The following is a 57671-nucleotide window of genomic DNA, read 5'->3' on the forward strand; positions in this document are numbered from 1 at the left end:
ATGCTCTCGGCTCTGCTGAGCTGGGTTCTGAGCCGCCCGGAGATCACCACCGACCTGGCGCTCACCCACGCGCTGTCGTTTCTCGCGTTCATCGCGGGCGGGGTAGGTTACGTCGTCGGTATGGGGCTTCTCGTCGCCGGAATCGCCGTCCCGGCCCTGATTCTGCGTTTCATACCGCGTTGGCTTGCCTGGACCGGGCTCGTCATCGCCGCGTTGTCCGAGCTGAGCTTCCTCTCCATGGCCGTCGAGCCGCTCCAATTCCTGCTCCCGATCGGTCGGTTCGGCGGGCTCCTCTGGCTTGTCGCGGTCGGCTTCCTCCTGCCGCAGAACCGGGCCGCCGCGAATCGAGAAGAACGATGACCAGCTCCGGGCACCTCGACGGGAAGGTCGCGCTGGTCACGGGCGCGAGCCACGGGATCGGCGCGGTGATCGCCGCGGCTCTGCCTTGGTTGTTTTCTCAGCCGCTGCTGTTGCCGCGGCTCTCATATCTGCAGCTATCCCCGGTTACGGCCTGCTGCTACTTACCCCGGCCCTCGTCGCCGGGGTGCCTGCCCGGCTAATGCTCAGCAGGGATACTCCCCGAGGGTAGTCGTCGAGTATCAGCGGCAAAGCTTCGCAGGAGACGAGCGGCTACCGTACGGCCGTCCGCAGTCGCTCGACGAGGACCCTCGAGGAATTGGCGCCATTCCGGTTCGGCGGCGCGCACTCGTCCGTCTCACAACCTTAGGGATTTGAGGCACACAGGTTATGAGACAAGCCAGGCCCAAACGGGAGAAGGCATTGGCGGCCCGCAAGGGTGCGCCTGCTTCTTGCCGGCGTTCGTTCCCAACTTTTGAGGTGTCCCGATAGATGTCAGGGGTCGGTTGGCCGTGGGGGGCGCGCTTTAGCGTGCTCCTCGTTCGAGGTCGGCTAGTTCTGATTCGAGTTGCTGGGTCAGGTTGCGCAGGCGGCGGATGTGTTCTTGGGAGACGCGTCCGGGCTGGCTGGTGACTTGTGCATCAACGTCGAAGATGGTGTTGGGGCTGTGCCAGACGTTGAACCATTCGAGGCCGTGGCCGAGTGCGTCCCGGGTTACGCCTTGGAGCAGAAGCAGTGGTTCGCGGGTGTTGATGTTCAGTTTCCGTGCCAGGTCAGGGTCTGAGGATACGGCCTGGACTTGGCGGGGTCCGCCGGCGGGGTGGTAGCCGTGGTCGCGCATCAGGCCGAGGAGTGAGGTGTTTTCGAGCAGTTCTGCGGTGAAGTGTGGGAAGAAGTCGCGGGGGACCCAGGTGCGCATGAAGGCAACGGGAAGATCGTCGAGGTAGCGGACCCGTTCGATTTTCCAGGTGTTGGTGGTGTTGAGTGCCTCGATGCCTGCCTGGGGCGGCTCGGATGGTTCCACGGCAAGAACGTGAGTGCGCAGGCGCTGGCCATGTGCGGCAGCCTGTTCATCCAGGCCGCCCGCGCGTTGAACGTGCCGGCGGAGGACAGGTGTTGCGGCTACGACGCTGCCGCGGCCGCGCTGGCGCCGGATCAGGCCGAGGTCAGAAAGGCCTGACAGGGCCTGGCGCACGACGCTGCGGGAGACACCGAACTGCCTTTGCAGTTCCTCTTCCGTGGGCAGGGAGGACCCTGGGGACAGTGCAAGGTCCAAGATCTGCCGGTGCAGGATGTCCCGGATCTGTGCATGGAGGGGGCCTCCGGCTTCCCGGTTCAAACCACGGCCGCGTCCCGCCGGCTCCGACCCTGTGTCTGTTGGTTCCAAACTCACGCTAACTCCTCTGTCGCTGTGCAAATCTTAGCCCTCCCGCTGCTCCTCTAACGCTGAGCAGTGACAGGGTCCCGTCTTGACGTGACCCACACCACCCAGTATTGTACGTATCAAAGGTACGTACAACTTCGGGCTTGGAATCACAGGAGACGCCACAGACCCGGAGTGCGAGTCACCTGCTTGAGCCCGCATCGGCGCGTGAGCGAAGTGAGAGTACCTGCAGGTGACAGTCGGATACGTGAGTTTCAAAACCCCCCGAATTGGAGAATCCATGCGCGACCCGCGCTCGGTGCGTTGCACCTACTACCTAGAGTCCGAGATCGACCCCGCGAAAGCCGCAGCCATCATGGCGGGCGAGCAGTCCAGCGGCACCTTCCTGCCGGTCCCCGGCGAATCGGCCCGCATCCGGGAACGGCACGCCGCCCGGATATCCGATGTTCAGGAGCTTGGTTTTTGCCGGCCTTCCCTGCCGTCACGGGCCAACCCGGAAAAAGTCCGCGCTGCCTTGGTGACCGTTGATTTCCCGATGGAGAACGTCGGAACCGACCTGGCGACCCTGCAGACTGCCATTGCAGGCAATCTCTTCGAGCTGGGCGATCTGTATGCCTGCCGGCTCCAGAACATTGAGCTGCCGGAGGACTTCGTGGCCGCCCACCCTGGCCCGGCCTTCGGCATCGAGGGGACGCGCAATCTCATCAGTGACGTTCAAGGGGTGATGGTCGGCACCATCGTCAAACCCAATGTCGGGCTCTCGGAAGAGGAGTTCCGTCTGGTGGTCCGGGATCTGGCGATGGCGTCCATTGACCTGATCAAGGACGACGAGCTCATGACTGATCCGGCGTACCTGCCGCTGGAAAGCCGGGTCGCAGTCGCTACCGAGGAAATCCGCGCCGCTGAGCAGGTCACGGGCCACTCCACCATGTATGCCTTCAACATCACCGGTGACCTCGCCGGCCTGCAGAAGCGCCACGACCTGGTTGTTGAAGCCGGCGGCACTTGCGTGATGCTGAACATCCCCGTGATGGGGCTCCCGGCTCTTGCCTTGCTCCGCAGCTTCGCCGAGGTACCGATCCACGGCCACCGCGCCGGCCTCGCCGCCTCCATGCGGTCCAAGGCCCTGGGCATGGATTACCGGGTCTGGCAGCAAATGGCCCGCCTTGCCGGCGCCGACCACCTGCACGCCAGCGGACTCGGCAGCAAGTTCTACGAACTCGACGACGAAGTCGCGGCCAACATCAGCAGCCTGCTCGAACCCCTCGGACAGACCATTGCACCGCTGCCTGTTTTGTCCTCGGGGCAGAATGTCACCACTCCCGGTCCCACCTTCGACGCGGTCGGTTCCACGGACCTGATGATGCTCGCCGGCGGCGGCGTCGCAGCCCACCCGGACGGCCCCGGCGCCGGAGTGCGGAGCCTGCGCCAAGCGTGGGAAGCAGCCGTGGACGGAGTGCCGCTGCAGTCGGCAGCGGACAAACTCGCCTCAACGGGGGACGACGCTCTCCTGCACGCAGTCCAGACTTTCGGGAAAGGTGCCTGAGATGCCAGCTTTCGGTTTCGTCGCGGACGACCTCACCGGAGCCGCCGACGTCCTGGCCCAATCCCACCGCTACGGCCTGGAAGCTGCCTTGGTCATCGGGGACGCGCCGCTGCCCACGGACACCGACGTCGTCGGGTTCGCAGGACCGGCCCGCTCCCTGTCCGGAACAGCGTTCGACAACCTGGTCATCAGGGACCTCGCCGGGATTGCGGCCCTGAACCTGGACGTGCTGCTGTACAAGGTCTGCTCCACCTTCGACAGCTCCACCACTGTCGGGAGCATCGGCCGCGGGATCCAGCTGCTCCATCAGCAATTCCCCCTGCACGGTCCCATTCCCGTGGCGCCGGCCCAGCCGGGCTTCGGCCGGTACACCGCCTTCAGCAATCACTACGCCAACTACGCCGGCAAAACCTACCGGCTGGACCGCCACCCGGTGATGTCCCGGCACCCGTCCACCCCCATGGCCGAGGCGGACCTGCGCCAGGTCCTGGCCGAACAGCTCGGCGGCACCCAGGTGCCCGAGGCGATCCATCTTCCCGCCTATGAGGACGGCACCTTCAAGGACTCCTGGGCGGAACGGCGCAGGGACCTCGGGGCACAGGCCTTTGTCGTCGACGCCGTGGACGAACACCAGATGGACGCCATCGCAGAAGCCCTCACGCGGGAAGAACACGGCCACGGCCCGTCCATCGTCGTGGGATCCGGCGGCATCATGGCAGCCCTGGCACGGTCAATCTCGGACCAGGCTCCGCGCACACCCGGCCCGCAACGCCCGTCCGGCCCGGTGCTGGCTGTAAGCGCTTCAGCGTCCAGCACCACAGCGGAGCAGATCAACGACGCCATCTCCAATGGCTGGGAGGACGTTCCCGTGCCTGCCGAACTGCTGCAGCGCGATGACACCGCACTCGTGGCCGCCCTCGATGAACGCGTTTCCGCTGCCCTTCGGGCAGGAAGGAACGTCATCGTGCACACCACCCGCGGCGCGGCGGACCCCCGCTACGGCGCCAACGAGCCGGTGGACGCCGGTTACGTCGGCGCACTGATCGGCGGCATCGCCGCCAGGATGGCCACAGCCGGCCTCACCTGGGACATTGGCGTCTGCGGCGGTGACACCTCCAGCCATGCACTCATCGCCATGGGTGTAAGCCAGCTGCGCGTTTCTGACCAGTTCGTCACAGCCGGCCCAATCCTGCAGGCCGACGGCGCTTCCGCTGTCGGAGGGTGCAGGCTCCTGCTCAAGGGCGGACAGGTCGGCCCGACCGACATCCTGCGCCGCTTCGCCGGTCAGCTCCCCAGCTGACACCCCCCAACACAAATCCTCCACGCATCACCGGAACCAATGAAAGGCGGCCCCCATGCGGGCAGTAGTTAAGAACGCAGCAGAGCGAGGCGTCACCTACGTCACCGACGCCGGCGACCCCAAGGCAACAGAAGGCTCCGTCGTCATCGAAGTCGGCGCCGCGTCCCTGTGCGGCACCGACCGCGAACTCTACGAATGGACCCCGTCGGCCCAGGCGTTCAACCTCAACCTCCCGGTTATCCTCGGGCACGAAGGCGCAGGAACCATCGTCGAGGTCGGAGCCGGCGTCACCGGACTGCAGGTTGGCGACCAGGTCGCCCTCGAAAGCCACCTGACCTGCGGACAATGCTTCCCCTGCCGCACCGGCGACGCGCACACCTGCGAACGCACCGGAATCCTGGGCATGCACATCGACGGCGTCTTCGCCGAGTACGCCGCCGTGCCGCAAGACATCTGCGTCAAGCTCCCCACCGGCCTGTCCCTCGAATCCGGAGCCCTGCTCGAGGCAGCCGGCGTCGCCGTGCACGCCATCCAGCGCGCCAACTACTCCGTCGCAGGCCGGGCCGTGCTCGTCAGCGGCGCAGGCCCGGTCGGCCTCGTCGTCGTGAACCTGGCACTGCTCATGGGCGCCAGCCATGTCATCGCCGTCGACCCCAACCCCTACCGGAGGGCCCAAGCCGAAAAGCTCGGCGCGACCGCCCTGCACCCCAACGACGGCATCATCGAACGCTGCCGCGAACTCACCGGCCGCCGCGGCGGCTTCGACGTCGCCTTCGAATGCTCAGGAGCCCCCGGCACCCTCACCACACTCTTCGAAGCCGTCCGCCGCGAAGCCACCGTCATCACCGTCGGACACCCCAGCAGCCCCGCCGAAGTCGACATCGCCGCCTACATCAACAAAAAAGGCATCACCCTTCGCGGCATCTTCGGACGCCGGCTCTGGGAAACCTGGGAACAAAGCCTGCTGCTGCTGGACTCCGGGAAGCTGGAGCTCGACTGGCTCATCACCCACCGCAAAAAACTCAGCGAAATCGACGAAGCCGTAGAGCTTCTCACCGGAGATGCCTGCAAAGTCCTGCTCATCCCAGGCCTCGGCTAACCCAACCCAACAACGGAACTGACGGTCCGACCCGTGCAGCTCCCAACCACCCAGCTATTCACAGGAGAAATCAATGTCGATTCCCATCAAGAAAGCCCTGGAAAAAGTCCCCGGCGGGATGATGCTGGTGCCCCTTTTCATCGGCGCCGTCATCCACACCCTGGCCCCGGACGCCGGTAAGTTTTTCGGTTCCTTCACCGGAGCCTTCTTCACCGGCCTTCCGCCCCTCCTGGCCGTGTTCTTCGTGTGCCTCGGTGCAACGCTCGAAGTCAAATCAACCCCCTACATCCTCAAAAAGGGCGGCGTGCTCCTCGGCTCCAAGATCCTCTTCGCCATCCTCATCGGCGTCATCGCCGGACGCTTCCTCGGCGAAGCACCCATCGAAACCGGAATCCTCGCAGGCCTCTCAACCCTCGCACTCGTCGCCGCCCTGAACGACACCAACGGCGGTCTCTACATCTCCCTCATGGGCCAGTTCGGCCGGAAACGAGACGCCGGAGCCTACTCAATCCTCTCGCTCGAATCCGGCCCCTTCCTGACCATGGTCACCCTCGGCATCGCCGGCCTCGCTGCCTTCCCCTGGCAGGCACTCGTCGGCGCAATCCTCCCGCTGGCACTGGGCATGCTCCTGGGAAACTTGGACAAGAACATGCGGCACCTCCTGGCCCCGCTGGTACCGGCCATGATCCCCTTCCTGGGCCTGGCCCTCGGACTGACCATCAACCTCAACGCCGTCGTAGAAGCAGGACTGCTCGGCATCGCCCTCGGCCTGTTCGTCGTCTTCGCCGGCGGCGCAGTGCTGCTGCTCGCCGACAAACTCACCGGCGGCGACGGCGTAGCAGGCCTCGCCGCAGCAACCACAGCCGGCAACGCGGCGCTGGTCCCCGCCATCATCGCCACGGCCAACCCCGTCTACGCGCCGGCCGCGGAACACGCCACAGTGCTCGTGGCAGCCTCGGTCGTCGTCTCCGCAGTGCTCTGCCCAATCATCACCTCAGCATGGGCCCGCCGGGTGCAGAAAAAGGAGGGCCTAGCGGACACAGAAGACAACTCGGCCGAGCAGGAGGCGCTAGCCCCCAAGCATGCAGGTAGTACCCCAGAACTGACCTAGCAGTACTAAAGGAAAAAGGGCGGGGCGTGCACACGGGTGCCCGCCCCGCCCATCCTTATATACCCGGACCTGGTGGACGGAAACGCCGAATCCACCGGAAGGAACACCATGAATGCAGACACTCAGCTAGTGAAAGTCCCATCCCCGGGCCCGCAAAGTCGCCTACTCAGCTATCACAACTGGATTCACCTGAACCGGGGCGACAGAGTGATCGTCAAACGAACCGGATGTGCACCCGAACATGGCACGGTGGATGACGTCGGCGAAGACGCCTCATACTTTTGGGTCTGGATTGACGGCCAAGGCAGAAATCTGATCTTCCACGGAGACGGATCGGTCATTCAAAAACTCCTCCACTAGCCTCAGCCGACATAACTAATAAGAGACATAGGCGTCTCGAAACCCTAGGGATACGAGGCGTCTCATCGGCGAACAACCACCCGTGTGGGCGGGACCTTGGTTCCTGTGAATTCACGCGATCTTCTCCGCGCCCGGCGATTCTCATAACTATGTCTCGAAACCTGCGACGAAACTTATTGGATATGCACGAGTTTCGACACGGCAGCAGTCCACCGACCGGCAGCGGGCGGATCTGCTTGCCGGCGTTCGACGTGATGACCTCTACATTGACCATGGAGTCTCCGGAGCGCGCGCTTCACGACCAGTTCGATCAATCACTTGACGCGCTCATGGAGGGTGACACCCTCGTCATCACGACTTTGAACCGGCTTGGGCGATCCACCCAATGCTCGCTTTTGCCGATGAACTCCGAAGCAGGGGTGCCGGCCTGCGCGTCCTGAACCTGGGCGGAGTCGATGTCGACACCACCACGCCGATGGGGTCAATGTTGTTCACGATTATGGCCGCTCTCGCCCAGATGGAACACGAAATGAAGCGCGAACGCGTCACGGATCGCATTATCAAGCGAAGAGAAGCTGGCAAGGATCTTGGCGGCCGGCCCCGCCGGGTTATTGAAAGTCAGATCAGAAGCGCTGTCCACCTGGTCAAAGGTGGCGAGCCCGCGGCGCAGGTTGCCGGGGATCTCGGTATGTCCCGAGCGCCTTTCTACACGCGGTCAAGAGGGCTTGCGGATTAGCAGGGCGACATTTGGCGCCGCAAAAAGACCGCCATTTATCGCTGCGATTCACAACGAGATCCGGGTTGATCTACGGGCGCCTCAAATGGGTCGATTTAGACGGAGCCCTTGCCCTGCTCCGGACTAACGGTTCTTCCTTCCGGGAAATAACCGCCGTGACCGGCCTGAAGCGCACGACCCTGTACCGACACCTACCGCCCCGGTCCCCCGGCGACGAGCCAGCTGCCTCATAGTCTTCGGCAGGCACGCAGAAACTCGGCTTCACCGACGCCTCCTCGAAATACGTGACGTGAGATGGCCGTGCCCGTGGCGGCAGCACGTCTCGACGCCAACGACAGGTCAGTCGTCGAACAAGCAGAATTCGCCCTCTGAAGACAATCCGGCGCCGCACAGCTAACACCGTAGTTTCTCCGCGGACCAGCAGCACACGCTGGCGTCATGCCGCCCCACTTCCCACCTCCCATGAACCCACCAGAAGCAACTTCGCTGTTTGTCATTCTGATCCCCATCATCGCTGGGTCGGTCCTCCACGCAACCAGGGCGCTCCGCGCCGGGCACGATCCAAAGTTTCGCTTCGGCGTTCCTCCGTCGCTTATTTCCTCTCGAAACTTTGGATCGCTCCCGGTTCCCCAAGTTGCACTCCGGACCCTCAAACCCAGCGGTGACTCCGTTACAGAACGACACACAAAACTGACAGACACATCCGGTGGCCGCCAGCGGCCGACTACCTCGTCCACGACGCCAATGCCGCCAACGTGATCGTCGCCGTGTTCAGCGGAATGACCGTCGGTGACGGGCCCGTCTCTGAGCGGCGCGGCAGCCGCCTCGTCTACCGCAAGTCTGCTCGGGACGCCTTTCTTAGCGAAAACGGCACTGGCCCTATGCATGGGAGGAAGACGATAGCCGCGCGTCCAGCCATGGACAGGTCTTACGGATCAACCAAACCAGGACCGCTCCCGGAAGAAGAGTCCGGATCCCACACACCTGCACTCTGCCGCCGGGTGGAACGCCACAGCCTCTGATACCCCAGAAACGTTCCCGCTGAACCCGGCTCGTCCGCCGACGCCGACGAACTAGGCCGCGAAGTCATGTCGTCTGAAACAGAGAACTGCATGAAGTAGTGAAGGCAGAGCCAGGATGAGGGGATCACAATGCAGGTCGAAAGTCGCCCGTGGACAGGGTGTGGACAATGTCCACAGGCCTTTGGACGGACAACCGTCCACATTCCCACTGCCCTAGTCCGGAGAAAGCAAGAAACGGCGACGAAAAAAATTCGGAAAACGACGCCCGGGTCATGTCATCAGCACAACCTCGCCCATGAATAAGTGAAGGACCCGCCCCAGCCACCTCAGGAGCAAGAACGGAGACCCGACTTACCGCACATCCCAGCAGGCGGAGGGCCCACGGCCAGGAACCTGACCCCGCCACCCACACAACCGAATAGGCGATCGCGGCGCCAGGCACCGTCCGCGGACAGCGTCAGAGGGACCGGGACCCACGGAGGGTCAATGTCCACACATTAAAGCAAAAACCCCTCTGACGAGGGGTCATGCTGTGCCCAAGGTGGGACTCGAACTGCATTCCAGCCCCTGCAATCATTGGGAGCTCCGGGAAACATAGGAATCCGGCCCGATCCGACGCCAGTACGGCCCGGTCCGAGGCCCAAGGTGTGCGCAATGTGCACACCCCAAAATTCCTTTCCTACAACTTCCATGCCGGGGAATTTCTGATGATTCTGATAAGGGTCCCCGGACGATGGCTTCACGGGACCGGCCACAGCATGCAGCTCAGAGACTGGCGGAAGTTGCGCTGCCGCTTAGGCGAACTACTAAGCCAGTGTCGGGCCGTCCCCGGATGGGTTGCCCGCCGGCGCCGGGGCGGGCTGTGTAAACGAGCGGGCGGCCCGTGAGCCCGCGGCGGTGCTCGCCCCGATGGTGATCAGGGCGCCGAGGATCATGGCCGCGGCCTCTCCCGGTTCCAACAAATGCAATTGTGAGCCGATAGTGGCGGCGGCAACCGGCACTCCTAACTGGGACGCTGCAAGCACCGCGAGCGGCAGAGGCTGGCCCAGTAGCCGCAGGCTTCCATGGACCAGCAAAGTTCCCAGACCAAGGCAAATCCCGAGGAGGACCATTTTGGGGCTTCCCGCAAGGGCGCGCAGATCCAGCGATGCGCCCAGCCAGACGAAGAACACTGGCCCTAGAAAGCCATCGCTGACGGCAAAGAGTTGATGAGCCAATCGCCGCGGTTCGCCCACCGCTGCCACCACCAGACCGAAGGAGAACCCAGCCAGCATGATGGACACGTGGCCCGCCACAGCAAGACCGGAGAGCGCGAACAGCAAGGCAAGTTGGATCCTCAGCTCCAGGGCGAACTTCCGATCCTCGGACACGTCATGCATGCGTCCGCGCGTGCCGCTGCGCTCCAGCCAGCGAAGCACAAAAAACAAAACCGCGGCGCACGCCGCGACGACGGCTGCCCCTACGGCAGCCCTCGGCGCATTGGGTGGGTCGACGGCAAGCGGAAGCGCCACAATGCAGGCGATGTCCGCTACCGCCACTTGCGCCGTCGTCGTCAGGACCTTTGGCCCCCTCAGCCGCAGCGAATCGACGATCGGCAGGACCAAGGCAGCCGAAGAGGAAGCGAGCAGAACGATGTAAAGGGGAGCATGGCCGGCGCCGAAGGCAAAGGCAATGCCGATTCCGACGGCGGCCGCCAGCACTGCGGCGATGCCGGCACGCAGCGCGCCCGCGCCCAGTGCCGGGCGGATGGCTTCGTCCCGCACTGGGACATGCGTTCCGGCGACGAACATGATGAGGGCGAACCCGACGTCGGCCACGAAGGTGAACGTGGGATCCGAGGAGTCCACCAGACCCAAACCCGTGGGCCCGATGGCGATACCAGCCAGTAACTGCCCTAGCACCACCGGAAGGTGCCATTTCCGGGAAAGTGCCAGCAGCGGCCCGAGTAGCGCGACCGCGGCGATCAGCGAAAGCTGGAAGAACGACACTTTCCTCCTTCCACCGGGATTGCGGTTGGCTTGCGGTAGTTACCGCGGCGCATCAGCCAGTTTGAGTGGAATGTCGGTGTTTTCGTCCGTGTAGTAGCTTGCGCATACCCGATGGTAGCCATCGGCCACCATTGCGGGAATCCCTCGGGCCAGGTCGCCCCTGACCATCAGGATGGGCGAGAGCTTCTTGCCTTCCTCGATCTTCCTCAGGTCCGAGGCGACGTGGGCGTTGTCCTCGGGCAGCAGCACCAGCCTCGCGGCCCGGAGAATGTCCTTGGCCTTGCGATGCTGGATGGGGGCGACCTTGAGCGACGCGACAATGGCGGCAACGACGTCGGCGGATTCCAGTAAGGAAAGATAGTCCGCCGCGCCCGGATAATCTTGCTCCTCAGGCTGCGGCAACCAGCGGACCTCGCCCTTTTTCTCGTCAGGCATGCGTGGTGCTCCTTGCTCAGCGGTATCGGCCATCATGGAGCAACTGGGCCGCCTCAGCGGCATCAGCAGTCATAGCCCGCCGCGGCCTCGCCCCGCGAACAGAATCTTCAGTCGTCACGGCTTCATCATGCTGGGCAGGTGATCCGCAGTCCACCCCGACGCCTCAAAATGCACCAAACAGCCACTCCACGCCCCTGAGTGCCAGGCGCACCGAGGCTGATGATCAGCGCCAGGGCGGTGCCAGCGTGCTTCCGGCGGTAAAGACACCAAGGAAAAGCTCGTGCCGCACAGGCGCAGAGCGGTCGCGCATCAAGTCCCCCAGGACTTCCAAGGCACGGCGGGCCACGGCTTCCACCGGGATACGGAGCGTTGCCAGCCCCAGAAGGTCCAAACCCATGCCCACCCCCCCATCACAGCCGGTGACCGACACATCGTTCGGCACGTCCAGGGACGAGGCCCGTGCCTGGCGCACGAAGGTCAAGGCGGCGGGCCGTTCGGGAACATCGCAGCGGTGACCTGGCCAACGCTCCCCCCAACGCTTTATGATCCACGGCTGCCTCGCGGACATGAAGTCCATTGGGACTTCCCTTCGCCAGGCGTGCGAGCAGTTCGAGTAGTTCCGAACCAAGATGGGCGCTGCGCTGGCGCAAGCCGCCATTTAGTAGGCGTTTGAGGCGGACCGTTCGGGCCGTGTCGTCGCCCGCCGTCGTCTCCAAAGAGTGCCCGCGCCCTGGTTCTGGGCGCACAGCGCGGGTCGGTGTGGTCCATCACAATTAATGGCACACGACCCGCTCTGAGAGGGCGGGAACTACTGGATCCGACGCGGAGCGGGTACAGGACGTCCTCCATGCGGAGGCGACTTCAACCGGGGGTTCTGGCGGTGCCGGTTCTTCCGGTTTTGCTGCGTCAGCCATGAGCTGGTCCATGGTGCCGAGCCCGTCTGGGCGGCTTTGAGCGCGTCGGCGTGTTTGAAGGGTTCCGCCAGTGCTTTATCTGCCTGTTCGACGCGCGACCCGGTACGGTTCACACCGCCATCGAGCGGGTGGTTAGGCTGGGTGGATGGCGACAGTTATTCTCGTGCGGCACGGCCGCACCACAGCTAATGCCACTGGACTGCTGGCCGGTCGGGCCGTCGGCGTCAGCCTCGACCAGGTCGGGCGCGACCAGGCGGCTCTGACCGGAGACCGGCTCGCGGCCGTGCCCGTAGTCGGTGTGGTGTCGAGCCCTCTTGAGCGTTGTCAGGAGACCGCCCGGATCATCCTCGATCGCCAGGCTGGCTCGCCGTACGCGCCGGTCGATCTCGATCTCACCGAGTGCGATTACGGCCAGTGGCAGGGCCGCACGCTCAGTGATCTCGCGACCGAGGATTTGTGGCCGGTTGTGCAGTCCCAACCGTCCGCCGTCGTCTTTCCCGGCGGTGAATCCATGGCCGCGATGCAGGCTCGGTCGGTGGCAGCGATTCGACGCCACGATGCAGCCTTCGAAGCCGAGTACGGGCCAGGGGCCGTGTGGGTGGCGGTGAGTCACGGTGACATCATCAAGTCAATCCTCGCCGACGCGCTCGGCATGCACCTTGACCTGTTCCAGCGTATTAACGTGGGCCCCGCCTCCGTATCGATCGTGCGCTACGGCGCTAGTCGGCCGAGCGTTTACGCGACGAACACCGACGCGGGTGATCTGTCGTGGCTGTCGAACGGCATCCAGTCTGGCGATGCGCCGGTGGGCGGCGGTGCAGGGCAAAAGGCGCCATGAACCTCATGTGCCTAGAATACTGACATGCCTACACGTGTTCACGAGTTTGCCTGGCCTGATCGGGTCGTCGTTGGCACCATTGGACTTCCGGGGGCGCGCACTTTCTACCTGCAGGTGCGGGCAGGGACGCAGATCGTGAGTATTGCCCTGGAGAAGCAGCAGTCGGCTCTGCTCGCGGAGAAGATCGACGAAATTCTCGACCAGCTCATCACCGTCGAGGGCAACCCCTTCAGCGTTCCCACGAGCACTCCCATTGAACTTGTCGACAATGATCAGCTCGAGGCCGTTCAGGAGCAGTTTCGCGCCGGAGCCATGAGCTTAGGTTGGGACCCGACCACGGCCCAGGTCGTAGTAGAGGCCTATCCCATCACCGATGTCGAGGCTGATGACAACGACGAATCACTTGATGAGGGCGGCGCTGACGAGCCCGAAATGCTGCTGGTGCGAATGCCGGTCGGCACCGCCCGCGCATTCGCCATGCGCACCCGTGAGATCGTGGGCGCCGGGCGTCCGACGTGCTCGCACTGCGGTTACCCCATAGACGCCGACGGGCACATCTGCACCCTTCCCGAGGCCTGATGCCAGCACCGGACCTAGTGACCGCCGAGCTGACGCTCACCGGCCGCATCACGACGGCTTCAAACGCTACATTTCTGGGCAGCATCGGCGACGTGGTGGTCGTCTATAAGCCGATAGCAGGCGAAAGTCCGCTGTGGGATTTTCCGCACGGCACCCTGGCTCAGCGGGAGGTGGCCGCCTACCTGGTCTCACAGGTCCTCGGCTGGGACGTCGTGCCGCAGACCTGGCTGCGCGATGGTCCGCTGGGCGAGGGAATGGTGCAGCTCTGGCAGGAGCAGGACCCCGCCCAAAGCGCCGTGAACCTGATCGCGGCGGACCACGTGCCGGAGACGGGCTGGAAACACGTTCTCGAGGGACGAGATGAGAACGGACGGATGCTCGCCCTCGTTCACGAAGACTCGCCAGCGCTCAGACGCCTGGCGGTGTTCGACATGGTCGTCAACAACGCCGACCGAAAAGGCGACCACATATTGGCCATGACGGACGGACACCGGCACGGTGTGGACCATGGGCTCACCTTCCACCGTGACCACAAGCTGCGCACGGTGCTGTGGGGATGGCTGGGAGACGCTCTGACCACCGAGGAACACGACGGCATCGATCGTGTCAGCGAAGGACTGCACGGTGGGCTGGGCCGAGACCTGGCGGACTTGCTCAGCGCCGAAGAAATCGCATCGCTCGCCGCGCGCTGCACCCGGTTGCGCTTGGCAGGGCGGTTTCCGGCTCCGAGCGGACAGATGTCGGCGGTGCCCTGGCCGCTGTTCTAAGGGAATTACGGCTACGGGCTTCGCAGGCTGTGTCACGTTGATGGTATGGATCTAACGGTAGCGACGGAGCTCATCATCCCTCAGCCCGGAGAATTGTTGGCGTAGCTGGACAGCTCGAAATGAACAGCCGGACTGTACACAGGACGCTTCAGAAATGCATCTGGGCGGGCGCGGACACGATGACCAAGGACTCCTTGGGGCCAGGCGAGACCTACCCGGATAGCCCAACAGCTTGCGGTGTCCCTCCCCCAAGCAGCGCCTTCTGGTGACCAATCATCGCTGGGCGGTGCCTGCACGCAACCCGGGCACTCATACCCAGCACGGATCTCCTCTAGCAAAGACACCACAAGAGCAGACGGCTAATTCGGACACGCTACATAAGTAAGAGCAGATGACCACGAAAACGCTCACGTCAGGGGCTGGAGTTCGCTGTCGTGGCCTCCATTCGACACAAGACACCGACTACGACGCACTGCTCATGGCGGGCGTGCCGCGGGACAAGGCCCGCGAACAGGTTCGTGAAAATGTGGGCGAGGTGCTCGACCTCTGGCGTCGGGGCTGAGACCTTTGGACGGCACCCCTACCCTCTCGCGGTTACGGCCCTACGCACGAGCGCCTTGCCGCCAAAACGTCGGCGGCAAGCAAGTTCGCCACGGCCTCCTCCTCGAGGGCGAGGCCGCATTCGGCCATGCCGACCGCCAGGTTCGGATCCCAAGGGGATTCGGCTGGTAGTCCCGCCAGACGAAGCGAAGGCCTCCCGTCTCGCACAGCGGCACGGTAGTCGGCGTCCGTGTAGCGCCACGGCACCCACTTCACGTGCGCGCTGAGGGAGCGGGCGATCCGTAGACCTGCCCAATCAAAGTCACCGTGATAGCGACATTCTGCGCCTTCCCCGGCGAGTCTTTTAAGCAGCTCCACGACCGCCGTGCTCGGCTGGCCAGATGTGCACACAAGGACTGGTCCTCCCGCGCCGGATGTTCCGGCCACGGCTGTAATTCGCGCCCAGCGGTCGGCCACGACTTCGACGACCGTCGGGTTCTCGCAGATGTGAATGACGCTACCGTGCGGGAGCGCTTGTACTCCGCCGGAGCGCACTTGGTCGAGCGTCAGGAGCACGGGCATGCGGGCTGCCCGCATGGCTTCCAAGGAGCTCGCCGTCGCCGTTCGCGATGCGTGACCGACAATTTCCGAATCAGCGGAACTCACTCCTGGGACGCCCAGGCACAGGACGGTTGAGGCCAGGTTCGACAGCACGACTCCTGCAGCAGCCCATACATCGCGGGGAGACGACTCTCCGTCCGAGACCGCCTCGTCAGGCAGGAACGCCGCCCGGATCACGGAAACGCCCAGCCGGCCGAGCGGTCTCGAGACGTCCAGAGCGTGAGCGTCACCTACCGCTCTTCGGGCGAGGATGGCCAGCGGCTCCCCGTGCGCCGGCAGCAACTCGAGGACCGCCGCTAACATGCTCACCAGGTCCGCACCCACCGCAGGCGATGGTGTCGCCCCGGTCCGCGCCGCTTCGGCCCTCGCAGCCCGCTTGAGTCCACCGGCCGAGCACCAGGCGTCCCACCAGACTGGGAGCCGAGGGAACCTGGCAGCCGCCGGAGCTAGGCCATCGCGAGCTACGTCCCACGCGGCTGCTTCCCCTTCCCGCTCAGCCCTGCGGTCGACCACCGGCCCGGTCAGTGTCTCGACGGCGTCGGCCAGGCCAGCGGGCCATGGTCCACGGCGCAGGATCTGTTCAACATCGGTGAGGTCCACCCGCAGTGCCGTCCCGGCTCGCTTCGGCCGTCCGACGAGCCTCATGGCAGCGGAACGTTGCTCGGCGGTTGCCGCGTTCAATTGGACGACGCCCCTGAGCGGCTCTCCCCCGGAGTCGATGATCCGCCCGCGCACCCTAGCGACGAGCCAACCCATCTCGGCGACGCCCAGAAGCCGGTCCAACGCGGTACGGTCTCCGGTTCCCGCGGTCATCGGCACGGCTGGCTGTTCTGCGGTCATCCGAACAATGCCGGCTCGTCAGACGGAACCGGGGAGGGGCCCCCGGCATGGGCCGTTCCATCCACTTCGCCGACCCGGTGCCGTCGTCGGCCGTCCCACCGCCATCGGGTGACGCCCACGGCGTCGACCCCCTCCACGCGGGAGAGTTGTGCGATCGAGAGGCCGGGCACCTGCGGATAGCAGGCCCACTCACGCTCGCTGGTCATTACCACGTCAAGGTCGAAGGTGGCCAGAAGCCCCAGCGATTTGGCTCGGGAGTCATCATCCACACCAGCAAATGCCTCGTCGAGCAGGATGAGGCGCGGCGCATGTCGGCTGGCCGAGTTGTAGTGGGCCGATGCGGCGGCGAACAGCGGCACCGAGACCGTCAGCGCCTTCTCACCGCCTGATGCCGGACCGGATGCCGGCCGCCACTGCCCGTTCTGCCGCCGCTCGACCACGAAGGTATGCCACTGCCGGTAGTCGAGGGCCTGCTCCAGGTGCTCCTGCCAGCCACCGGTCGGGTCGGCCTCACGGACCTCCGCGATCTGCGTTTGCAGAAAGTCGCCGATCGCAACGCGGTCCTCGGGCGTCCACGTGGCGTCGGAGCGGATCATGAGGCCCTTGGTCGCCGCCAGCCCGGCCGGACCGTCGGCACGCTCGCGCCACCGGACACGCAGCTGCATGCCGGTCGAGGTCTTGCGCTCGGCCAGCTCGCGGTTTATCCGGTCGATCTGCTCCTCTGCCGTGAGAAGCAGCTCGTGCAGATGACCGGCCACTTCGTTGACCAGATGGTTTTCGAGGATCTCCCGCTCGCGGGCGCTGAGCAGGCGCTCACGGTCCGCGACGTCTGCCGCCAGCATGTCCGCCAGTCTGTCGACGTCGACCTCGTCGTGCAGGTAGCGCACCCGTGCCACCAGCACCTCGCCGCGTTGCTCGACGAAGGCGGTGTGCCCGTGCCGACTCATCTGCGCGGCCAGCTCCGTGGACGCGCTGGAAACGCGTTGCTGGACACGGCCCCAGGCGTCGTCGGACTCATCGACCTCGTGCAGCTGCTGCTCGACGTTGCGGGACAGGCTCACGGCCGCGGTAATGTTCCACTCGTCGGGCGCATCGGGTGCCGGTACGGCGAGGTCGGGCAGCGCGACCCGCAGTAGGCCCGTCGCGGTGAAGGCCCTCAGGCTGCCAATCTTCTCCTCGCGCGAAGTCGCGGTCTCCTCGCGGCGCCGTTTGAGCTCGAGAACCATCTCCTCCGATCGTCCGCGTTCCGCTGCGGCTGTGAGTTGTTCCCTGGCGATCTGCTTGAGCTTTTCGGCCACGTTCCTGAGGGCAGCTGTGATCTCGCCCAGCCGTGCCTGAAGCTCGGCCACTGATGCTCCGACGGTGGCCTTCAGCGCCTCGTACTTAGATCGCAGGCTGATGGCCTGGGCCTTTAGGCCACGGTGCTCGGACTCCTTCCGTTCTCGAAATTCATTCGCCTCGGCGGCGCGCTCGATGGCTTGCTCCCGGGCAGCCGCCGCCTCGGCCAGGGCGCGGACTGCGCTCCGCACTTCCGCCAGTGCCTCGGCATAGGCCGAGACGGCTGCTAAGGCGGCACCGTTCCCGGCGACCGTGGTGCTGACCCCGAGTTGCGCGGCCTGCTCGGCGAGCTCGTCGTTGGCCTGATCCGCTTCTTCGGCTGCACTCTCCCAGGACTCGAACGCTTCGATCACCTTCTGCTGGGCCCGTTCCACTTCCCGTTGCGCAGTGGCGACGCGATTGTGCGCCGAGTCGAGCGCGCGTTCAAGCTGCATTGGATAGCCCGCACGTTCGGCCCGAACGTCCTCGGCCTTCCGGTTGGCATCGGCGACCCGCTCCTGTGCAGCGGCACGCTTGTCCTCTAGTGCCTCGGCGGAGGCCCGCATGGTCGCCAGTAGCTCGCGCCGGTTAGCCTCACGGGCACCGGCGCCCACGAACTCGGCCCGCTCTTTGGACCAGGAGCCACGGGCGGGGCCGGATCCCCAGCGCCCATCGTGGTCCACCCACATGGCGGCCCCTGACGTATCGCCCCACCCAATTCGGTCGAGGATGGCCATGACAGCCTCGGTACTGACCGCGTCGTCGGGCCCGGCGGCGGGTAACAGCACTGCCGCCAGCGATGGACGCACTTCAAGGCCGTTCGGGCCGAGCACGACGTCGCCATCGACCTGCACGGTGCCGTCTGGGAAGACCCAGGCGTCGAGCAGCCCGGCCGACTGCAGGGCCGCCTCTATGCCCGCCCGATCGGCATCAGAAACAGAGTCGGCGAAGTCTGTCAGCCGCCACAGCGGCGCGCCTTGCCGGGCCGCCCGGGGTCGATGATCCCGTCCGGGAGCTAACGGCGGCTCCGGATCACGACCGTCCTCCAAAGCAGCAATCTCTGTGCGAGCCTTAGCTAGCTCGTCGGCAAGCCGCTCCTCCTCGTGCTCGGCCGCGACCCGCTCCCGCCCGACCCGGTCCAGCGCCTCGGTGGCGGCGGCCTCCACCACGGATCGCAGGGGCGATTCGCCCAACATACTCCTCGCCCACCCCTCAGAGAGGCCGGCGAGCTCGTCCACACCCATATCCAGGACGGTGGCGGTAAGACCGTCCAGGTAAGCCCGTACACCGTCGCTATAGGCGTGAACGGCCGTCTCGACCGTCTCGTGTGCGGCCCGCAGATCCTCGGCACGCCAGGCCACGTCGGCCTCGGACACATCGAGCAACTGCCGCTGATGAGCGGCAGTCGACGCGGCCTGCTGCACCGCCTCCACCAGCCGACGAACGTGCGTCACCTGGTCACGCCGCCGAGCCACAGCCCGGCGAGCAGCATCGGCATCGGGCGCGATCACCGCGTGCTCCGTCTGCAGCCCTGCCGCGAGGGCCAGTTCAGCCGCCGCCGCATCCTGCCGCTTGGCTTCGGTATCCGCCTCCTCGTGGCGACGAGCCGCAGCGGCGTCGGCCTCACTCTCCTTCCGGGCCTTGACGGACGCCTGCCCTGCTTCGCTGCCGACGCCCGTGGCCCGGAGCTCCATCTCTTTTGCGTCGCGCGAGGCCTGGTCCAGGCGGTCGGCATCGCGCATCTCGGGGCTTGCCCGTAGCGCCTGCTCCTGCCCCTGAAGGGTACTCTGCGACTCCTCTCTTTCCTCCTGCCGCCCGGCTAGCCGCTCCACCTCGTCCACAGCGGCAGCCAACTGCTCCTCGGCTTCGCGCAGGTCACGGCCGGCGTGCTCGTAGGCCGAGTTGGCCAGCCGCACCGCAGTCGTGTGCCGCCGGGACGCCACCTTGGCGTAGACGCGATAATGCCGAAGGAAGCCCTCTGCCGCCGTGAGCGTCTCTTTGGCTTCCGCAATACCGGCTCGCTCCTCCTCCAGGGACCGGAAGGACTCTGCGACGTCTGCGACCACGGCTTGGTCAAGTGGCGCGAGCGCTTCGGTTAGTGCCGCCGACAGCGCCTTTTCGTCAAGCTTCTTGGACAGCTGCGGCTGACGCAACTGGATCAGGAGATCGATGAGGGCGGCGTACCGCTCCTCTCCCAGCCGGAACAACGTCTCGTCCACCGATCGCCGGTAGGCCTCCTGAGTGGTCTGGACTTGCCCGTACCCGGTGGACGTCAGCTCGTCACGGAGGCGTTCCTGGCTCAGCACCGTACGGTTGTGGTCCAGCAGGCGCAGGTCTCCGATTCGGCGCGTACTGGTGAAGTACCACGTCTTGACGATGCCGCGGCCCGCAGCTGCCTTGAGGCCGATACCCATCGTCGTGAAGTGCTCCGTTCCGTCGGCGTCCACGCGCCCGAACTCGAACCAGGAGTAGCCGGTTCGCTCCGGGTTCCGGTGGGCGCCGCCCAGTAGCAGGTTCCACTCCATACGCTTTTTGGGATCGGCGTCCGGCTCCACACGTCGCGGCGCGATCGAGCCGTCCAGCAGGAACGGTAGTGTCAGGGCCAGCACCTTTGACTTTCCGGTCCCGTTGTTGCCGCGCAGGAGCAGGCGCCCGTCGTGGAACCAGAACTGCTCGTCGTCGTAGTAGAACAGGTCCACCAAACCGAGCCTCAGGGGCTGCCAGCGCTCGTTGCCGGGGTGGGGTAAGACGCCGTCTAACCCCACCCCGTGTGCCTGGGCCAGATCGATAGCTCCATCGAGGCTGCTCATCGTGCTCTCCTCTCCGTGATGATCGCGGTAGTCACGGCGAAACGCCGAAGCGCCGGCAGTGGGTCTGCGACCGCGCCCGGCCCGTGGCCCGTGACCCGTACCAGTCCGAGACCTACCAGACGGTCGAGTGCCTCGGCAACGATCGCATTCTCCGCTCCCGGGTCGTCTTGCGCCAGTAGGCCGCATAGTCCTCGGCCAGCTCTCGTAACCGTTGTCGAAGGGCCGCTACTTGGGCAGAACCCGTGGCCGCCAAGTGCTCGGCCAGCAGCAGCGTGGCGTGCCCGTCGGTGCCCTGGTCCGGCATCCGCACGTCGGTGAGCTGGTCGTCCGGGTCCACCAGTGCGACACCTTCGGCTCGCAGCTCGGGCACCAGCCCGGTGGCCTCGGCCAGGCGGCGGGTCAACTGCGCCCGCTGGCCGATGAGGTAGCTGCGCTCGTCGTCGGGCAGCTCGTCGTAGTAGACCACCGGATCACACAGCAGACGCCGCGAGACCGCATGCCGCAGCCGTCTGGTGGACTCGTCTTCGGTATACGCCGGCGGCGGCTCGTGCAGGGCTGCCTCGATTCGGTCGATCGCCGGCGCGGGGCCAAGCGCGGAACCGACCAGACCGGGCCCGTGGACGGTCGACAGCATCGTGGCCAGCACCCGCCGGTGGACGTCGTACAAGGCATCCCCGTCCGCCGACACGTACAACTCCTCGTCGCCCGCCACCCGGATGAGTACCCCATAGCCCAGCAGCAGCAGCCCAGCAGCAGCCGGATCGCCGCCACCAAGTCGGAGCGCTCCTCCCGACCGCGCAGGGTGAACTCCACACCTTCCAGACCCGGCTGGCGGGCCGCGAGCACGACCTCTTCGGCCAGTCGGCCAAGCGAGATCTGCGGGTCGGACCGTAAAATGGGTAAGGCGTGGGATCAGGGAATGGCGCCGTCAGATCCAGCCTCTGCCGTTTGAGTTCCAGGGACAAGCTAGTCCGGCTCGTCGAGCCGGACTAGCTTGTCCCTAGGACGCTTCTCACAGGCGCCTTCCCATGTGACGCAGCCGCGGTAGGGCATGCGTGTGCAACGGGAGCCAATCGTTCAGGGCTACAGGGTTTCCCAGGAAAGGGCGATCGAAGTGAGAAAGCACCCTCCACGGGATCGTCGTCTTTTGTTCGCTGTCTCGAACAACCACCCGGCCAACGCCTTCTCAGTCATAAGCGGAGCCACCTCAGGCAGTTGAGGCTGAGCCATACGGCCGGCCGCCGCCGTTGGCGGGTTTTCATTTTTCATGCCTTGTGAGAGCGCTCAAAATTCCCTGCATGCTTTCAGCCATGTACTCGGCTATGACTGCTTGCGACACAGGAAGGTCCAGGACGAAGACGCCCTTGCATCCGTCATCAACCCAGTGCCTAAGCTGGTCAAGGTCAGCCAAACTGCGGGCTTTCAGACCTGCAGCGCCAAATGACCGCCCGACGGCGGCGAAGTCCACTTCATCGATCAACATTGCCTCGCTGTGGAGCCCCCGTGAAGCATACTGGTGCAATTCAGCGCCGTAGGCTGCATCGTTGAACACCACAATGATGCCGCTGTGAACCGTGCGGATCATGGTCTCCAGCTCGGGCAGGGCCATGAGCGCACCTCCGTCGCCAGTGACCAAGACGGTTGTTCGCCCATTGCCCACCTGCGCGGCGCCGACGGCCGCCGGGAGCCCCAGTCCGATCGTCTGGAATGCTGTCCCCACGAGCATCATGCCTTGAGGATCCGGGGCCGAACAATACATAGGGATCCACCCGGAGAAATGGCCTCCGTCCTGCACGATAGTGCGTTGCGCAGGGAGGATATTCTCCAGCGCCTTGGCGAAGGTTCTGGGATTGAGCCGCCCGTCGGCTGCGTATTCCTGGGACGCTGGCTCCTCCCGGATCCGCCCGTCCGCGACCTGTTGTGCTTTGTCGCGCCACCGGTTCGAAGGGTTTGGAGAGATCCATTCCAGCAGCGCCTGGCTAAAGGCGGATGCGTCAGAGCTTATGAAGCGGTCTACCCGCTGGTGGGTTGCGGCGTGCAGCGTGTCCACTTGGATCAACGTCGCGTCGGGCGCGATAAGCGTGCCGTAGCGCATCTGGAACGTGTTCAGGCTTGCCCCTACAACGAGGACAACGTCGGCCTGGCGCATGATCTCGATCGATGGAATTCGCCCGAAGCCGCCGGCTATCCCGAGGTCCCACTCGGACTCGAAGATGTTGCGTGCCATGACCGAGGTAGCGAAGAGCGCGCCCAAGCGGTCACCTGTTTCGCGCAAGGCGGGACCCGCCTTGCTGGTCACTGCCCCACGCCCTGCAATTATTAGGGGTCGAGCGGCACGCTGCAGTAGCCCCGCGGCGACGCCTACTTCTATGGCGTCGGGCTGGGGTGTTGGGGGGACCGGCACGCCCGGCAAATCCAGCTGCGTTGGTGTGGGCAGCGAAGCAAGATCATATGGGATGGCTACGATGACCGGCACACGTTCGGCGGAGGCGATTTTGTAGGCGTTGCGGGTGACGGCTGCAGCGGTGTGGGCTTGTACGGTGAATGTCCGCACTCCGAGTCCTTCAGCGATTTTTTCCTGGTCAACGTCCCATGGCCGTATCCCTGTGGTCGGCGCGTCGCCGACCACCAGCACGAGCGGAGTGCGGGCCAGGCGCGCCTCAGCCAAGGAGGTAAGGGTGTTAGTGAATCCGGCACCGTAAGTTGCCGTGGCCGTGGCGATTTTTCCTGACGCCCGGTGATAGGCATCGGCCATGGCAACGGTTCCCTGCTCGTGCCTCGCACTAATGAAGCGGTGGCCTCTTGCGGTGAGGCTGCTGACGAGGAAGGCATTGCCGTTGCCCATGAGCCCAAATACAACTTCGCTGTGTTCCGCGACTACATCGGCGATGGTGTCGGATACGGTTCTGTCCTGAATAGTCACGCTGTTCAAGATGGCCTTTCAAATGGTTGGAGGAAAGATCTTTCCAGGGTTGAGGATTTTCCGGGGATCGAGAACGGCTTTTATTTGCTGTTGGATTCCGAGTAGGTCCGCGCCGAGTTCGTCACCTATCCATTGGCGCTTAAGCAGGCCGATGCCGTGTTCGCCGGAGAGGGTGCCGCCAAGTTCAAGGGCGTAGGCAAACAGTTCGCCTGCAGCCTTCCAGATGTCGTCGGGAACTGTATCGCCCTGGTACACGAATGTTGGATGCAGGTTTCCGTCGCCCGCGTGGCAGGCGGTGGGGATCATGATGCCGAATCGGTCTTCAAGTTCCAGCACTTTGCGGAACACGTCAGTGACCCGGTCGCGGGGCACTGCCACGTCTTCAACCAGCATCATTCCCATGGATTCAAGGGCGGGAAATGCTTGGCGACGGATATCGACAAGACGCGAGGTCTCGTCCGGGTCCGTGGTTATGCTGGCTTCCGCACCCGCCGCCTCGATGATGTCCGCAACCCTTGCGGCCTCTTCAAGGGCAGCCGCCCCGTCGCACTGGATCAGGAGGTACGAACTTCCCTGCGAGAGGAGGCTCTGCCCGGTGTAGGCGCTGACGCATTCGAGGGTCCGGCGGTCGAGTAGCTCCATGATGGCAGGCACAAGCCCGGCGGCTGTTATCGCCGCCGCAGCGTCAGCTGCCTCTTCGATCCCGGAAAAGAACGCACCGATGGTGGCGGTCGGGCCCGTCGGTACCGGCTGCAGTTTCAGCGTACATTCGACGATGATGCCCAGCGTCCCCTCGGAACCAATGATCAGGGCGCAAATGTCGTACCCAGTGACCCCCTTAACCGTCCGATGCCCTACGGATATCAGACGTCCGTCGGCCAGAACGACCTTCAGGCCGAGGACTGCTTCCCGGGTGACACCGTATTTCGCGCACAGCAAGCCGCCTGCGTTCATGGCTATGTTGCCGCCCACTGTGGAGATGTCCTTGCTCGCAGGATCCGGGGGCCACCATAAGCCGTATGCGGCCAGTTCTGTGTTAAGTTCGCCGTTGAGGATTCCCGGCTGAACCACTGCAAGGCGGTTGGCTTGCGAAATTTCCAAGATGCCCCGCATAGAGTCCATGGAGAGCACTATTTCGCCATTTCCGGCGATGCCCCCACCGGCGAGACCCGTCCCGGCCCCCCGCGTCACGACCGGAGTGCCGGTTTCGTGCGCTATGCGGCAAACAGCCTGAACGTCCTCAACGCTTCGTGGATGAACCGCCGCCATGGGGACTCCCGGGGAGACATGGCCGGAGCGGTCGGTCTGGTATTGCCTGAGCTCGTCACGGTCGGTCACGACCATGCCGGGGAGAGCCTCCAGCAACAAATTCATGGCGTTCATGTGATTGTCCTTTTCATACGATGAGTTCACTGAGCCAGGAGCAACCCGAGTCAGGCTCTCGCAACGGCTCCGTCGCGGCTTGGGGCGTGAGTGCGCTTGTCGAAAATGGTTCCCCCTACTTCCTGCTCGGCCTGGTTCTCGATGCCAAGGTCTATGCCTTTGCGTTCACGGATGACGAGCACGGCGCCCGTTGACACCAGAGCGACAACCAGCAGGTATGCGGAAACAGAAGTGGTAGTCCCGGTGGCTTGAACGAGTGCGGTGGCGATGGTTGGAGCGAATGCTCCACCGAGGATCGAGCCCAGAGCATAGGAGATGGCGACGCCGGAGAACCTGACGGAAGCCGGAAAAAGCTCGCTGTACAGGGCGGCCTGCGGGCCGTACGTCAGGCCGAGGCCGACGGTTAACATGGCCAAGCCAAGGACCATTGCCCAGACATTCCCGGTGTTGATTAGCCAGAAAAGCGGGAAGACGGTGACTATGAGGCTTGCGTAGCCTATGAGATAGGTCTTCTTACGGCCGATGCTGTCAGCCAGTATGCCTGCTGCGAGCGTGGAGATGAACCAGAAGACAGCGGAAGCAGTTACAGCAAGCAGCACTTCAGTGCGGTCCATGGCTAACCCTTTGGGATTAGTGGAGTAGTTGAGGATGTATCCACCGGTGGTCATGTAGCCGGAAGCGTTGTTGCCTGCAAAAACCAGCGCGGCGATGATGACCAGGAGCCAATGCTTCCTGAACAATTCGACGATTGGGACCCGGGTCTGCTGTTTCTTCTGCGCAATTTCCTCAAAGACCGGGCTTTCGTCCACACTGCGACGGACGACGGAGCCAACGATGATCAGGACGAAGCTAAGCAGGAACGGGATGCGCCATCCCCACTCGACAAAGGCGGCGCCCGGGGAGACCACGCCGGACATCAGGGCCAGTACACCGGAGGCAAGGAGCATGCCTAGAGGGACGCCCAGCTGCGGGAAAGCGCCGTAGAGACCGCGCTTGCCGCGGGGTGCATGCTCGACTGCCATCAGTACAGCGCCGCCCCATTCACCGCCGGCGGAAATGCCCTGAAGAATGCGCAGGAGCAGCAGTAGGACCGGCGCGATGATGCCTGCCGTCTCGTAGGTGGGCAGCACGCCGATCAGCGTTGTCGCGGCGCCCATAAGGATCAGGGTAAATACCAGCATGGCCCGGCGGCCGAGCTTGTCGCCGAAGTGGCCGGCCAGAAAGGCGCCTAAGGGCCGGAAGAGGAAGCTTAGCCCGATCGAGGCGAAGGAGATGAGGATGCCGATATCGCTTCCGGCCGGTTCGAAGAAGAGCTTGGCGAAGACCAGACCTGCGGCGTTTGCGTAAATGAAGAAGTCGTACCACTCGATCGTGGTTCCGATTATGGTGGCAAACGCCACCCGGCGCCGTTCTTGTGCCGGGTTACGCTGCGTGTATGACAGAGCGCTCATGGTGTTCCTTCTTTCTGGCCGGCACGTCGATGTGACCGGGTTAAAAGTGGACTTTCGGGTGGGTGATTGGGTGCGGCATCACGGGCCGGCCACTTCCAGGCTTCGATAATCCAGCGGGGCTAAGGGCAGCCCTCTATCTAGCGGCAGGTGATATGGGACAGCCATGCCGTAAGGGCGGTCTCACCGCTGGCGTTTGGCACTTTTCCGCGGGCGGTGTTTTCGAGGCCGCCATATGGTTCCGAAACCCGGAGTAAGCCAGGACTTGGCTGAAGAAGGAGGCACCGCGTGGGATAACACTTTTGGGCTCCTTTGCACCAATGCGGTTATGTGATACCCAGAAGTATGGCCTGCGCGATGGTGGGCAAGATATGTCCAAATGTGAGAAAACCGGGTCGTTCTTTGGCCAGAATGGACAGCCGGAGGCTACCATTCCAAAGGGACCTGGGGCGTCGATAACCGTCCGGAGCTGTGGGTTTCATGCGTTTGCTGCGCGTTGGCGTGTTCCGGGTTAAGCCGGAGGAACATCCAGGCGGCCAAGCGTCCGTCCGGTTCATCGAGGGACAACTCGAACAGTTCCGTGACCCGCCGCAACCGGTAGCGCAGAGTGTTGGAATGAAGATGAAGGCCTGCGGCTGCTGCGGACACGTTCAGTCCGTTTTCGAGATAAGCAAGGATCGTCTTAGCAAAATCGGTCCCGTGGTTTCGGTCGTAGTCGATAACGGCGTTGACGGAGAGCAGCGATATCCGGCTTGCTGTCAGGGCATCGGCTGCCCGCTTTAGGGTCGCTTTGATCCGGATTTCATCAAAAGTCCCGACGCCTTCTCCATTCTCCACAATCCACCGCGCCGTTTCGAGACTCTCATTTTTGCCCTCAGGGACATCGACGGATTGAGAACTCAACCCGACGGCGACGTCCAGATTCAAACTCTCTCGGCTTCGCCTGACAACGGTTTCCGCGATCATCCGGGCGCCGTCCTCCGATCTGGATTTGTCCAGAGGAAGGAGCCCGTAGACGACATCGTCAAGAACTGCGCAACCACCTCGAGGCCAGGCGGACACGATGACGAAGGTGAGAGCTGCTAGGCGTTCGCGCATCATTGCGTCGTCAGCGAGGTCCTGGTCTTTAGGCACGACAGCCAAGACCACACAAGGTCCTACATCCCGTGCAGTCTTAGTGGAATGAGGCTCCGCGCGACCCAGCAGTTTCGCTCGTACGTGGCTCTCGCCCACTCTCCAGGCCGAGGACGCAGCGGTGGAAGCATAGCGAAGGAGGTGTACGGCGGCCGTTTTCGCTGCGGCCGAAAGGACGGCCTCGAGGTCCGTCAAGGTGGCATCTGAAGGAATGATGACCCAGACCGATCCCAAAAATGTGTCACCGGCCCTGACCGGGGCCGCCAACCGCGGCAGTGTGCCGGGGCTCTCCATCCGCCTGACCTCGCCCATCCTCCAGTGCCGGGCCTCAGTGTGCGACCGGAGGAACTCAGGCGGGACCTTCCGGCCGAGAATGCCGTCCGTCCGGACACTGTCTATCGGCTGGGAGGGCTGGGAGGAATAGGCGACGATCTGACCGTAAGCGTCCATGATGGCAATAGCTCCCCCTGCCGCTATGGACGTGGTCTCTGCCAACGAAAAGAGATCCTGAAGGAAGCCGTCTGCGGACTCAGCCGCTGCGAGCCCGTAAGCTTCCATCGATGCGGAAATCTGGGTAAGTGCCTGATACCAACTTATTGACGGATCAATGCCAAGAATTGCAATACCGAATTCCCGACCCGCGGCAACCACTTCCACAGCGTTATCGCCATCTGAAAGCTTGAGAACCACGGCAGCTCCGCCGCGACTGGCAGCAGCCCGCATCCACCGGAGTGGGGCCCCAGTATCGCTGGCAGCCTGCGACACCCGGACATCGGGAGGCAGAATGATCAGGTCTCCGGGGTGTATTTCCATCCCATCCTCAGCGACGACCACTCGATGGAATTCGATGTCGAGACCGTCCGGAGTGATTAGTCCGGACAGAACGTCCCGACCCAGCCCAGCCAATAGTTGGCCTATCTGCATTGCAACGCACCGCCCTCTCCATCGGGGAAGACCCTAAACGCCGTGGGAACTAAACCTGGTCCACGATTCTCGTCGGGAGCGCGAGACCGCGCGATCTTCTTTTCAAGCGCGTCCTTACTCCCCTGGTATCGATCAGCATATGCCTGCTGTCGGCAGCCGTTGTGTGGCTGGTCGTAGGCTGGAAATCTGAAGGAGGACCAAGGACAAGGTCCGCGTCCGGAACACCAACACTTCATGAATGCATCAACACGCCGGACCAGCCATGGGTACAGCACAACTCAAATCACTCACTGTGACGCCACTCGGAAAGGCAACGTTCCTCCCTTAGAAAGAAACAGCCGTGACCCACAAACTGATTTCTCCCAAGAGCGAGAGCTGTCGGGGACTGCGTACGGCATTGCGCCATGCGCGGTCCCTTCAGCTTTCCTTAACGCGGTTGATTGTTGCGCTTGCTAACTCTCGGACTCCGTCACCGCTGTTGGATCACCGGGGCAAATTTCCGCACGTGCTTTCCGGGTCGGCGTAAATAGTTGTGGAAGCTTGGGGGTGAGGACTCGCTGTCCAACTATCTGGACTAGTGATACCCCGCCCCGGTCGGCTTAGAACTAACCGCCCTGACGGGCAGGATTACCGCGGAAGGGTGCTCTGGGTCGTGGTGGACGGCCTGGTCCGCGGCCAGCAGCGTGGTGGCTGTGGCGCGCGGTTCGCCAGTGCCGGTATTGCGGGCAAAGCGTGGAAATGCGCCGCTGGAGACCTGGACCCTGATGCGGTGGCCCCGCTTGAAGCAGTAGGCGGTTGGCCAGAGCCGGACGGTTGCGCTGGTGAGCTCGTTGGCCCCGGTGAGGCTGGTCAGGCCGTCGCAGATGTTATGGGAGAGGCCGTCGGGGCCGACGTCGCACAGCCGGACGAAGACGTCAGCGTGGGCAAGGCTGGAGCGGAACCAGATTTCCGCACTGACCTCGCCGATGATTTCAACGTCCTCGCCGAGCACGGGTGTGGTGTACGTCAGCACATCGGGCCGGGCTTCGAGCGCGGTGTTGTCTACGCGACCTCCCTGACCGATGCTGATGCCTCCGGCGGCCGGTGTTGGCTCGGCCGGATCGTAGCGATAGGTGTCGGGCTCCGAATCACGTGCCGGTTCGCCGGACAGTGTGCCGTCCGAATGAAGGTGGAACTTCTGGGGTTCATAGCCCTTCGGCGGCCAGGAGTCGAAGTCACGCCAGGCGTCCTCACCCATCACGAACAGCCGCACTGCAGCGCGTTCGGGCGGCTGCTCTCCGCGGGCGTAGGCAAGTCCGAACTCAACGGCCTCCAGGACGCCGATGTTGGTGAACTCCGCATGCGTCCAAGGACCGACTGTCAGCCGGGCGGGGCGCTCCGCTTCCTGCAGGGCCTGGAAGTCACGCAGCTGGCCGGGAAGGAAGATGTCGTACCAGCCGCCGATCGAGCTGACCGGTACGCTCACGCTGGCGACGCGGCTGGAATGATCGGCGTTGGCCCAAAATTCATGCTTCGCGTCGTACGCCAGAATGTGCTGGATGTATTTGGAACTGTGGCCGAGGGCGGCTACGTCCGCCGTGTTCAGCGGGAGCGTGTGCAGCGCCCGGGTTGTTTTCTTCGCCTGTCCCCGGCTCCTGAGAATGGCCCACGGCCGCTCCTGGACGGCGGTCATGACGCCCCATTCGAAGGGAAGCTCCAGTGACATGCCGTCCTCGCGGAGGAACTCGAGGCTCAGTGCCGATTCGGTCACCTGCGGAATCATCGCCTTGACCTGGGGAGGCAGACGATCAGCCACCGCCCACTGCACAAATCCGAGGTAGCTGACGCCCACCAGCACCATCGAGTCGCCGAACCACGGCTGCTTCAGCACCCAGTCAAGGGTGGCCAGGCCATCCTCACGCTCCTGCCGCATGGGATCCAGAGTCCCTCCGGAACCGAATCCGCCGCGGACGCTTTGAATAAGGACCTGGAATCCGCGCTCAGCCAAGGGCCTTGCCATGGCCGCAGCAAAAATGCCCGCACGGCCGTACGGAGAGCGCAGCAGCGCAGTGGGCAGCCCTTCACCGCCGGACTTCGGTGCCCAGCGGTCCGCGAGGAGTTCGACGCCGTCGGGCATCAACACACGCAGGTCTTTCTGCACCACGAGGTCGCGGGTCAACGGTGCCGGAAGCTCCAGTTTGCGCTGGAGGATATGGCTCATCAGGTTCATCGCCCTGGCTCCTGTCTTGTTGCCGCGTGCTGTGTGGTCGCATGCTGTGTTTTGGCCTGCGGCGTTGTGGTTGCCGGCCGGAGCAGCGCGCCGGCGGCGCCGGACAGTCGCATTAGCCGGTCCGTGAACTGTTCGGGGTCAAGAGGCTCGGTGCCGTCCACTACCCAGGTGTTGACGACGGCGGCCCCGCCGCCGGTGAGGAAGGTGGCGAAGTCCAGTTCTCCCTGCGGGTCAAGAGCCCCGCCAAAGATGTCATGCACGAGCTTCCGATTGACCGGGATAAGCAGGCTGGTCAGCGCTTTGTTCAACTCAAAGGCGCAGGAACTTGTCAGCACCGCACGGTAGAAGGCGCTGTGGCCCGCGAAATGCCGAGCCAAAGCGAGTGCCCCGGAGCGCCTGGTCGGGTCATTGGAGGCCGCGGCCATACGGGGCAACAACTCCCGGGTGGCAAGATCCAGGGCGGACTCCAGAAGCAGCCGGTCCCGATCACCGAAGTGCTGATAGAGGACCGGCCTGCTCACGCCAGCCGCCTCGGCAATGTCCGAGACAGGAACGGCAGCAGTGCCCCGTTCGCCCACCAGGGCAACTGCGGCCTGCATCAGCGCGTCCCGGGAGCGCCGGACCCGCGGGTCCGGAACCTCGTCGGTTGTTGGTGCCATGCAAAGATTCTATACACCTGTAATGAAGTTTACAACTGTAAACTACTTCCGAGTCGATGCCCAACGTGAGCGCCCAGAAAGCTGCCGCAAGCAAGGGAGCAGCACTGGTCCTCGTAGTGGTCTGGTGCAACTCAGAAACTGGGGACGGACATGCCGCCCGCCGCCTCGAAGCCCAGACATTCCGTCGCGGAATCCTCGGCTGAGGCGTCTACGCCGTTTGCAACGCTTCGTCGAACGCCGTGCGGTTCGCGGACACGGCCTCATGATTCTTCGCAGCCCAGCTGGACAGGGACAGCACGGCCTCGAGGAGCGTCTCACCGAGTTCCGTGAGTGCGTACTCCACCCGGGGCGGGACTTCGGCGTGGGCGGTTCGAGTGATGAGACCATCCCGATGCAACTGCTGCAGGGTCAGTGTGAGCATGCGCTGAGAGACTCCGGGCACGATGTTCTTCAGCTCCGAGTAGCGCAACGGCCCCTCCTGCAATGTCCCGATCACGAGCACGCTCCATTTGTCACCGATCCGATCGAGCACCTCACGGATGAACGCGCTGTCTTTCGGCCAGAGTCTGCACGGCCCAGGGACGTCGGCAGCGTCGATTCCTGTAGTTGCGGGCATAGGTCTCTCCGATCTCACGAACAGCAATGTGCCTTTTGTACCGCCCTGGAAAATGAGCGACGCTGTCATTACACACAAAATGTGCGTTGCACACAGAACGTAGGTTACACCCAGGGCAGCTCTAGACGAGCATCCATCCCCGTCCCCAAACGCGCATTCGCGCAACACCGATTGAGAAAGAACGATGATGACTATCGAAACCGTCGCACCCGCCGCCACAACACTCACCATTGATCTCTGGACCGACCTCGGGTGCCCCTGGTGCTACGTCGGCAAAAGGCGCCTCGAGCAGGCCATCGACGCTTCCGGCGTCGACGCCAGGATCGAGCTCCACTCCTTCGAGTTGCACCCGGAGAGCCCGGGCAGCCTTATCGAGACGATTCCCGAGATCTTCGTCCGCATGCACGGCAGCTCGCTCGAGAACGCACGAACGAAGGAGGCGCAGATCACTGCTCTCGCGAACGCGGAAGGGCTCCCGTTCACCACCGATCGCCCGGCCGTCAATACCTTCGATGTGCACCGGCTCCTGCAGCTAGCGAAGGCCCAAGGCGTCGGGACCGCATACTTCACGAAAGTGCAGACGGAGTACTTCGCAGGTCGGCTGAACCCCTACAGCCACGATGCTCTCCTGGCAGTGGCCGCATCGACCGGCCTGCCCGAGGACCGGGCACGCGAGGTCCTTGCCGGCGAGACCTTCGCCGATGCCGTCCTCGAGGACCGACATCGCGGCGAGGCTCTGGGCGTCACCGGAGTACCGTTCGCCCTCTACGGCGGCAGGTTCGCCACCTCCGGCGCCCAGAGCGTCGAAGGCTTCACCCAGGCCATCACCGCCGCGATCGGAGACGCATCATGACAGACTCGACGGCCGCTACGAGCGCGACAGAACGGACGGTCGCGCCCGACCCCGAGCCGCTCAGCGTTCCACCGCTCGTCGTCATGGGCGACGGCATCACCTGCTCGATCCACGGGCACTGCGACTGATGAACGTCACTGTCTTCAGAGCCGCGGGCTCCACAGACGGCCCTCCGCAAGACATCAGTCGGGTCGGCTTCTTCGGCCAGAACACCATCAGCAACTGACCGCCAACTGCACCGCCCACCCACACCCGACGGATCGGACCCGACCTTTCCGTCGATACGACTCACCGCGCCCCAGAGGAGCACCATGAAAGCCGTTCAGATCAACCAATACGGAGACAACTCCGTCCTTGAACTCAACGAGATCCCAGAACCCGCACCAGAAGCCCACCAGTTGGCCATCGACGTGCGCGCAGCGGCCCTCAACCCGCTCGACACTGTGCTGCGCGCAGGCTACCTCAGCACCATGATGCCACTGATCTTTCCAGCGACTCTCGGCGGCGACGTCGCGGGCATCGTCACCGCGGTGGGCCGGGACGTAACGACCGCGAGCATCGGTGACCACGTGTACGGCCAAGCGTACGGGCTCATGGGCAACAGCGGCGCCTTCGCGGAGCACGCCGTCGTCGATGCGACACATGTGCACCGGATGCCCGCCTGTCTTTCATTCACCGAGGCGGCCAGCATGGGCGTCGCGGGAACGACGGCGGTCGACGCCCTCACGAAGGCTCTCGATGTGCAGGCCGGTCAGAAGGTCCTCATCACCGGAGGTTCAGGGGCAGTCGGCTCTATCGCCGTCCAGATCGCGAAGCACCTAGGCGCGTATGTGGCGGCCACCGCAAGTGGTGACGGCGTCGCACTCGCGAAGGGACTCGGAGCCGACGAGGTGTTCGACTACCGCGCTGAAGACATCGCGAGCCGACTCACCGACTACGACGCCGTGCTCGACACGGTCGGCAGTGATGCACTCGCCTCATCCTACGACGTCCTTCGACGCGGAGGCCGGCTGGTCACCATCGCGGGTCGGCTGGATGAGGATCGCGCCGCAGCAGCCGGCATCACGACCACCCGCCAGGCTCACCAGTCGGAGACGGCCCTGTCTGAACTGACGGTCCTGATCGAGGACGGGGTGGTCACGCCGCGGGTCGGGGACACGTTCCGCCTCGAGGCCGCTGCTGCCGCCTTCAAAGCGATGGAGTCGCGAGTCACCCGAGGCAAGGTCGTGATCCTTCCCTGAGCCTGCCGGTTGCGTTGACGGCCAGCGACGACGACGGCCGCTCCGGAGCTAATCGCGTCCTGTTTTGGACAACACCCCCGACCGGATGCGGTTTAGTGTTGGACTGTGAGCGGTGTAAAGGAATTCGGGTCCGGCCAGGAGGCTGCCAATGATTATCGAGTCCTGGTCTTCGGGCGTCTCCTAGGCGCGGCGAACCGGCTTGAGTACCTCTTGGGGCGCGACCTTGAGCAGGAATTCGGCATCAGTCACTCCGTCTTTGAACTTCTGCTTCTGGCGGGGAGGGCAGGCATTCAGGGAATCCCGGTGCGGGACATCGCCCAGGCCCGGGTGCTGACCTCCGGCGGAGCCACCCGGCTGGTGCAGCGCGCGTCAGCGCTGGGTCTGATCGAACGCGAAAGCTCCGCTTCTGATGCCCGGGTCCAGCTGATCCGACTCTCTCCACACGGCGAAGACGTGCTCCTTCGCGCCAGTGCCCGCCATGTACAAAACATCGAACGGCACCTCCTCAACCTGCTCTCCCCCGCGGAGTCGGAGGTATTCTCGGCTGCCGTGAAAAAGATCAGCAAGAACGCCGCGCGGGAGCTGCCGATCATGCCGTGATCGAGTAGGACACAGCCTTCGGGAATAGCTGACTGGTCAGCTATGTTGGATCTGAGTGAGCGTGCCTTGCGCGACTCGTCCCGGACATTTTCCCGGGGACATCCGAGAAAGGTTCACCAACATGTCACTGAATTTTGAGGTTTTCGATCTCGACTTCCCCGCAGGTTCACCCAACAAGTCAGCAACGTTGATTACCGGCCCCTCAAAGGCTCTCCTCGTGGACGCCGGCTTTACCCGGGCTGATGGCCACCGTCTCGTTGCGGCGGTCCTGGACTCTGGCAAGGACCTGGAAACGGTCTTCATCAGCCACGCCGACCCCGACTACTACTTCGGCCTGGAAGTCATCGCCGACGCGTTCCCGAATGCCACGATCCTGGCGACCCCCATCGTGATTGACCACATCCAGGCAAGCTACGAGGGCAAGCTCAAGGCTTGGGCGGCGTTGGGGGCCAACCTTCCAACGCGTCTGGCCACGATCACTCCCCTGACGGCGGACGCCATCGACCTCGAGGGGCACCGCTTCGAACTCCGGGGCGGCTCAGAGACTCTTCCCGACAGGCACTACCTCTACTACGCGGACGAGAACGCAGTTATCGGTGGAGTCCTGGTCTTCCAGGAGGAACACGTGTGGACCGCAGACACCTCAACTCCCGAACAGCGCTCGGCGTGGATCGAGCTCCTTGACCAGATGCAGGCCCTGAAACCAGAGCTCGTCATCGCAGGACACCGCCTGCCGGGAACCGCCAACGACGCCTCTGGGATCGACTACACGCGGTCCTACCTCCAGGAATTCGAGCGGATCCTCGCCCGCTCAGCCGACGGAGCTTCTGTCACGGCTGCCCTCAAAGAAAGCTATCCGAACTCCGGGATGCTCATTGCTGCGCAAATCGGGCCCAAGGTCGCCAAGGGGGAAATGACATGGGGCTGAACGACTCCACCGATCCCCTCACGTCAGCCTCGCCCCGCGACGTCGTCCGCCGGCAGTACCTTGCATCAGCAGCTGGTGACCTCGAAGCGCTCCGTGCCACAATGGCCCCGGATGTCGAGTGGACGGAGATGGCGGGCTTCCCCCTCGCCGGAACCTACCGGACACCCGCGGGCGTCACATCGAACGTCATGGAAATCCTTGGCCGGGATTGGGATGGCTGGGCTGCCCACGACGATACGTACGTCGTAGACGGCGAAAACGTGGTGGTCCTGGCCAGATACACCGCCAAACACCGGGCCACCGGGAATCCCCTAAACGTCCGGGTCGCCCACCACTTCATCGTTCGCGGCGGACTCATCGTCCGCTTCGAACAATTCGTTGACACCGCAAAAGTCGCCGAAGCAAGCCAACCCACAGCCGGCTGAATGACCTAGATGCGATGAGGGGGCACCCATCAAGCCCCCTCATCGCAGTCATGACGATCCGCCTACATTTCAGGACGAAGTACAGCGCGCCTGAAGTGGGGCTCCAGATAGGCTGGCGTGGCTGTGCATACCAACTCTCGCCTGTTTCGTGGTCGAGGCACGAAGCCCTCCACGCTGCGTGCATGGACATCCAAACCGACGTAAGTACGCTTATTCATGGCTGGAAACCCCAGAAGTTCAAATGTGGCTCTCCCAGTCCACACCCCCGCACCTTCGTGCGGAAAGACCCGGACCGGCTTGAACCCGAGGTTCCAGTCCCCACGTCAGGACCGGCCCACCACACTTCATATCGTCTGGCACGGTGGTGAACAGCACTCGCCATCACTAGGCGCCGTACATTCCTGCTCCCCACCAAGGACAACCACCTGACGAAGGTCCTGGCGGCCATCCGACGGCTGTACCCGGGAAGTTTCTCCGTCAGCAGGACACGCCTCGATAGCAGAGTTGGTGGAGCAGCCCCCTCCAGGGCAGGTGGCAGGTTCAAATCCAGCTCGAGGCACCTGCGTTCATGACGGCAGAGCTCACTGAGCACCGGCTTCCCTGCCGTCATGCCGCCTCGCTCCCCCGCCTCCATGAACCATCAGAAGCAACTTCGCTGTTTGTCATTCTGATCCCCATCATCGCTGGGCGGGTCCTCCACGCAACCAGGGCGCTACGCGCCGCTCACGATCCAAAGTTTCGCTCAGCGCCCCCCCGTCGCTAACTTCCTCTCGAAACTTTGGATCGCTCCCGGTACCCCAAGTTGCACTCCGGACCCTCAAACCCAGCGGTGACTCCGCTATCAGAACGACGCCGCAATCTGACAGACACCCCCGGTGCCCGCCAGCCGCTGAAGGAGAAGGACCATGGAACCGCTCACCATCAAAACCCCAGCCGACGTCCTCAGTTTCGTCGGGCACACCCTCGGATTCTGGCCGCACGAAAGCCTCGTATGCATCACCCTGGACGCCAACCGCGTCGGCGCAACACTCAGAGTTGACCTCCCCACACACGAGGGCGGACTCAGCTACGCACGCACAGTCGCCGACTACCTCGCCCACGACACCAGCACCGCCAGCGTACTCTTCGCCGTCTACACCTCCGAAACCCAGAAACCCGGGCATCCCAAACCCCACGCAGCAACCATCGCAGCACTGACCTGCGCGCTGGCCGAACGCGGCATGTCCATCCGCGACGGGCTCCTCGTCGGAGACAACACCGTTTCCCCATACGACGGCGACCCGCAGGACGGACCATCACTTCCGCTGAAAGCGACCCAGTCCAGCCAGATCAACGCCGAATTCGTCTACCGCGGCAGCACCATCGCACCAACAAACCACATCACCCTGCCAGCCCCGACAAAAGAAGAACGCACAGCGGACGCCGTCGATGACCGTGTGAAGACAATTCACGGGATGAACCCGGGCGAGGCCCTCGAGCAAGCCAGGACGCTCTGGGACGGCATGCTGGACGCGATCAGTTATCCCAACGACGACCAGACCATCAATCTCATTGCCAACTTCCAGGCCCCCGCCATCCGCGACCAGCTCATGGCCGACATCCCAGGAATCGACGAACCCATGGACCGGGTTCTCCTGGCCCAAACCCACGGCGGGCCTCAGTGGTCCAGGGTCGAATGGGCACAGCAACTGCTGCTCCACGCGTACACGCACAGCAGCACCAAACACTCCGCACCCATCCTCACCGCCATCGCCTTCATCAACTGGTGGGAAGGCCGCGGCAGCAAAGCCCACCAGTTCCTGCAGCTCGCCCTCGAAGCAGACCCCGCCTACCGCTTGGCCAGACTCAGCGATCTAATGATCGGCTCCGGAATGGTAGGCGGCTGGAACACGGACAAAGACCGGGCCTTCCGGCCCTGGGGCCTCGAAGCCTCGTAGCCGCGCAGTCATAGAGACACAGACGACGACGGCGGGACGTTCCGGAGCCAGTTCTCCACCGCCGCGCACCAGCCGCCCGGATGCGAATTCCACACCTGCGTATGCTCCGCGGAAGGGAAAGTAAGCAGCGTTGCCAGCCCGGGGCGTCAAAGCCGGGCGGAACAACCAAGACCAGGGCTGCCCGGAAGAAGAGTCCGGATCCCACACGCCTTCACGCCGTCGACCTATCGTTCACCGGCCACAGATACGCCATGTGAGGTGCCCGCCGACAGGAACGTCCCACCAAAACCGACGATCCAGGCCGCAAAGTCATGTCGCCTGAAACAGAGACCTGCATGAAGTAGTGAAGGAAGAACCATGAGGAAGGGATCACAACGCAGGTCGAAAGCCGCCAGTGGACAGGGTGTGGACAATGTCCACGGGCCTTTGGACGGACAACCGTCCACATTCCCACTGCCGTAGTCCGGAGAAAGCAAGAAACGGCGACGAAAAAACTTCGGAAAACGACGCCCGGGTCATGTCGTCAGCACAACCCCGCCCCATGAATAAGTGAAGGACCCGCCCCAGCCACCACAGGAGCAAGAACGGAGACCCCAATGACCCCACATCCCAGCAGGCGGAAGGCCCACAGGCCAGGACCCTGACCCCGCCACCCACGCAACCGAATAGGCGACCGCGGCGCCAGGCACAGACTGCGGACAGCGTCGGAGGGGCCCGAGCTGGGACAATGTCCACACATTAAAGCAAAAACCCCTCTGACGAGGGGTTATGCGTGCCCGAGGTGGGACTCGAACTGCATTCCAGCCCCTGCAAATCCGCCACTCCCCCGCAAACATACGCAATCCCGCCCGATCCGGCCGATATACGACCCGATCCGAAACCCAGAGTGTGGACATCGTCCACACTCTCTTTTTGTCACCTTCCAGGCACTCCGAACGACTGCCGTTCCCCGCACCGGGGGTGCGACGGCTCCATCTTCTGCCGAAAATCTTCCGGCCCCGGCTTCCCACCAGCCGGTTCTGAACCCATCAGCTGGCGACACATGTGTCGGCTCGAAATTCCTCATGTCGGCTCGTCCTCCCTTCAGACTTCTCATGGGCTGAAACGGAGGAACCGGCACGACCGGCCTGGCCGTTAGGCTGGCACGGAAGAAGCTGGCGTCGAATCCGGGGAGAAGGAGTCCCTGCTCAGTGCGGCACCAGGAGTGCTGTCGCGTTGTGACAAAACGTCGGTTATCGGCGTTTTACGGCGACTTCGGTCTGGGACGGCAACACCACGCTCTGCTATCCGGGTTGAGGCGCATCGCGATCCAGTAGGCGACGAATCAGCAGATATGCTCTACCGCTGGGAGCACGGGAAGCCGAGCCGACCACACGACGTGCTGGGAGCCGACGCGGCGGTGTTCAGTCTCGGGTTCCGAACTGGCGAAGCAGTGCTGCCGTGGTGGCTAGGAGCGCTACGATGGCCCCGTACCAACATACGGTGGCAAAGAGGCCGAAAGTAGGCACGAGTAGCCCTGCCGCCACGGCCGGCACGCTGAAGGCTGTGTAACAGACTACGAATACCGCTGCCAATACCTCGGCCCGCTCGCGAGGCTGAATGAGCGGCAGAAGAGACTGCAGGGCTCCTGAAAAGGCCGCGCCGAAGCCCGTTCCTGTTATTATCACCGCGACGTAATACATCCACAGCGATCCCATGGCAACCGCTCCAATCGCCAGGGCACTTCCAATGGCAATTGAAGTCGTGCCGTACAGGGAGATGCAGCGCGCCGTGCGGCGGCGCATCAAGAATCCTGCTACGGCACCTGACCCGGCCAGCAGTGCAACCACCAGGCCGCGGGCAAGGTGAGAGTTTTCGTGGAATTGCGTTGCTATGATGACCGGCCCTAGTGAGAGGTACAAGCCGCCTGTCGCCCATCCGGCGAAGATGGCCGGTACGGCAAATAGGAACGCTTTCCGCATATTGCGAGGGAGGGACGCTCGTGGCCGCAATGACGCCCACACTCCATCATGCCGCGGGGATGTCTCGGGAAGGCACCAGATGGCACCTGCGATCAGCAGGTACGTCACCAAGAGGGTGCCGAATACCATCGTTGCCCCGCCATCTTCGAAGACAAATAGGACGAATCCGGCAACCAGCCCGCCAACCGCCAAGCCGGCCATTGCCGACACCGAGTTCCAAGCAGCGGCGGATCCGGGCTTATGACTGGGTTCCAAATCGACCACCGTGGCCGAAAGGGCAGAAAGCAGCAGTCCACTGGCACCTCCCTGCACGATACGGGAGGCGATGAATGCCTGGGCAGTGTCTGCATGCCAGAACAGAAACACGCTGATGGCCAAGAGCCCGAAGCCAGCCGATAGGACGGGGCGCCGGCCCACGTGGTCAGACAACGATCCGCCGACGAGCAGCAGCGCAAGAAGCGCTACTGCGTAGACGGCGAACACCATCGTGATCGTGACCGGCGCGAATCCGAACTTGGCCTGAAGGACCGGGTAGAAAGGCGATGGAGCGCTGGCGCCTGCCATCATCGCTGTGGTGGCGAACAGTGCGAGACGAAAGCCCCAGCGCTTACGCGGTCCGCTGGTGTCAGTAGGTGTCGAACGCTCGACACCTACAGCGCGGCCAACTTCCAGAACGTTCGAATTATTTGGAACCATCAAAGGAGGGTACAACACATACTCCCTATGGTTCAACTATTATCGAACTATGATCGAGTCTACAAAGCTACCCCACCCGGCCCGTGAGGACATCGAGCTGACGTTCGTACTCTTCGCTCTCAGCGATGAGGCGCGACTGGCTTTGGTACGTCAGCTGTCGGGGGGACCACTGGACATGGTCGACTGCTCGTCGCTGGGTGCGAACGTCCCCAAGTCCACCCGCTCGCATCAGGTGAAAGTGCTGCGGGAAGCCGGCGTCATCACCAGCGAGTTGCGTGGGCGCAACCGCCAGTTGACGCTCCGACGCTCGGACCTGGACGCTCGATTCCCCGGGTTGCTGGAGGCTGTGCTCGGAGCATAGGGTCGAAGCAAGCGGTGGGTCACAACATCAGTTGCAACCGACGCTCTAGGAGGATTGCCGGAGCAAGAAGGGAATCCCTGCAGGACAGCGGACGCGAAAGCGCATCCATCGTGCGCGAGGGACCTTGCGAATCTGCGCCTTAAGGAACCTGGCCACAAATGAGCGGAAAGCCGGACCCGGTGCGGCGCCGCCCGGCCGCCTGGTCCGAGACTTCGACTGAGGCTCATCGTGCGGCCCAAACCTCACTCCGAACTGAATTCGATCCCCTCGGGTATGATAACTATCAACTCAGGAGTTAGTTCGCTAGATCAGTGATTGAGTCGACCCTAGAAAGGCGTGGGACAATGCGCAACCGAAGCAGCTTTGACGGAATGAAATGCAACGTCGCCCATGCTCTCGAAGCCATCGGTGACGAATGGAGCGTGCTGATCATCCGGGACGCCGTCTTCAGGGGCAAGAGCCGCTACGACGAATTCCTGGAAAGTCTCTCCATCTCGCCTACGGTTTTGTCTAAGAGGCTGGCCACTCTGGTGGACTCGGGCATTTTCGAGCGCTCCCTGTACAACGAAAAGCCTCCGCGGTTCGAGTACAAGCTGACCTCCGCCGGCAAGGAGCTCGAGGTGCTGATCAAGGTTTTGGATAACTGGGGATACGAACACGCCCCCAGGCCCGAGGCCGCTGACCCCATCACGGTCTCAGGCTATGCCCGGAGCGTCATATCCCGCTGGTTCAGCGAGCCCGTAGCCGCCGCGCCAGGCGCCTCCAGCCGGTAGCCGGTAGCCGGCGCATCGCGCCCGAACAGCATCTACGGCCGGACATTGCAGGACGAAAAAACAGTCGTGGCCGAGCACAAACGACTCATCGAGCGGCGCGACCCGCCATCAGCACCGCCATGCCGACAATGAGCGCCCTCGCTACCTGCACTCAATGACCGGCAGAGAGCAGCCGCCTCCGCCCATGTGCGAACAGCTGAAGATGACACTGGTCGAGGCGGCAGCGGGCAAGGTCGCCTTCACTTGCCACCCCAATGAATCCCGCTACCACCCCATCGGCGCCGTCCACAGCGGTCCGGTCTGAACCTTGCTGGACTCGGCCTTCGGCTGTGCAGGCCACACCCCAAGGCCGGGGCTACACCTCCATCTAATTCAAGGTCAATTAACTCGCCCCGTGCACGTGGGCAGCGGCGTGCTGACATGTGTCGACATCCAAGCCGGGAAGCCGCGTGACCTTCGCGGAAGCATCGTGACCGATGCCAGCGGAAAACTCGTTGCCACCGCACCGGCCCCCTGGTCTTCCACTCCTCTAAGGACCAAAAGCCAACCTGCGGGATGCTGAATCTAACCATTGACAGCCGCGCTGCGACGGAATAATATTGCATGCATCACCATTGACTACTGAAAACGTAGTAACCAGTCCAGTAACTATCGAAAATGTAGCCATGGCGATCTGGCGGGCATCGCCCGCGCATTCCCAATCACGATATTTGGCAGCGGTGGCGCCCTCAAGGCCATATTCCCGGCGATTGTTAACTCGCTAGAAGTTCCACCGTCGACGCTATCAAGCTGAACAACTACAAAGGAAAAATTTATGCCCATATTCCACGCATATATTCCCGCTCAAAAATTCTCAAGCGAGGAGAAGCGAGGTCTTGCCGACGCCTTGAATCTTGCGCTTCATGAAGCGATGGAAACGCCCATGGATGATCGTTTTGTCATCATCAGCGAGCATCGCGAGGATGAGCTCTTCATCCACCCGACGTTCCCGACCCAAAAGAGATCCGACCGGAGCCTGATCGTGACCGTGACCTTCGGCGACAGCAGAACGATCGAGCAGAAGCGCAAGCTCGCCGAGTTGGTCACGCGATACGCAGTGGAACGGGCCGGTGTCGACCAAGACGATATAACTTTGCTTATGTATGCCATTCCGTTGGAGAACATGAGCTTCGGCGGCGGTAACCTGGTTTCTGATATCGACCTTTCGATGCCTTGGGTGGAAAAATAGGAAAGTTCGCGGATGCAGCGGCGCGGTCTCGTCAATTTAGTGCTGGCCGGCAGCGCCTGCGGGATACGGCCGCTGGCTCCGCCACCGAGGTATCACCAGGGCCTGCGAGGGCTCCTGCCGCGCAACAACGCGCTATTGAGGATGTTGGCGCTTGGCGGCGTGTGGCCCGCCGTTGCCACCGCACCGGCTCCCCCTTGGTCTTCCACTCCACTAAGCACCAAAAGCCAACCTGCGGAATGCTGAATCTAACCGTTGACAGCCGCGCTGCGACGGAATATTGTGGCATGCATCACCATTGACTACTGAAAACGTAGTAACCACTCGAGTAACTATCGAAAATGTAGTCACCGCGATCTGACGGGCACCCCCCATGCATTCCCAATCTGAAAGGAAAGACATGTCTTCTCTGTACGCTGCCACCCCTGTGACCTCCGTCGACGTTGACGGCACACAGCTGGCATACCGCGAATTCGGAGACCAGTCGGGCGTTCCGCTGGTTTTGTTCAGCCGGTTCCGCGGAAGCATCGACGACTGGGATCCTGCTGTCATCGAACTGCTCTCCCAGGAGCGCCACGTGGTCACCTTCGACAACGCCGGCGTGGGATTCAGCGACGGTGAGGTTGGGGCCAACATTACCGAGATGGCCAAGACCGCCGTCGAGTTCATCAAGACGCTTGGTATTGAGAAGGCCGACTTGCTGGGCTTCTCAATGGGCGGGTACATCGCCCAGCGCATCGCCCTGACCGAGCCGGAGCTGGTCCGGAACGTCATCCTCGTAGGTACCGGTCCTGGCGGCGGCGAAGGAGCCACCTACCCCGGGCCGGACGTCGAACACTGGGTGAATGCAGTACGTGACCCGGAACTCACCTTCCAGGCCTTGTGGTTCAACGGGAAGCCGACCGGCAAAGCCGCAACCCGCGCCTACATGGAACGCATATACACCCCCGAGCGTCCCGAACGCGCCAACGTCACTGCCGAGGCCGGCGCGAAACTGCGCGCCGCCATCGTTGACTGGTGGGAAGGCAACGGCTCCACCTTGCCGGAGCTGGAAAACATCCAGCACCCGGTCCTGGTCGTCAATGGTTCCAACGACGTCATGGTGCCCACCCCGAACTCCTTCCTAATGGCCCAGCGCATTCCCAATGCCCAGCTGATCATCTACCCCGACTCCGGACACGCCTCACTGTTCCAGTACCCGGAAACCTTCAGCGAACATGTCCTAAAGTTTCTCCGGGACCAGGAAAACGGCGGCCTGAAGTGACCCGATCCCCTTCGACATGTCGGGGAAAACAGTTTTGGTCACCGGATCCACGCTGGGAATGGGACTGACCATCGCCAAGGGCTTTCATGCCTGCGGCGCCCGCACGATCATCTCCAGCAACATCCAGCAGGACCTTGACTCCGCGGTCGGGGAATGAGCAGCCAAGACACCGCCGTCGAAGGCATCAACCTGTGACCTAAGGGATACAGAACACTTTGGACCTGACAAGTGGATTCCTGCCTGGAATGGCGAGTAACGGCGGCGGCAGCATAGTTGTCACCTCCAGCATGGCCTCCATCGAAGCCAACCCGCTGCTGGGAGTACGGAGCAGCCAAGGCCGCCCCGAACTCCATCGTGCGGAACATTTCCGCCGAACGGGGACCGCGCAACATCCGCGCTAACAGCATCGCCCCAGGGATCGTCCGTACTGGATTCTCCCAGGCGCTTTGGCAAGACGGGGAGAACGAGGGCCGGCTCAGCGCAAAGATCCCACTCGGACGCATTGCCGAACCCGACGAAGTCGTCGGGGCCGCCCCGCTGTTCCGTACACCAGCAGAAGCCTACATCTCCGGCACCACCCTGATGATCGACGGCGGTCGCCACGTCATCTAGGACCCGGGCTCCCGACCGGCCGCCCGGTCTGAAACCCCCTTCTATCACTTCTCCTCCATTTAGACAGGACTGGAATTCAATGGAGACTTCCACCTCACCTACAACATCCACCGGCAATGGATACTCAGCCATCGCGAGCGGCCACAAGCCCGCTCCAATCCCTCAACGACGACAGGAACTCTCCGTGCCAATGCGCTCACTGAACCAGGGGGCCATCGCGTCCGGCAGCCCCTTCGAACTCCGCGGCAAGCGCGCCGTGATCACCGGAGCAACCTCCGGTATGGGACTTGCTATCGCTCGAGCCTTTGCGCTGCACGGGGCAGACACCATCATCTCGAGCTTCGACGCCGGAGATGTTCGTAGCACGGTCGAGACGCTGGCCAGCGACGGTATCGAGGTCTCGGGCACAATTTGCGACCTCTCAAGTTCGGATAACGTGCGCTCGTTCCCAGCCGCCGTCACCGACGAATTCGGACCCATCGACATCCTGATTGCGCATGCCACGCCATTTGCGCCAATGGGCCCGATCGAACAAACTACCCGCGAAGAACTCGACCGCCTCTTCAGCGGCGTCCTCAACAACTTCGAGCTGATGCGCGGCTTCCTGCCGATGATGTCGAACAACGGCGGCGGTTCCATCGTCACAACTTCAAGCATTGCCTCAGTTCGCGCCAGCATTTCGCTCGGCGCATACGGCGCAGGCAAGGCGGCCACGGACGCCTTCGTTCGAAGCATCGCGGCGGAGTGGGGCAGTCGCGGCATCCGAATCAACAGCATTGCGCCCTCGATCGTGCGCACACCATTCGCCGCTGCCATCTGGGACGACGACGCACGAGGCGACGTGGCAGCGGGCAAGACCGCCCTCGGGCGCATCGCAGAACCTGAAGAGGTGGTGGGTGCTGTCCTGCTCTTCGCCTCGCCGGCTGGCTCCTACATCACCGGTCAAACACTCGTGATCGACGGCGGCCGTTCCATCCTCTAACGGATCCGCAGTGCACCTCACCCACCAGTTAGACGTTCCCTCACACACATCTACCGGGTCAATGTTGATCCCAAGAAAGGCCGATCGTGGCTACCTCTGATCCAACCTCGCCGATCGTGGCTACCGCTGATAAAATCTCCGCGAAGACGAACATCCAGGGCTTCCTCGACTCGCAACCCGTCGGAAGACGACGCTGGTCCATCGTAGTCCTGGCGTTCCTGGTGATCACCCTCGACGGCATCGACGTCCAGGCGTGGAGTTTCGTCTATCCGCAGATTGTGGCCAACTGGGGGACGCCCCTTGCCGCGATTACCGCAGTGGTTACCTTCGGTGTAGTGGGTATGGCCATTGGCGCGATTCTCGGTGGCCCCCTCGCCGACCGCTTCGGACGACGGACAATCATCTTGGTGGGGACCGCATGGTTCACAGTCTTCACGCTTCTCGGTGCCGCATCGCAGACTGTTGAGATGGTTGGCGCAGCCCGCTTGTTGGCCTGCCTGGGCCTCGGCGCCGTCCTGCCTACAATCGTCACTCTTGTCGCCGAGTTTATGCCGGCCGCGCGACGTTCCACTCTCATCACCATCGCCTTCTCCGGATTCACCTTCGGTGTGATCCTGTGCGGCTACTTGGCAGCCGCAATCGTTCCGACCCTCGGATGGCAGGCGCTCCTGGTCACTGCCGGGATACTCTCGCTCGCGATCATCCCCTTCCTCGCGTGGAAAATCCCGGAGTCGCTTACCTTCCTGGCGCTCAAGGAACGCTCCCCCGAGACGGTCAAGCGCACTCTCCAGGCAATTTCGCCATCCGCTGACGTTGAGAACATTAACCTCGGCATCGATCGCACCGAGCCTGTAAGGGAGGGCGGCGTCCGAGTCGTGCTCTCCAAGCAGTTCCTGGCTTCGAGCATCCTGCTATGGGTCTGCTACTTCATTGGACTTTCGGTCACCTACCTCCTCGTAAACTACTTGCCGCTAATTATCAAAGCCTATGGGCTGACCGCCGCTGACGCGGGGGTGATCGTCGCAATGTACGGCTGGGGCGGCACGGTGGGCTCGCTGCTCGTCGGTTTCGCCATGGGCAAGCTCGGCAGTTTCCGAGTGCTCGGTGTCATGTTTAGCCTCGGTTCCCTCTCAATCTGGGCTGTCGCGGCGTTCACGCTCGGATTCTCCGGCCTCTTGGTGGCCGCCTTCGCGTGGGGACTGTTCCTCCCCGCGACGAACACGGGCGTTAACGCGCTTGCCGCGCTTGTCTACCCAACAAGGGCCCGCGGTACGGGCGTTTCGTGGATGCACGGCTTCGGTCGCATCGGCACCATTGTCAGCGGCATTGTCGGCGGCGTCATGCTCTCCCTCGGCTGGAGCACCGGGCAGATCTTCTTCGCAATCGGCTTCCCGCTCCTCATAGGAACGATCGCAATGATCCTGCTCGGGGTCGCGTCACGTCGCCGGGAGGCGCGAGCGCTGGCCGACAACACCCTCAACTAAATCGCGTCGATAAGGAAATTACACCATGAACGAGACAACCGATCGCTTCCGCCTTGACGGCGACGTCGTCGTCGTCACAGGCGGCGGGAGCGGCATCGGCAAAACGTTGGCCGCGGCATATGCCGATGTCGGCGCGACCGTCATCATCACTGACGCCAACGAGGAGGCCGCCGAATCGGCCGCCGCCGAAGTCGGTCATGGCGCAACTGCGGTCGCTATCGATGTCACGAACGAGGCATCCGTAATCGACGGTTTCGCTCGGATCGCCGACGAGCACGGCAAACTCGACGTGCTCTTCAACAACGCCGGCGTCAACCGGCGCGTGAAGACCACTGAGCTCACCATGGCGGACTGGCAGTTGGTGATCGCGGTGAACATGACTGGATCGATGCTCGCCGCCCGAGCCGCGGCCGCGATCATGTTTACCGGTGGCGGTGGCAGGATCGTCAATACCGCCTCGGCGCTGGGGCTGTCTGGCGGGTGGTACCCGAACCTGGCTTACCAGGCCACCAAGGGTGCTGTCGTAAACATGACGCGGTCGCTGGCGGTTGAATGGGGGCCGCAGAACATCCGCGTCAACGCTATCGCACCGTCCCTGGTGCGCACACCGTTCATCAAAGCAATAACGGATCAACCGGACCAGGTGAAGTTCTTCGAGGGACTCTCTCCGCTCGGGCGCATCGGTGATGTCGAGGACATGATCGGGCCCGTGATTTTCCTTTCATCGCGCGCCTCCGATTTTGTGACCGGACACATCCTGCTCGTCGACGGCGGCCTGATGGCCTCGTAGTGATGATGGTCGATAGCGCAGCAGCCGATTCCCCCACCACTGGGCCCTCGAACGATACAGACAGAGCATCGATACGATTTGCGGCGTTGTCTTGAGGAGCAGAATTAGACAAGGCTCAGAATATGACCGGACCTCTCGACAGCGTCATCGAGGCACACGGCGGAGGAATAAGAGACAAAGACAAACCAAATCAAACGCGAAGTTTCTGAGAAAAGCTGGACCGGCGCGTTCTCGGCCAATTCCTAGTCTTTCGGAGAAGCATTTTCGCAGACGTTGTACTTGAGGCGACGGCCCTCCTGGTCCCAGTCCAAGGGCCGCGCCTATGTACGGAGCGCCACCTCGACAGCCAGCAACTACTACAAAGCCCTTCAGTTCACCCATGAAGCCACGAACGGTCCTCGGACCTATATCGCTAACTACGCAGGAAGCGGAGACCGCCAGAAATGACTGAGCGTATAAAGATCGCGATTCTCGACGACTATCAGAATGTCGCAACTGGCCTAGCTGATTGGGGGTCGCTTTCCGCTGAAGTGCGTGTCTTCACCAAGCCGTTCGCCGACGCCGACGATGCGGTCCGTAGCCTCGCCGGGTTCGATGTGCTCGTGGCCATGCGGGAACGGACAGGATTCGCGGCCGAGGTCCTGGAGCGCTTGACTGACCTTCGGCTCCTCGTGAGTACCGGCCCGGCTAACTCCGTCATCGACGTTGCTGCCGCGCGAAAACTTGGCATCACTGTTTGCGGGACGGGGTACGAGTCGCACCCCACCATCGAGCACACATGGGCTTTGATCCTCGCTGCCGCAAGAAATCTGTCCGACGAGGTGGAGTCCATGCGCAAAGGAGGCTGGCAGGTATCGGTCGGTGACGGCTTGTTCGGCAAGACCCTCGGCATCCTAGGTCTGGGCCGCGTCGGTTCCGAAGTGGCCCGGGTGGGACGGGCCTTTGGGATGAACACCATCGCATGGAGTCAGAACTTAACCGCTGAAACCGCCGCCGAGCACGGCGTCCGAGCAGTAACTAAGGAACAATTGTTCACGGAGAGCGACGTACTGTCGATCCACGTGGTTCTGAGCGGTCGCACGCGTGGGCTAGTCACTGCAGCGGAACTGGGGGCCATGAAGACTTCAGCGATCCTGGTCAACACCTCGCGCGGACCGGTGGTCGATGAGGTCGCGCTCGTTGATACTTTGCTCCACGGCCGGATCCGAGCGGCCGCGATCGACGTCTTCGACACCGAGCCGCTGCCCGCAGACCATCAGTTACGGTCGCTACCCAATGCACTGCTCACAGGACACATCGGATACGTCACCCGCGACCTGTACAAGATCTTCTACCAGGACGCGGTCGAGGACATCGCCGCATTCCAGGCAGGTGCTCCGATCCGGCTGATCGACTAGATCACCAAGCGCAAGGGACCTGCTGCCCATTCGGGGAGACCCCAAGCCACTCCACGGACGTCCTGGTCCGCGTGCAGGACGCGCTCGCTCAGGAAATCGGACTCATCCTGGAAGACAACGTGGTCCTAACCGCTGAGGACATCGACCTCTGCATGATCACAGGCGCCGGCCGGCCCATGCACCTCGGAGGCATCACCCCCTACCTGGATAGGGTGGGCGCCGCACAACGGGTCAACGGCAAGGCATTCCACCGCGCATCCTGAACGCCAGAACCGGACTCTGCGTCAGGTTTTCTTCCGGTTGGTTTCTCCCGCAAGGGGCTGTTGACCGGAGACGCCTTGAGGGTGACCGTTCCTGAACAGGTCCTCACAATGCGGAGGAAATCGTCCTCAAAGACTTGTGTAATAGGCATCACCTATGTGATTATTACAACATCGAGTTAGTGCCCTGATCCAGAGAAGGTCACTAATGAATCTTCAGAGTTTTTAGAAAGCAGTAGCAGTAGTCAAGAAACCGTCCGCCGCTTCTATGGGCGCGGATGAAGCCATTTTGAGCAAGGGAGCCCAAACAAATGACTGAGCAGACTTTGATTGATAACGACATCGCAACTGTTGAAGCTGAATGGGATAACGACACCACCAGGAGCGGGGTATCCGCTGACCGGACGGTTGCCGAGGATGCGAAGCTGCAGGGTCGAGGCCAGGAGAACAGAGCACTCGTCGAGGGTGATAAGAAGTGGCAACAAATGCCCGCAGACGCAACTGCTCTGTTCACGCCTGTGACTATTCCGACCCGGTCCGGCTCCGGCTTGACACTGCGGAACCGTGTCGTCTTGGCCCCCATGTGCCAGTACGCCATCGACAAGACTGACGGTGTGCCGACTGACTGGCACCTGGTACACCTTGGCTCGATGGCCAATGGCGGGTTTTCCCTGATCGTTACCGAAGCCGCTGCAGTAACGGCTGAAGGTCGGATCTCCGACAGGGACGCCGGTATCTGGAACGACGAACAGGCTGCCGGCTGGAAGCGCATCACCGACTATGTGCATTCGCACGGTGCGGCTATCGCTATCCAGTTGGCCCACGCTGGTGCGAAAGCCTCGACCTACGGCTGGCTAAAGGACCTCGAAACCGAGGGCAAAGTCGGAAGCATCCCGGAAAACATGGGCGGTTGGGCAACCGTCACGTCCACACCCAGTGACATCTACGGTTTGGAACCAGCCGTTGAAATGACCAAAGAGCAAATTGCCGTTTCCGTTCAGTCCTGGGCTGAGGCCGCCAAACGAGCCGATGCAGCAGGCTTTGACATGATTCAAATCCACGCCGCCCACGGGTACCTGATCCACCAGTTCCTTTCCCCATTGTCGAACAAACGCACCGATCAGTATGGTGGCAGCTGGGAAAACCGCACCCGCTACCTGCGCGAAATCGTGCACGCCGTTGCAGCAGTGTGGCCGGACGACAAGGCGCTGGGCATCAGGTTCTCCGGTGAAGACTGGGTCGAGGACGGGTGGCGTACGGCGGACACCATCAAATTGGCCCAAGAACTCTACTCCCACGGCATGCGCGCCTTTGACCTGTCCAGTGCTGGTATCGGCCCATACTACGGCCCGAACGGGTTTGGCTATCAGGTTCCACTGGCCCAAGCCGTCAAGCAGTCGCTGCCTGACGATGCCTTTGTGACCGCTGTGGGTAAGATCACCGAAGCGGGCCAGGCCGAACAGATACTCGTAACCGGTCAAGCTGACGGGGTCTCCATTGCGCGGGCCGCCCTAGGTGATCCGCAGTGGCCAAACCGGGCAGCGCAAAAGCTTGGCGCCACCAAGGCGCACCCTGCACATTACTGGCAAGGACGCTGGTAAACACAGAAAAGCATTTAGGAGTATTTGGATGATCTCCACAAGCGAATTGGCATCGCCGCAAAACCTGACTGATAGCGACCTGCTCAAGGAGCTCTACACCGACTGGTCGGAAATCATGGCGACCACGCCCGGCATGACAACCCGACTACTGCGCAGCATCTTCGACGAATTGCACCAGGCCACCAAGGAACCCGAAGACGTTAGTTACAAAGAGGAGGCAGTGGGAGCGGTGGCCGGCATCTGGGCCCTGCCCGAGGATGCGGACACCTCACGGGTCCTGCTCTATACACATGGAGGCGGATTTGCGGTCGGTTCCGCCGCCAGCTACCGAAAAGTGGCAGGCCACGTGGCAAAGGCACTCGGTGTGACTGCCTTTGTCCCCGACTACCGTCTGGCTCCGGAGAACCCGCACCCCGCGGGCCTCGAAGATAGCGTCGCGGTCTACGAAGCCCTGCTGGAACGGGGCGTCCGGCCTGAGGACATCACGTCCATCGGAGATTCAGCCGGCGGGAACCTGGCGATCGCAACCTCTTTGGCCCTTCGGGACAAAGGGCTCCCGCTTCCCGGCCGCGTCATCGTTTTCTCTCCATGGCTGGATATGGAGAACAGCGGTGAAACTATCGTCACCAACGATGCCACTGATGCCCTGTTCTCGCTCCCACTGCTGCAAGGCATGGTTGCGGGAGTCCTCGGCGACACAGTGAACCCGAAAAACCCGTTGGCGAATCCGCTGCACGCCGACTTCGACGGCTTCCCCAAGCTGTACATCACCGCTGGATCAGGCGAAATGCTCCTTGACAATGCCACCAGGCTGAACGACGCGGCTAAATCAGCCGGCGTGGACGTTACGCTTTCCGTTGCCGACGGACAGCAGCACATCTTTCCAATTTCGGCCGGACGTTCCGCCGTAGCAGACGAGACTGTCCGCAAAATCGCCGATTGGTACCGCAGCTAGACAGGCACATGTCTGCGGAGGAATCGAACCCAAGGACTTGTGTAATAGGCATCGCCTGTGTGAATATTACAACATTGAGTTAGTGCCCTGATACGGAACGGAACAACAACCAATGACAAATCTGTCCTATGAAGTTTTGGTGCTCGACGGCACTCCGCGTGCCGGAGACCAACGGCTTCCCAGCGGCGAGGCGATAGTCTCCTCACCCTTGTCGATCACATTGATTTCCGGAGAAAATGACGCCGTACTGGTTGACGTCCCCTATACCTTCGGGCAGATCGAGCGCGTACGTAACTGGATTCAGGACTCGGGTAAGACACTTCGGTACGTCTACATCACCCACGCTCACGGCGATCACTGGTTGGGCGTTGGAGAGCTGCTTTCCAGCTTCCCCGGCGTGACGGTCTATGCAACACCGGGCACCCTCGGCCGCATGGAGCACGAAGCGACCGTCGGTCGCGAGAAGCTCTGGGATGCAGTCTTCCCGGGGCTCGTCCCGCCGTCACCCCTGATCGCCGAGGCGGTTCCCGCTGACGGTTTCGAAATTGAGGGGAACCGGCTGGTTCCGATCGAGCTCGGGCACACCGACACCGACGACACAACAGCCCTGTGGGTTCCGTCGCTGGAGCTCGTCGTAGCAGGCGATTCGGTCTACAACGGGGTCCACCAGTATGTGCTCGAATCATCCGAAGAAGGATTCGCCTCCTGGCTCGCGGCGCTTGACACCATTGCAGCGCTGAAGCCCAAGTTCGTCGTCGCGGGACATAAGGCCCCCGGCGCATCGGATGACCCCGCCAGCATCGAAGAAACGCGCGCCTACCTCAAGGACGCGCAGCACCTTCTCGCGACGGCATCAAGCCCGGAGGAGTACTACAACACCATCATGCGCCGTCACCCCTTCCGCATGAATCCGGGGCCCGTTTGGTATGGCGCAGTAGGACTTTTGAGCCGCACGCTTTAGAACCGGTTTCAAGCACTTTCCTGGACGCTTTTCCCAACCCAATAACTGCACACCTGATGACAAAGGAGTCACTACGCATGTCCAATAACCAGAACCAAGCGTCGCGGACCAAGATCGTCCTCGTTCACGGATTCCTCGATGACGGGACCGCCTGGGACGACGTTCGGTCCCTCCTCGGAGAAGACTTCGAAGCGGTTGCCCTTGACCTGCCCGGTTCCGGCGCGCACTTGAACGATGAAGGACCCTTCACGCTCCATCGACTTGCCGAGTCGGTGATCGCCGAGATCGACCGCTCCGACAATCCGGTGGTCCTCGTGGGGCAAAGCATGGGGGCCCAACTGAGCGAACTCGCAGCCGCCGCGCGCCCCGGAAGGGTGGCAGGACTGGTGCTGCTTACGCCGGTCCCCCTCGCGGGCGTCCACCTCGCAGGGGACGCGGCCAACTCCTTCCGCTCCCTGGGAGGCGACGCCGACGCGCAACGGCAGGGACGACTCGGCGTCTCGGTGTCCCTCACCCCGCGTGCTCTTGAAACCTTGCTTGCCTCCGGAATTGCAGTTCGCCCCGCCGTGGTCGCTGAGGTGTTCGATGCCTGGAACAACGGCGATACCGCCGGGGCCACTTCCTCAGCCTATGCCGGACCCACCCTTATCGTCAGGGGTACTGGTGACCCATTCGTCACCCAGGAAGTGATCGACGCTGGTGTGCTTCCGCGCTTCGCAAACGCCCGGTTGGTCGGCATCGCCGACGCCGGACACTTCCCCCACCTCGAGAAGCCCGAAGAGGTTACGCGGATCGTGGAAGACTTCGCCCGCTCCTTTGACCGGGTGAAGGCCTAGGAATAAGCCACGCAACGCACCTAAGAAAAAGGCATCACAGACAATGAACCCGACAAACAGCATCAAAACAAACGAAGTCGCCGAGGAAAGCTGGACCGGCGCATTCGCAGCCAAATCCGAGGAAGCCTTCGGAGGAGCGTTCGCGTATGACGTTGCGCTTGAGGCAGCGGCCCTTCTGGTCCCTGTCAAAGGCCGCTCCGACGTACACACCGTGATGTCGACGGCCAGCAACTACTACAAAGACCTTCGGTTCACCCATGAAGCCACCAACGGTCCCCGGACCTACGTGGAATGGGAAGCCACAGGCGCCTCCGGAGTCCAATTCTCCGGCGTGACGGTACTCACCCGGAATGAGGAAGGACTCATCCAGCACATCTCAATCAGCCACCGCCCCCTCGCAGCCATTCTGGAGTTCTCCGGTGAAATGAACCGCCGCACTCAAGGCAAACTAGAATCAGGACACTTCCGCGCAAATGACTAAAATCCAGGATAAGTACACTATCGAACGGGTCGGCTTTCGTGCCGACGGCAACGTTGAGCTCCGGGGCAACCTTTACATTCCCACGACAGGTGATGGCCCGCATCCGGCACTGACACTTTCCATGGGGTACGGAGGGGTCAAGGAACAGGGCGCCCTGCCTTATGCTGAAGCCTTTGCCAACGCCGGTTTCGTGGTGCTCTTCCACGATCACCGGGGATTCGGAGAAAGCGGCGGAACACCCCGTCAGGACATCAATCCCTGGCAGCAGATCGAAGATTGGCGCAGGGCCATCACTTACCTCCAATCACGGCCGGAAGTCGATCAGGAACGGATCGGCCTGTGGGGCTCGAGCTACTCGGGAGGCCATGCACTCGTGCTCGGCGCCACCGAACCCCGGCTAAAGGCAGTCGTCTCGCAGGTCCCTACCATCAGTGGGTATCAGCAAGGACTCCGGCGGGTGACCCCGGAAAAACTGGCAGCATTGGAGGCCTCGTTCGCGGCCGATGACCAGGCACAGCTCGCGGGTGAGGAACCGCACCGTATTGCCTTGGTCTCTGACGGGACCGTCCCGGCAAGCTACACCGATCCGGAAGCCGTATCGTTCTACCTGCAACCCATCCCCGACGGGCTCTGGGAGAACAACGTCACCGTACGTTCAACAAGAGCAGCACGCGCATATGAGCCTGGGATTTTCATCGGACGCGTCTCACCGACGCCTCTTCTGATGATCGTCGGGGACAACGACCGCGTGACCCCCACTGACCTGGCACTGGAGGCCTACCAGCGCGCACTCCCACCCAAAGAGCTGCTGGTCTTCCCCGGAGGACACTTTGACGCCTACCTCGGGGAATTCGAAGCGACCTCCGGTGCAGCCCTGCAATGGTTCACCAAGCACCTAATGCAGGACAAGTAGACTAAGGAGAACTGCTCAACATGCCCAAAGGATCCGGACGCTACATGGCTTGGCCCGCTACAACCCGATACGGGCTGTCTGTCGCGCCCGGAAACCTCGGTCTCGTTCAGGACTTCCTCAACACCATCACAGAGGGAACCTTAGCTCCCCCTGACCTGCTCGCCACCTTGGAATCCGCGCAGGAATGGGCCGACCAGGTGCTTGAACAATGGAGCTCGACCGACGAACTGGGCTGGGCCAAAATCCTGCCAAGGTTGACCGAAAACGACAGGAAAGCTCTGGTGGCCTTCAGGGACCAGCTGTTCGAAGGCCTCTTTGGTCACTCCTACTCTGAACCCGCCAGCGAACCCGGCCGGGACAACCCCACCTATCGTCCCCTGATGACAGTTTCCGCTCGAGGTCTCGAGCTCCGGCCCGACGGGGAGGGCTGGAAGTACTTCGAAACGGCGCTGCTGCTCATCTGCCACCAAGGCCAGCTCGAAGGCGTCCTGCGGCGCATGAAGTCATGCAAGAGCGAGACGTGTGACGTCGTCTTCTACGACCGCTCCAACAACAACAGCGGTGTCTGGCACGACGTAAAGCTCTGCGGAAACCGCGCCAACGTACGAGCCTACAGAGAACGCTCAGCAGCCAACTGAAGCTCAGCCGGGCGAGCCTTAATCTCCCTGCAGCCGTTGCGTCCGGTTACGCTGGAGCGCACCGCTTCTACCCGAAACCCTACGGAATCGCGGGAGTGGCCGGTTATCGGCGGGGCGGCGGTATCGAAGTCCGTCGAATTCGCACCATATGTGATTCGCCGGATTCAGGCGGGAACTGCACTTATCCGGCTGAGTCCTAATCTCAACGCTCGGCCAGCCAAATTAGCTAAGGCGACCTGACCGTTTTTCAGGGGTGAAGTATCGAGGAGTCGAACCAGACGTCCTCGTGTCCGGGGGCGAGTAGGAACCGCCAGCCAGGAGGCAATGCACGGTAGGACAGGACGTTAGGGCACCAATCGCTTATATGGGATACATGTACGGGGACGAAGGTTCTTCGTCGGCCCAGATATACCAGCCGGTGGTGTCTCCGGCGGGAGCATGCCTTAGTCCATTGATCGGATGCATGCCATCGCGGACGTTTCGAGAGATTCCGACTTTCATGTCCTGCGGCGCCGCTATCGGCGTGACGCTAAATCGCTTGTAAGTTTCTTGCTGATCGTTGGTGGCACTAGTCATTGGACCTCCGGGTGTTTTGCTCGCGTGCGGGTTGAATTCTGTAGCCGGCCATCGGTACTGCCGCGTCGCCGGCGTGTTGTGGATAACCTGGTAGCTGTAAGCCCAGGGCGTTCGCGACCAGGATTCACCAGAACACGGCAGCCGGTTTACAGGCTGGTGCTGAAAATGACACAACGAGCCGTTGGCGCCGGATACTGTTCCATTGTTCGTGACGGGCCAGGTCGGTCCGAAGCAGGTCCATGATGAAATTGACCCTTTTGCGGTGGAGGTGTGACGGTCGGCACGTTACTTGCAGCTCCAGCAAGAAGGGCTGGTCAGCTGCCGTCCCCCAGCAGTTCGAATAGTCTGAGCGCCAGCGAGATCTCCAGGCCGTTGGTGCGTTTGGTGCCCCGCCCCTCCTCAAACCGCCCCACTCGCTGCCGTACAGTGTTCCGGTGGAGGCCAAGCAGCTCAGCTGTCTTCGAGACGTTCTCGCCGCTCGCGTAGAAGGTTGCAAGGGTTTCACGGAGTGCCGCGTTTGATTCCCCTGGCAGTGCGACGTCCCCCAGCACCTCCCTGGTCCAGATGAGGGCGCTCTTCGTGTCGTGCATGATGAGCGATAGGAACCCCACGTCAGGGTCACCAAACGCCACCAGCCGCTCCTCGCGGTAGCGCTGCGCGCCGAGAGCGACGAGTCTGGCCTTCGCCGCTTGTTCGTGACTCCGTCGGAAGCCCGCGACCCCGCTGCCGGGCGCGCCCATTGCGACGCGAACATTCCGTGCATCCGCTGAAGCAGCGAACGCTGAGAGGCGGTGCAGCACCTCTGGGCTAACCTCGGCGGACGGCATCGCCGCCCACGCCCACGCGGTCGACCGGTCTGAGGCGGTGATCAGGGGCGGTTTCGACGAGTGCACGATCGACGCCATTCGCCGCAGCAGCTGATCGATCCGTTGCTGGTCCTCTGTGTCGGGCGTGCCGAACTCAAGCCACGCGATGAACGCGACGTGATTCTGTTCGAGCGAGTACTTCGTCTTTGCTTCGAATCCCGCCGCCGAGATCGCCTCGCCGCGCAGCACCTTCAT

At 62.8% G+C, this 57671-nt stretch carries 48 protein-coding genes and 4 pseudogenes (1 of these 52 running past the window's edge); 35 read left to right on the forward strand and 17 right to left on the reverse strand.

Features of this window, described 5'->3' with window-relative positions:
- Positions 1–360 (forward strand): annotated as a pseudogene (locus AB0N24_RS23070) (hypothetical protein); the annotation flags it as partial.
- A gap of 523 nt (positions 361–883) precedes the next feature.
- On the opposite strand, the gene AB0N24_RS23075 reads toward AB0N24_RS23070, so the two are convergent.
- Positions 884–1750 carry a GntR family transcriptional regulator gene (locus AB0N24_RS23075; RefSeq protein ID WP_364129587.1) on the reverse strand — a complete coding sequence of 289 codons (867 nt, stop codon included), beginning with the start codon at positions 1748–1750 and terminating at the stop codon, positions 884–886.
- A gap of 271 nt (positions 1751–2021) precedes the next feature.
- On the opposite strand from AB0N24_RS23075, the gene AB0N24_RS23080 reads away from it, so the two are divergent.
- The 5 genes and pseudogenes from AB0N24_RS23080 (at position 2022) to AB0N24_RS23100 (ending at position 7893) form a co-directional block, all read left to right on the forward strand.
- Positions 2022–3287, forward strand: coding sequence for a RuBisCO large subunit C-terminal-like domain-containing protein (locus tag AB0N24_RS23080; RefSeq protein WP_364129589.1), 1266 nt, complete (start codon positions 2022–2024; stop codon positions 3285–3287).
- Position 3288: 1 nt separating this feature from the next.
- Positions 3289–4587 (forward strand): four-carbon acid sugar kinase family protein, encoded by a 1299-nt coding sequence (locus tag AB0N24_RS23085; protein WP_364129592.1) that lies wholly within the window; start codon positions 3289–3291, stop codon positions 4585–4587.
- A gap of 55 nt (positions 4588–4642) precedes the next feature.
- The gene (locus tag AB0N24_RS23090) at positions 4643–5686 is read left to right on the forward strand and encodes an alcohol dehydrogenase catalytic domain-containing protein (protein WP_364129595.1); all 1044 of its coding nucleotides are present in this window, start codon (positions 4643–4645) and stop codon (positions 5684–5686) included.
- Positions 5687–5759: 73 nt separating this feature from the next.
- Positions 5760–6797 carry a 2-keto-3-deoxygluconate permease gene (locus AB0N24_RS23095; protein ID WP_364129597.1) on the forward strand — a complete coding sequence of 346 codons (1038 nt, stop codon included), beginning with the start codon at positions 5760–5762 and terminating at the stop codon, positions 6795–6797.
- 535 nt (positions 6798–7332) lie between these two features.
- Positions 7333–7893, forward strand: a pseudogene (locus AB0N24_RS23100) (recombinase family protein).
- A 1828-nt stretch (positions 7894–9721) separates the two neighbouring features.
- Here the strand turns inward: AB0N24_RS23100 and AB0N24_RS23105 are convergent.
- From AB0N24_RS23105 to AB0N24_RS23115, 3 genes are all read right to left on the reverse strand, one after another.
- Positions 9722–10903, reverse strand: a complete 1182-nt coding sequence (locus AB0N24_RS23105; RefSeq protein ID WP_364129600.1) for a cation:proton antiporter — start codon at positions 10901–10903, stop codon at positions 9722–9724.
- 39 nt (positions 10904–10942) lie between these two features.
- Entirely contained in the window at positions 10943–11338 is a 396-nt protein-coding gene (locus tag AB0N24_RS23110; protein WP_364129602.1) for a hypothetical protein, read from the reverse strand.
- Between the two features lie 223 nt (positions 11339–11561).
- Positions 11562–11780, reverse strand: coding sequence for a hypothetical protein (locus tag AB0N24_RS23115; RefSeq protein WP_364129709.1), 219 nt, complete (start codon positions 11778–11780; stop codon positions 11562–11564).
- A gap of 617 nt (positions 11781–12397) precedes the next feature.
- Between AB0N24_RS23115 and AB0N24_RS23120 the strand changes: the two genes are divergently transcribed.
- The 4 genes from AB0N24_RS23120 (at position 12398) to AB0N24_RS23135 (ending at position 14998) form a co-directional block, all read left to right on the forward strand.
- Positions 12398–13090 carry a histidine phosphatase family protein gene (locus AB0N24_RS23120; protein ID WP_364129604.1) on the forward strand — a complete coding sequence of 231 codons (693 nt, stop codon included), beginning with the start codon at positions 12398–12400 and terminating at the stop codon, positions 13088–13090.
- Positions 13091–13114: 24 nt separating this feature from the next.
- Positions 13115–13669, forward strand: a complete 555-nt coding sequence (locus AB0N24_RS23125; protein WP_364129606.1) for a DUF3090 domain-containing protein — start codon at positions 13115–13117, stop codon at positions 13667–13669.
- On the forward strand, positions 13669–14436 hold the full coding sequence (locus AB0N24_RS23130) for an SCO1664 family protein (protein WP_364129609.1): 768 nt from the start codon (positions 13669–13671) through the stop codon (positions 14434–14436). The genes AB0N24_RS23125 and AB0N24_RS23130 overlap by 1 nt, the downstream gene beginning before the upstream one ends.
- Positions 14437–14827: 391 nt before the next feature.
- Positions 14828–14998, forward strand: coding sequence for a DUF2293 domain-containing protein (locus tag AB0N24_RS23135; protein ID WP_364129612.1), 171 nt, complete (start codon positions 14828–14830; stop codon positions 14996–14998).
- 32 nt (positions 14999–15030) lie between these two features.
- On the opposite strand, the gene AB0N24_RS23140 is transcribed toward AB0N24_RS23135, so the two are convergent.
- The 11 genes and pseudogenes from AB0N24_RS23140 to AB0N24_RS23190 all read right to left on the reverse strand — a co-directional run bounded on the left by AB0N24_RS23140 (position 15031) and on the right by AB0N24_RS23190 (position 31860).
- Entirely contained in the window at positions 15031–16437 is a 1407-nt protein-coding gene (locus tag AB0N24_RS23140) for a TIGR02679 family protein (protein ID WP_364129615.1), read from the reverse strand.
- On the reverse strand, positions 16434–20564 hold the full coding sequence (locus AB0N24_RS23145) for a TIGR02680 family protein (protein ID WP_364129618.1): 4131 nt from the start codon (positions 20562–20564) through the stop codon (positions 16434–16436). The genes AB0N24_RS23140 and AB0N24_RS23145 overlap by 4 nt, the downstream gene beginning before the upstream one ends.
- 112 nt (positions 20565–20676) lie before the next feature.
- Positions 20677–21309: a TIGR02678 family protein gene (locus AB0N24_RS23150; RefSeq protein ID WP_364129712.1), complete on the reverse strand. Its 633-nt coding sequence runs from the start codon at positions 21307–21309 to the stop codon at positions 20677–20679.
- A 14-nt stretch (positions 21310–21323) separates the two neighbouring features.
- A pseudogene (locus tag AB0N24_RS23155) lies at positions 21324–21461 on the reverse strand (DUF2398 family protein); the annotation flags it as partial.
- Between the two features lie 361 nt (positions 21462–21822).
- On the reverse strand, positions 21823–23487 hold the full coding sequence (locus AB0N24_RS23160) for a thiamine pyrophosphate-binding protein (RefSeq protein ID WP_364129621.1): 1665 nt from the start codon (positions 23485–23487) through the stop codon (positions 21823–21825).
- A gap of 18 nt (positions 23488–23505) precedes the next feature.
- Positions 23506–24870: an FAD-linked oxidase C-terminal domain-containing protein gene (locus AB0N24_RS23165; protein ID WP_364129624.1), complete on the reverse strand. Its 1365-nt coding sequence runs from the start codon at positions 24868–24870 to the stop codon at positions 23506–23508.
- Positions 24871–24920: 50 nt separating this feature from the next.
- Positions 24921–26321 (reverse strand): MFS transporter, encoded by a 1401-nt coding sequence (locus AB0N24_RS23170; protein ID WP_364129625.1) that lies wholly within the window; start codon positions 26319–26321, stop codon positions 24921–24923.
- A 423-nt stretch (positions 26322–26744) separates the two neighbouring features.
- Positions 26745–28142 (reverse strand): helix-turn-helix domain-containing protein, encoded by a 1398-nt coding sequence (locus AB0N24_RS23175; RefSeq protein WP_364129628.1) that lies wholly within the window; start codon positions 28140–28142, stop codon positions 26745–26747.
- An 808-nt stretch (positions 28143–28950) separates the two neighbouring features.
- Entirely contained in the window at positions 28951–30585 is a 1635-nt protein-coding gene (locus AB0N24_RS23180; RefSeq protein WP_364129631.1) for a CocE/NonD family hydrolase, read from the reverse strand.
- Positions 30582–31244 carry a TetR/AcrR family transcriptional regulator gene (locus AB0N24_RS23185; RefSeq protein ID WP_364129634.1) on the reverse strand — a complete coding sequence of 221 codons (663 nt, stop codon included), beginning with the start codon at positions 31242–31244 and terminating at the stop codon, positions 30582–30584. Before AB0N24_RS23185 ends, AB0N24_RS23180 begins: the two co-directional genes overlap by 4 nt.
- A gap of 208 nt (positions 31245–31452) precedes the next feature.
- Entirely contained in the window at positions 31453–31860 is a 408-nt protein-coding gene (locus tag AB0N24_RS23190) for a helix-turn-helix domain-containing protein (RefSeq protein ID WP_364129636.1), read from the reverse strand.
- A gap of 187 nt (positions 31861–32047) precedes the next feature.
- Between AB0N24_RS23190 and AB0N24_RS23195 the strand changes: the two genes are divergently transcribed.
- The 7 genes from AB0N24_RS23195 (at position 32048) to AB0N24_RS23225 (ending at position 37844) form a co-directional block, all read left to right on the forward strand.
- Complete coding sequence (locus AB0N24_RS23195) at positions 32048–32713, forward strand: DsbA family oxidoreductase (protein ID WP_364129638.1); 666 nt, start codon at positions 32048–32050, stop codon at positions 32711–32713.
- Entirely contained in the window at positions 32710–32841 is a 132-nt protein-coding gene (locus AB0N24_RS23200) for a hypothetical protein (RefSeq protein ID WP_364129641.1), read from the forward strand. Before AB0N24_RS23195 ends, AB0N24_RS23200 begins: the two co-directional genes overlap by 4 nt.
- Positions 32842–33024: 183 nt before the next feature.
- On the forward strand, positions 33025–33954 hold the full coding sequence (locus tag AB0N24_RS23205; protein WP_364129643.1) for an NADP-dependent oxidoreductase: 930 nt from the start codon (positions 33025–33027) through the stop codon (positions 33952–33954).
- 105 nt (positions 33955–34059) lie between these two features.
- Positions 34060–34554, forward strand: a complete 495-nt coding sequence (locus AB0N24_RS23210; RefSeq protein ID WP_364129645.1) for a MarR family winged helix-turn-helix transcriptional regulator — start codon at positions 34060–34062, stop codon at positions 34552–34554.
- A 121-nt stretch (positions 34555–34675) separates the two neighbouring features.
- Positions 34676–35482, forward strand: a complete 807-nt coding sequence (locus tag AB0N24_RS23215) for an MBL fold metallo-hydrolase (RefSeq protein ID WP_364129648.1) — start codon at positions 34676–34678, stop codon at positions 35480–35482.
- Complete coding sequence (locus tag AB0N24_RS23220) at positions 35473–35907, forward strand: nuclear transport factor 2 family protein (RefSeq protein WP_364129650.1); 435 nt, start codon at positions 35473–35475, stop codon at positions 35905–35907. Before AB0N24_RS23215 ends, AB0N24_RS23220 begins: the two co-directional genes overlap by 10 nt.
- Before the next feature lie 905 nt (positions 35908–36812).
- Positions 36813–37844 carry a DUF4192 domain-containing protein gene (locus tag AB0N24_RS23225; protein ID WP_364129652.1) on the forward strand — a complete coding sequence of 344 codons (1032 nt, stop codon included), beginning with the start codon at positions 36813–36815 and terminating at the stop codon, positions 37842–37844.
- A gap of 1403 nt (positions 37845–39247) precedes the next feature.
- On the opposite strand, the gene AB0N24_RS23230 is transcribed toward AB0N24_RS23225, so the two are convergent.
- The gene (locus tag AB0N24_RS23230; protein WP_364129655.1) at positions 39248–40501 is read right to left on the reverse strand and encodes an MFS transporter; all 1254 of its coding nucleotides are present in this window, start codon (positions 40499–40501) and stop codon (positions 39248–39250) included.
- 49 nt (positions 40502–40550) lie between these two features.
- On the opposite strand from AB0N24_RS23230, the gene AB0N24_RS23235 reads away from it, so the two are divergent.
- From AB0N24_RS23235 to AB0N24_RS23320, 18 genes and pseudogenes are all read left to right on the forward strand, one after another.
- Positions 40551–40862, forward strand: coding sequence for an ArsR family transcriptional regulator (locus AB0N24_RS23235; RefSeq protein WP_277524404.1), 312 nt, complete (start codon positions 40551–40553; stop codon positions 40860–40862).
- A gap of 344 nt (positions 40863–41206) precedes the next feature.
- Positions 41207–41635 carry a helix-turn-helix domain-containing protein gene (locus AB0N24_RS23240; RefSeq protein WP_364129659.1) on the forward strand — a complete coding sequence of 143 codons (429 nt, stop codon included), beginning with the start codon at positions 41207–41209 and terminating at the stop codon, positions 41633–41635.
- Between the two features lie 814 nt (positions 41636–42449).
- Positions 42450–42863 (forward strand): tautomerase family protein, encoded by a 414-nt coding sequence (locus AB0N24_RS23245; protein WP_364129661.1) that lies wholly within the window; start codon positions 42450–42452, stop codon positions 42861–42863.
- Positions 42864–43260: 397 nt separating this feature from the next.
- The gene (locus AB0N24_RS23250; RefSeq protein ID WP_364129664.1) at positions 43261–44124 is read left to right on the forward strand and encodes an alpha/beta hydrolase; all 864 of its coding nucleotides are present in this window, start codon (positions 43261–43263) and stop codon (positions 44122–44124) included.
- 16 nt (positions 44125–44140) lie between these two features.
- Complete coding sequence (locus AB0N24_RS23255; RefSeq protein ID WP_364129667.1) at positions 44141–44281, forward strand: hypothetical protein; 141 nt, start codon at positions 44141–44143, stop codon at positions 44279–44281.
- A 116-nt stretch (positions 44282–44397) separates the two neighbouring features.
- Positions 44398–44736 (forward strand): SDR family oxidoreductase, encoded by a 339-nt coding sequence (locus AB0N24_RS23260; RefSeq protein WP_364129669.1) that lies wholly within the window; start codon positions 44398–44400, stop codon positions 44734–44736.
- Between the two features lie 190 nt (positions 44737–44926).
- Positions 44927–45718 (forward strand): SDR family oxidoreductase, encoded by a 792-nt coding sequence (locus AB0N24_RS23265; RefSeq protein ID WP_364129672.1) that lies wholly within the window; start codon positions 44927–44929, stop codon positions 45716–45718.
- 86 nt (positions 45719–45804) lie between these two features.
- Complete coding sequence (locus tag AB0N24_RS23270) at positions 45805–47202, forward strand: aromatic acid/H+ symport family MFS transporter (RefSeq protein ID WP_364129674.1); 1398 nt, start codon at positions 45805–45807, stop codon at positions 47200–47202.
- 25 nt (positions 47203–47227) lie between these two features.
- Entirely contained in the window at positions 47228–47992 is a 765-nt protein-coding gene (locus AB0N24_RS23275) for a glucose 1-dehydrogenase (RefSeq protein WP_364129675.1), read from the forward strand.
- A 443-nt stretch (positions 47993–48435) separates the two neighbouring features.
- Entirely contained in the window at positions 48436–49389 is a 954-nt protein-coding gene (locus AB0N24_RS23280) for a D-2-hydroxyacid dehydrogenase family protein (RefSeq protein WP_364129678.1), read from the forward strand.
- Between the two features lie 29 nt (positions 49390–49418).
- A pseudogene (locus tag AB0N24_RS23285) lies at positions 49419–49652 on the forward strand (3-hydroxyacyl-CoA dehydrogenase); the annotation flags it as partial.
- 308 nt (positions 49653–49960) lie between these two features.
- Positions 49961–51250, forward strand: a complete 1290-nt coding sequence (locus AB0N24_RS23290; RefSeq protein ID WP_364129681.1) for an NADH:flavin oxidoreductase/NADH oxidase — start codon at positions 49961–49963, stop codon at positions 51248–51250.
- A 28-nt stretch (positions 51251–51278) separates the two neighbouring features.
- Positions 51279–52205 carry an alpha/beta hydrolase gene (locus tag AB0N24_RS23295; RefSeq protein WP_364129684.1) on the forward strand — a complete coding sequence of 309 codons (927 nt, stop codon included), beginning with the start codon at positions 51279–51281 and terminating at the stop codon, positions 52203–52205.
- A gap of 112 nt (positions 52206–52317) precedes the next feature.
- Positions 52318–53166, forward strand: a complete 849-nt coding sequence (locus AB0N24_RS23300; protein WP_364129687.1) for an MBL fold metallo-hydrolase — start codon at positions 52318–52320, stop codon at positions 53164–53166.
- A gap of 77 nt (positions 53167–53243) precedes the next feature.
- A complete protein-coding gene (locus AB0N24_RS23305; RefSeq protein WP_364129690.1) occupies positions 53244–54002 on the forward strand; it encodes an alpha/beta hydrolase in 759 nt (252 codons plus the stop codon).
- A gap of 43 nt (positions 54003–54045) precedes the next feature.
- Positions 54046–54483: a nuclear transport factor 2 family protein gene (locus AB0N24_RS23310; RefSeq protein ID WP_364129693.1), complete on the forward strand. Its 438-nt coding sequence runs from the start codon at positions 54046–54048 to the stop codon at positions 54481–54483.
- Entirely contained in the window at positions 54476–55396 is a 921-nt protein-coding gene (locus AB0N24_RS23315; RefSeq protein ID WP_364129695.1) for an alpha/beta hydrolase, read from the forward strand. The genes AB0N24_RS23310 and AB0N24_RS23315 overlap by 8 nt, the downstream gene beginning before the upstream one ends.
- Before the next feature lie 20 nt (positions 55397–55416).
- Positions 55417–56034, forward strand: coding sequence for a CGNR zinc finger domain-containing protein (locus AB0N24_RS23320; protein WP_364129697.1), 618 nt, complete (start codon positions 55417–55419; stop codon positions 56032–56034).
- Between the two features lie 890 nt (positions 56035–56924).
- Here the strand turns inward: AB0N24_RS23320 and AB0N24_RS23325 are convergent.
- Positions 56925–57671 carry the 3' portion of a helix-turn-helix domain-containing protein gene (locus tag AB0N24_RS23325; protein WP_364129699.1) on the reverse strand. Its footprint extends 372 nt past the window's final position, so 747 of the gene's 1119 nt are visible here — the last part of the coding sequence; its start codon lies beyond the right edge, outside the window — the gene reads right to left on this strand; it ends in the stop codon at positions 56925–56927.

The organism is Arthrobacter sp. NPDC093128 (genome assembly GCF_040683875.1).
In the GTDB taxonomy this organism is placed as follows: Bacteria; Actinomycetota; Actinomycetes; order Actinomycetales; family Micrococcaceae; genus Arthrobacter.

Bases quoted from the DNA above. Each gene is read 5' to 3' on its own strand.
- AB0N24_RS23080 (WP_364129589.1), top strand. From the start codon at position 2,022: ATGCGCGACCCGCGCTCGGTGCGTTGCACCTACTACCTAGAGTCCGAG.
- AB0N24_RS23085 (WP_364129592.1), top strand. From the start codon at position 3,289: ATGCCAGCTTTCGGTTTCGTCGCGGACGACCTCACCGGAGCCGCCGAC.
- AB0N24_RS23090 (WP_364129595.1), top strand. From the start codon at position 4,643: ATGCGGGCAGTAGTTAAGAACGCAGCAGAGCGAGGCGTCACCTACGTC.
- AB0N24_RS23095 (WP_364129597.1), top strand. From the start codon at position 5,760: ATGTCGATTCCCATCAAGAAAGCCCTGGAAAAAGTCCCCGGCGGGATG.
- AB0N24_RS23110 (WP_364129602.1), bottom strand. From the start codon at position 11,338: ATGCCTGACGAGAAAAAGGGCGAGGTCCGCTGGTTGCCGCAGCCTGAG.
- AB0N24_RS23120 (WP_364129604.1), top strand. From the start codon at position 12,398: ATGGCGACAGTTATTCTCGTGCGGCACGGCCGCACCACAGCTAATGCC.
- AB0N24_RS23125 (WP_364129606.1), top strand. From the start codon at position 13,115: ATGCCTACACGTGTTCACGAGTTTGCCTGGCCTGATCGGGTCGTCGTT.
- AB0N24_RS23130 (WP_364129609.1), top strand. From the start codon at position 13,669: ATGCCAGCACCGGACCTAGTGACCGCCGAGCTGACGCTCACCGGCCGC.
- AB0N24_RS23135 (WP_364129612.1), top strand. From the start codon at position 14,828: ATGACCACGAAAACGCTCACGTCAGGGGCTGGAGTTCGCTGTCGTGGC.
- AB0N24_RS23140 (WP_364129615.1), bottom strand. From the start codon at position 16,437: ATGACCGCAGAACAGCCAGCCGTGCCGATGACCGCGGGAACCGGAGAC.
- AB0N24_RS23145 (WP_364129618.1), bottom strand. From the start codon at position 20,564: ATGAGCAGCCTCGATGGAGCTATCGATCTGGCCCAGGCACACGGGGTG.
- AB0N24_RS23165 (WP_364129624.1), bottom strand. From the start codon at position 24,870: ATGAACGCCATGAATTTGTTGCTGGAGGCTCTCCCCGGCATGGTCGTG.
- AB0N24_RS23170 (WP_364129625.1), bottom strand. From the start codon at position 26,321: ATGAGCGCTCTGTCATACACGCAGCGTAACCCGGCACAAGAACGGCGC.
- AB0N24_RS23180 (WP_364129631.1), bottom strand. From the start codon at position 30,585: ATGAACCTGATGAGCCATATCCTCCAGCGCAAACTGGAGCTTCCGGCA.
- AB0N24_RS23185 (WP_364129634.1), bottom strand. From the start codon at position 31,244: ATGGCACCAACAACCGACGAGGTTCCGGACCCGCGGGTCCGGCGCTCC.
- AB0N24_RS23190 (WP_364129636.1), bottom strand. From the start codon at position 31,860: ATGCCCGCAACTACAGGAATCGACGCTGCCGACGTCCCTGGGCCGTGC.
- AB0N24_RS23195 (WP_364129638.1), top strand. From the start codon at position 32,048: ATGACTATCGAAACCGTCGCACCCGCCGCCACAACACTCACCATTGAT.
- AB0N24_RS23200 (WP_364129641.1), top strand. From the start codon at position 32,710: ATGACAGACTCGACGGCCGCTACGAGCGCGACAGAACGGACGGTCGCG.
- AB0N24_RS23205 (WP_364129643.1), top strand. From the start codon at position 33,025: ATGAAAGCCGTTCAGATCAACCAATACGGAGACAACTCCGTCCTTGAA.
- AB0N24_RS23215 (WP_364129648.1), top strand. From the start codon at position 34,676: ATGTCACTGAATTTTGAGGTTTTCGATCTCGACTTCCCCGCAGGTTCA.
- AB0N24_RS23220 (WP_364129650.1), top strand. From the start codon at position 35,473: ATGGGGCTGAACGACTCCACCGATCCCCTCACGTCAGCCTCGCCCCGC.
- AB0N24_RS23225 (WP_364129652.1), top strand. From the start codon at position 36,813: ATGGAACCGCTCACCATCAAAACCCCAGCCGACGTCCTCAGTTTCGTC.
- AB0N24_RS23230 (WP_364129655.1), bottom strand. From the start codon at position 40,501: ATGGTTCCAAATAATTCGAACGTTCTGGAAGTTGGCCGCGCTGTAGGT.
- AB0N24_RS23235 (WP_277524404.1), top strand. From the start codon at position 40,551: ATGATCGAGTCTACAAAGCTACCCCACCCGGCCCGTGAGGACATCGAG.
- AB0N24_RS23240 (WP_364129659.1), top strand. From the start codon at position 41,207: ATGCGCAACCGAAGCAGCTTTGACGGAATGAAATGCAACGTCGCCCAT.
- AB0N24_RS23245 (WP_364129661.1), top strand. From the start codon at position 42,450: ATGCCCATATTCCACGCATATATTCCCGCTCAAAAATTCTCAAGCGAG.
- AB0N24_RS23250 (WP_364129664.1), top strand. From the start codon at position 43,261: ATGTCTTCTCTGTACGCTGCCACCCCTGTGACCTCCGTCGACGTTGAC.
- AB0N24_RS23255 (WP_364129667.1), top strand. From the start codon at position 44,141: ATGTCGGGGAAAACAGTTTTGGTCACCGGATCCACGCTGGGAATGGGA.
- AB0N24_RS23265 (WP_364129672.1), top strand. From the start codon at position 44,927: ATGCGCTCACTGAACCAGGGGGCCATCGCGTCCGGCAGCCCCTTCGAA.
- AB0N24_RS23275 (WP_364129675.1), top strand. From the start codon at position 47,228: ATGAACGAGACAACCGATCGCTTCCGCCTTGACGGCGACGTCGTCGTC.
- AB0N24_RS23280 (WP_364129678.1), top strand. From the start codon at position 48,436: ATGACTGAGCGTATAAAGATCGCGATTCTCGACGACTATCAGAATGTC.
- AB0N24_RS23290 (WP_364129681.1), top strand. From the start codon at position 49,961: ATGACTGAGCAGACTTTGATTGATAACGACATCGCAACTGTTGAAGCT.
- AB0N24_RS23295 (WP_364129684.1), top strand. From the start codon at position 51,279: ATGATCTCCACAAGCGAATTGGCATCGCCGCAAAACCTGACTGATAGC.
- AB0N24_RS23300 (WP_364129687.1), top strand. From the start codon at position 52,318: ATGACAAATCTGTCCTATGAAGTTTTGGTGCTCGACGGCACTCCGCGT.
- AB0N24_RS23305 (WP_364129690.1), top strand. From the start codon at position 53,244: ATGTCCAATAACCAGAACCAAGCGTCGCGGACCAAGATCGTCCTCGTT.
- AB0N24_RS23310 (WP_364129693.1), top strand. From the start codon at position 54,046: ATGAACCCGACAAACAGCATCAAAACAAACGAAGTCGCCGAGGAAAGC.
- AB0N24_RS23315 (WP_364129695.1), top strand. From the start codon at position 54,476: ATGACTAAAATCCAGGATAAGTACACTATCGAACGGGTCGGCTTTCGT.
- AB0N24_RS23320 (WP_364129697.1), top strand. From the start codon at position 55,417: ATGCCCAAAGGATCCGGACGCTACATGGCTTGGCCCGCTACAACCCGA.